Annotated in this window: 56 protein-coding genes and 7 tRNA genes (2 of these 63 cut by a window edge); 51 read left to right on the top strand and 12 right to left on the bottom strand. The window is 55.7% G+C overall.

The window, feature by feature from the left end; genetic code table 11:
* A protein-coding gene (locus BJP06_RS01375; protein WP_143000869.1) for a hypothetical protein crosses the window boundary here: on the top strand, window positions 1-37 show its 3' portion. 287 nt of this gene lie to the left of the window's left edge; the window shows 37 of its 324 coding nt (coding positions 288-324); its start codon lies off the left edge, out of view; its stop codon occupies window positions 35-37.
* Window positions 27-1,001 (top strand): asparagine synthase C-terminal domain-containing protein, encoded by a 975-nt coding sequence (locus tag BJP06_RS01380; protein ID WP_070976789.1) that lies wholly within the window; start codon window positions 27-29, stop codon window positions 999-1,001. The genes BJP06_RS01375 and BJP06_RS01380 overlap by 11 nt, the downstream gene beginning before the upstream one ends.
* A gap of 107 nt (window positions 1,002-1,108) precedes the next feature.
* On the opposite strand, the gene BJP06_RS01385 is transcribed toward BJP06_RS01380, so the two are convergent.
* The 6 genes from BJP06_RS01385 to BJP06_RS01410 form a co-directional block, all read right to left on the bottom strand.
* Window positions 1,109-1,184: transfer RNA gene (locus BJP06_RS01385), tRNA-Gly, on the bottom strand.
* Between the two features lie 32 nt (window positions 1,185-1,216).
* Window positions 1,217-1,288 (bottom strand) — tRNA-Val (locus BJP06_RS01390).
* Between the two features lie 5 nt (window positions 1,289-1,293).
* Window positions 1,294-1,367: transfer RNA gene (locus BJP06_RS01395), tRNA-Cys, on the bottom strand.
* Between the two features lie 29 nt (window positions 1,368-1,396).
* Window positions 1,397-1,472 (bottom strand) — tRNA-Gly (locus tag BJP06_RS01400).
* Window positions 1,473-1,504: 32 nt separating this feature from the next.
* A tRNA-Val gene (locus BJP06_RS01405) sits at window positions 1,505-1,576 on the bottom strand.
* 18 nt (window positions 1,577-1,594) lie between these two features.
* Window positions 1,595-1,670 (bottom strand) — tRNA-Gly (locus tag BJP06_RS01410).
* Between the two features lie 211 nt (window positions 1,671-1,881).
* Between BJP06_RS01410 and BJP06_RS01415 the strand changes: the two genes are divergently transcribed.
* The 20 genes from BJP06_RS01415 (at window position 1,882) to BJP06_RS01510 (ending at window position 21,615) form a co-directional block, all read left to right on the top strand.
* Window positions 1,882-1,953 (top strand) — tRNA-Val (locus BJP06_RS01415).
* 132 nt (window positions 1,954-2,085) lie between these two features.
* Window positions 2,086-2,658, top strand: a complete 573-nt coding sequence (locus tag BJP06_RS01420) for a copper resistance CopC family protein (RefSeq protein WP_070362364.1) — start codon at window positions 2,086-2,088, stop codon at window positions 2,656-2,658.
* Between the two features lie 42 nt (window positions 2,659-2,700).
* Window positions 2,701-3,330 (top strand): copper chaperone PCu(A)C, encoded by a 630-nt coding sequence (locus BJP06_RS01425; protein WP_070362365.1) that lies wholly within the window; start codon window positions 2,701-2,703, stop codon window positions 3,328-3,330.
* A gap of 15 nt (window positions 3,331-3,345) precedes the next feature.
* Window positions 3,346-4,560: a Dyp-type peroxidase gene (locus BJP06_RS01430; protein WP_071572577.1), complete on the top strand. Its 1,215-nt coding sequence runs from the start codon at window positions 3,346-3,348 to the stop codon at window positions 4,558-4,560.
* A gap of 128 nt (window positions 4,561-4,688) precedes the next feature.
* Window positions 4,689-6,758 (top strand): threonine--tRNA ligase, encoded by a 2,070-nt coding sequence (gene thrS, locus BJP06_RS01435; protein WP_070362367.1) that lies wholly within the window; start codon window positions 4,689-4,691, stop codon window positions 6,756-6,758.
* 20 nt (window positions 6,759-6,778) lie between these two features.
* Window positions 6,779-7,330, top strand: a complete 552-nt coding sequence (locus BJP06_RS01440; RefSeq protein ID WP_070362368.1) for an HIT domain-containing protein — start codon at window positions 6,779-6,781, stop codon at window positions 7,328-7,330.
* A 4-nt stretch (window positions 7,331-7,334) separates the two neighbouring features.
* Window positions 7,335-7,988: a phosphatidylinositol phosphate synthase gene (gene pgsA / locus BJP06_RS01445; protein ID WP_070362369.1), complete on the top strand. Its 654-nt coding sequence runs from the start codon at window positions 7,335-7,337 to the stop codon at window positions 7,986-7,988.
* 13 nt (window positions 7,989-8,001) lie between these two features.
* A complete protein-coding gene (locus tag BJP06_RS01450) occupies window positions 8,002-8,892 on the top strand; it encodes a phosphatidylinositol mannoside acyltransferase (RefSeq protein WP_070976791.1) in 891 nt (296 codons plus the stop codon).
* 7 nt (window positions 8,893-8,899) lie between these two features.
* Window positions 8,900-9,997 carry a glycosyltransferase family 4 protein gene (locus BJP06_RS01455; RefSeq protein WP_071572578.1) on the top strand — a complete coding sequence of 366 codons (1,098 nt, stop codon included), beginning with the start codon at window positions 8,900-8,902 and terminating at the stop codon, window positions 9,995-9,997.
* Entirely contained in the window at window positions 9,994-10,446 is a 453-nt protein-coding gene (locus BJP06_RS01460) for a hypothetical protein (protein ID WP_070976797.1), read from the top strand. Before BJP06_RS01455 ends, BJP06_RS01460 begins: the two co-directional genes overlap by 4 nt.
* Before the next feature lie 103 nt (window positions 10,447-10,549).
* The gene (locus BJP06_RS01465; RefSeq protein ID WP_070362373.1) at window positions 10,550-11,302 is read left to right on the top strand and encodes a YebC/PmpR family DNA-binding transcriptional regulator; all 753 of its coding nucleotides are present in this window, start codon (window positions 10,550-10,552) and stop codon (window positions 11,300-11,302) included.
* Between the two features lie 106 nt (window positions 11,303-11,408).
* Window positions 11,409-11,939, top strand: coding sequence for a crossover junction endodeoxyribonuclease RuvC (gene ruvC, locus BJP06_RS01470; protein WP_070362374.1), 531 nt, complete (start codon window positions 11,409-11,411; stop codon window positions 11,937-11,939).
* Window positions 11,940-11,942: 3 nt separating this feature from the next.
* A complete protein-coding gene (gene ruvA / locus BJP06_RS01475) occupies window positions 11,943-12,554 on the top strand; it encodes a Holliday junction branch migration protein RuvA (protein WP_070477015.1) in 612 nt (203 codons plus the stop codon).
* A 9-nt stretch (window positions 12,555-12,563) separates the two neighbouring features.
* A complete protein-coding gene (ruvB, locus tag BJP06_RS01480; RefSeq protein WP_071572579.1) occupies window positions 12,564-13,643 on the top strand; it encodes a Holliday junction branch migration DNA helicase RuvB in 1,080 nt (359 codons plus the stop codon).
* A 24-nt stretch (window positions 13,644-13,667) separates the two neighbouring features.
* Window positions 13,668-13,976 carry a preprotein translocase subunit YajC gene (gene yajC, locus BJP06_RS01485; RefSeq protein ID WP_070362376.1) on the top strand — a complete coding sequence of 103 codons (309 nt, stop codon included), beginning with the start codon at window positions 13,668-13,670 and terminating at the stop codon, window positions 13,974-13,976.
* Between the two features lie 160 nt (window positions 13,977-14,136).
* On the top strand, window positions 14,137-15,963 hold the full coding sequence (gene secD, locus BJP06_RS01490; protein ID WP_083433150.1) for a protein translocase subunit SecD: 1,827 nt from the start codon (window positions 14,137-14,139) through the stop codon (window positions 15,961-15,963).
* A 2-nt stretch (window positions 15,964-15,965) separates the two neighbouring features.
* Window positions 15,966-17,138 carry a protein translocase subunit SecF gene (secF, locus tag BJP06_RS01495; RefSeq protein ID WP_070976801.1) on the top strand — a complete coding sequence of 391 codons (1,173 nt, stop codon included), beginning with the start codon at window positions 15,966-15,968 and terminating at the stop codon, window positions 17,136-17,138.
* 11 nt (window positions 17,139-17,149) lie between these two features.
* The gene (locus BJP06_RS01500) at window positions 17,150-18,739 is read left to right on the top strand and encodes an ABC transporter substrate-binding protein (protein ID WP_071572671.1); all 1,590 of its coding nucleotides are present in this window, start codon (window positions 17,150-17,152) and stop codon (window positions 18,737-18,739) included.
* Between the two features lie 28 nt (window positions 18,740-18,767).
* Entirely contained in the window at window positions 18,768-19,316 is a 549-nt protein-coding gene (locus BJP06_RS01505; protein WP_070477021.1) for an adenine phosphoribosyltransferase, read from the top strand.
* Window positions 19,317-19,335: 19 nt separating this feature from the next.
* On the top strand, window positions 19,336-21,615 hold the full coding sequence (locus BJP06_RS01510; protein ID WP_177224248.1) for a bifunctional (p)ppGpp synthetase/guanosine-3',5'-bis(diphosphate) 3'-pyrophosphohydrolase: 2,280 nt from the start codon (window positions 19,336-19,338) through the stop codon (window positions 21,613-21,615).
* Between the two features lie 81 nt (window positions 21,616-21,696).
* Here the strand turns inward: BJP06_RS01510 and BJP06_RS01515 are convergent, their stop codons facing one another.
* Window positions 21,697-22,029: a hypothetical protein gene (locus tag BJP06_RS01515; RefSeq protein WP_071572581.1), complete on the bottom strand. Its 333-nt coding sequence runs from the start codon at window positions 22,027-22,029 to the stop codon at window positions 21,697-21,699.
* Window positions 22,030-22,153: 124 nt separating this feature from the next.
* The gene (locus BJP06_RS01520; protein ID WP_070976809.1) at window positions 22,154-23,086 is read right to left on the bottom strand and encodes a peptidylprolyl isomerase; all 933 of its coding nucleotides are present in this window, start codon (window positions 23,084-23,086) and stop codon (window positions 22,154-22,156) included.
* Window positions 23,087-23,206: 120 nt separating this feature from the next.
* On the opposite strand from BJP06_RS01520, the gene tpx reads away from it, so the two are divergent.
* From tpx to hisS, 3 genes are read left to right on the top strand one after another with little or no spacing between them, the layout of a single operon-like run.
* Window positions 23,207-23,704 (top strand): thiol peroxidase, encoded by a 498-nt coding sequence (gene tpx / locus BJP06_RS01525; protein ID WP_070976812.1) that lies wholly within the window; start codon window positions 23,207-23,209, stop codon window positions 23,702-23,704.
* Window positions 23,705-23,737: 33 nt separating this feature from the next.
* Window positions 23,738-24,376, top strand: a complete 639-nt coding sequence (locus tag BJP06_RS01530) for an MBL fold metallo-hydrolase (RefSeq protein ID WP_071572582.1) — start codon at window positions 23,738-23,740, stop codon at window positions 24,374-24,376.
* Between the two features lie 43 nt (window positions 24,377-24,419).
* Window positions 24,420-25,709 (top strand): histidine--tRNA ligase, encoded by a 1,290-nt coding sequence (hisS, locus tag BJP06_RS01535; RefSeq protein WP_070976817.1) that lies wholly within the window; start codon window positions 24,420-24,422, stop codon window positions 25,707-25,709.
* A 6-nt stretch (window positions 25,710-25,715) separates the two neighbouring features.
* Here the strand turns inward: hisS and BJP06_RS01540 are convergent, their stop codons facing one another.
* Complete coding sequence (locus BJP06_RS01540) at window positions 25,716-27,110, bottom strand: L-serine ammonia-lyase (RefSeq protein ID WP_071572583.1); 1,395 nt, start codon at window positions 27,108-27,110, stop codon at window positions 25,716-25,718.
* A gap of 28 nt (window positions 27,111-27,138) precedes the next feature.
* A complete protein-coding gene (locus BJP06_RS01545; RefSeq protein WP_255365768.1) occupies window positions 27,139-28,041 on the bottom strand; it encodes a neutral zinc metallopeptidase in 903 nt (300 codons plus the stop codon).
* 114 nt (window positions 28,042-28,155) lie between these two features.
* Here BJP06_RS01545 and aspS point away from each other — a divergent pair, with 114 nt between their 5' ends.
* The 14 genes from aspS to nusB all read left to right on the top strand — a co-directional run bounded on the left by aspS (window position 28,156) and on the right by nusB (window position 42,743).
* Window positions 28,156-29,931, top strand: coding sequence for an aspartate--tRNA ligase (gene aspS, locus BJP06_RS01550; protein ID WP_070477189.1), 1,776 nt, complete (start codon window positions 28,156-28,158; stop codon window positions 29,929-29,931).
* 145 nt (window positions 29,932-30,076) lie between these two features.
* Window positions 30,077-31,447: a replication-associated recombination protein A gene (locus BJP06_RS01555; RefSeq protein WP_070976822.1), complete on the top strand. Its 1,371-nt coding sequence runs from the start codon at window positions 30,077-30,079 to the stop codon at window positions 31,445-31,447.
* 48 nt (window positions 31,448-31,495) lie between these two features.
* The gene (alaS, locus tag BJP06_RS01560) at window positions 31,496-34,162 is read left to right on the top strand and encodes an alanine--tRNA ligase (RefSeq protein WP_071572584.1); all 2,667 of its coding nucleotides are present in this window, start codon (window positions 31,496-31,498) and stop codon (window positions 34,160-34,162) included.
* A 110-nt stretch (window positions 34,163-34,272) separates the two neighbouring features.
* Window positions 34,273-34,767, top strand: coding sequence for a Holliday junction resolvase RuvX (ruvX, locus tag BJP06_RS01565; RefSeq protein WP_070362388.1), 495 nt, complete (start codon window positions 34,273-34,275; stop codon window positions 34,765-34,767).
* A complete protein-coding gene (gene mltG, locus BJP06_RS01570) occupies window positions 34,764-35,930 on the top strand; it encodes an endolytic transglycosylase MltG (protein WP_071572585.1) in 1,167 nt (388 codons plus the stop codon). Before ruvX ends, mltG begins: the two co-directional genes overlap by 4 nt.
* Window positions 35,930-36,751, top strand: coding sequence for a shikimate dehydrogenase (locus BJP06_RS01575; RefSeq protein WP_070362390.1), 822 nt, complete (start codon window positions 35,930-35,932; stop codon window positions 36,749-36,751). Before mltG ends, BJP06_RS01575 begins: the two co-directional genes overlap by 1 nt.
* A 3-nt stretch (window positions 36,752-36,754) precedes the next feature.
* The gene (locus BJP06_RS01580) at window positions 36,755-37,177 is read left to right on the top strand and encodes an A24 family peptidase (RefSeq protein ID WP_083433151.1); all 423 of its coding nucleotides are present in this window, start codon (window positions 36,755-36,757) and stop codon (window positions 37,175-37,177) included.
* A gap of 22 nt (window positions 37,178-37,199) precedes the next feature.
* Window positions 37,200-38,411 carry a chorismate synthase gene (aroC, locus tag BJP06_RS01585; RefSeq protein ID WP_070362391.1) on the top strand — a complete coding sequence of 404 codons (1,212 nt, stop codon included), beginning with the start codon at window positions 37,200-37,202 and terminating at the stop codon, window positions 38,409-38,411.
* A gap of 83 nt (window positions 38,412-38,494) precedes the next feature.
* Entirely contained in the window at window positions 38,495-38,998 is a 504-nt protein-coding gene (locus BJP06_RS01590) for a shikimate kinase (RefSeq protein ID WP_070363510.1), read from the top strand.
* A 30-nt stretch (window positions 38,999-39,028) separates the two neighbouring features.
* Complete coding sequence (gene aroB / locus BJP06_RS01595; RefSeq protein WP_071572586.1) at window positions 39,029-40,084, top strand: 3-dehydroquinate synthase; 1,056 nt, start codon at window positions 39,029-39,031, stop codon at window positions 40,082-40,084.
* A gap of 4 nt (window positions 40,085-40,088) precedes the next feature.
* Window positions 40,089-40,541: a type II 3-dehydroquinate dehydratase gene (gene aroQ, locus BJP06_RS01600; RefSeq protein ID WP_071572587.1), complete on the top strand. Its 453-nt coding sequence runs from the start codon at window positions 40,089-40,091 to the stop codon at window positions 40,539-40,541.
* Complete coding sequence (locus tag BJP06_RS01605) at window positions 40,532-41,623, top strand: aminopeptidase P family protein (RefSeq protein ID WP_071572588.1); 1,092 nt, start codon at window positions 40,532-40,534, stop codon at window positions 41,621-41,623. Before aroQ ends, BJP06_RS01605 begins: the two co-directional genes overlap by 10 nt.
* A 53-nt stretch (window positions 41,624-41,676) precedes the next feature.
* The gene (gene efp / locus BJP06_RS01610) at window positions 41,677-42,240 is read left to right on the top strand and encodes an elongation factor P (protein WP_070362395.1); all 564 of its coding nucleotides are present in this window, start codon (window positions 41,677-41,679) and stop codon (window positions 42,238-42,240) included.
* A complete protein-coding gene (gene nusB, locus BJP06_RS01615; protein ID WP_070362396.1) occupies window positions 42,240-42,743 on the top strand; it encodes a transcription antitermination factor NusB in 504 nt (167 codons plus the stop codon). Before efp ends, nusB begins: the two co-directional genes overlap by 1 nt.
* A 58-nt stretch (window positions 42,744-42,801) precedes the next feature.
* Here the strand turns inward: nusB and BJP06_RS01620 are convergent, their stop codons facing one another.
* Both BJP06_RS01620 and BJP06_RS01625 read right to left on the bottom strand, forming a co-directional pair.
* Window positions 42,802-43,251, bottom strand: a complete 450-nt coding sequence (locus tag BJP06_RS01620; RefSeq protein WP_070362397.1) for a YbjN domain-containing protein — start codon at window positions 43,249-43,251, stop codon at window positions 42,802-42,804.
* Complete coding sequence (locus BJP06_RS01625; protein WP_070362398.1) at window positions 43,241-43,711, bottom strand: hypothetical protein; 471 nt, start codon at window positions 43,709-43,711, stop codon at window positions 43,241-43,243. The genes BJP06_RS01620 and BJP06_RS01625 overlap by 11 nt, the downstream gene beginning before the upstream one ends.
* A gap of 229 nt (window positions 43,712-43,940) precedes the next feature.
* Here BJP06_RS01625 and pyrR point away from each other — a divergent pair, with 229 nt between their 5' ends.
* The 12 genes from pyrR to BJP06_RS01685 all read left to right on the top strand — a co-directional run.
* On the top strand, window positions 43,941-44,510 hold the full coding sequence (pyrR, locus tag BJP06_RS01630; RefSeq protein WP_071572589.1) for a bifunctional pyr operon transcriptional regulator/uracil phosphoribosyltransferase PyrR: 570 nt from the start codon (window positions 43,941-43,943) through the stop codon (window positions 44,508-44,510).
* Entirely contained in the window at window positions 44,507-45,427 is a 921-nt protein-coding gene (locus BJP06_RS01635) for an aspartate carbamoyltransferase catalytic subunit (RefSeq protein ID WP_071572590.1), read from the top strand. The genes pyrR and BJP06_RS01635 overlap by 4 nt, the downstream gene beginning before the upstream one ends.
* 2 nt (window positions 45,428-45,429) lie before the next feature.
* A complete protein-coding gene (locus tag BJP06_RS01640; RefSeq protein ID WP_070362401.1) occupies window positions 45,430-46,710 on the top strand; it encodes a dihydroorotase in 1,281 nt (426 codons plus the stop codon).
* 14 nt (window positions 46,711-46,724) lie between these two features.
* Window positions 46,725-47,870 carry a glutamine-hydrolyzing carbamoyl-phosphate synthase small subunit gene (carA, locus tag BJP06_RS01645; protein ID WP_071572591.1) on the top strand — a complete coding sequence of 382 codons (1,146 nt, stop codon included), beginning with the start codon at window positions 46,725-46,727 and terminating at the stop codon, window positions 47,868-47,870.
* Between the two features lie 24 nt (window positions 47,871-47,894).
* A complete protein-coding gene (gene carB, locus BJP06_RS01650; RefSeq protein ID WP_071572592.1) occupies window positions 47,895-51,245 on the top strand; it encodes a carbamoyl-phosphate synthase large subunit in 3,351 nt (1,116 codons plus the stop codon).
* 2 nt (window positions 51,246-51,247) lie between these two features.
* Complete coding sequence (gene pyrF, locus BJP06_RS01655; protein WP_070477054.1) at window positions 51,248-52,048, top strand: orotidine-5'-phosphate decarboxylase; 801 nt, start codon at window positions 51,248-51,250, stop codon at window positions 52,046-52,048.
* Window positions 52,049-52,265: 217 nt separating this feature from the next.
* Window positions 52,266-52,589, top strand: coding sequence for an integration host factor, actinobacterial type (gene mihF / locus BJP06_RS01660; protein ID WP_070363511.1), 324 nt, complete (start codon window positions 52,266-52,268; stop codon window positions 52,587-52,589).
* 4 nt (window positions 52,590-52,593) lie between these two features.
* Entirely contained in the window at window positions 52,594-53,187 is a 594-nt protein-coding gene (gene gmk / locus BJP06_RS01665) for a guanylate kinase (protein ID WP_070362405.1), read from the top strand.
* 36 nt (window positions 53,188-53,223) lie between these two features.
* Window positions 53,224-53,526: a DNA-directed RNA polymerase subunit omega gene (gene rpoZ, locus BJP06_RS01670; protein WP_240492815.1), complete on the top strand. Its 303-nt coding sequence runs from the start codon at window positions 53,224-53,226 to the stop codon at window positions 53,524-53,526.
* An 85-nt stretch (window positions 53,527-53,611) separates the two neighbouring features.
* Window positions 53,612-54,829, top strand: coding sequence for a bifunctional phosphopantothenoylcysteine decarboxylase/phosphopantothenate--cysteine ligase CoaBC (coaBC, locus tag BJP06_RS01675; protein WP_083433152.1), 1,218 nt, complete (start codon window positions 53,612-53,614; stop codon window positions 54,827-54,829).
* Window positions 54,830-54,951: 122 nt separating this feature from the next.
* Window positions 54,952-56,178: a methionine adenosyltransferase gene (gene metK, locus BJP06_RS01680; RefSeq protein ID WP_070477058.1), complete on the top strand. Its 1,227-nt coding sequence runs from the start codon at window positions 54,952-54,954 to the stop codon at window positions 56,176-56,178.
* 11 nt (window positions 56,179-56,189) lie between these two features.
* A protein-coding gene (locus BJP06_RS01685) for a primosomal protein N' (protein ID WP_071572593.1) crosses the window boundary here: on the top strand, window positions 56,190-57,671 show its 5' portion. The gene runs 528 nt beyond the window's last position; 1,482 of the gene's 2,010 nt are visible here — the first part of the coding sequence; it begins with the start codon at window positions 56,190-56,192; its stop codon lies off the right edge, out of view.

A 57,671-nucleotide genomic window follows, 5' to 3' on the forward strand; every position in this document is an offset into this window, starting at 1 on the left:
GCTTGAGGAAAGGACGAAAATTGGCTGTGACGGATAAAGGCTGCGAATACGTCGCCGACGAGCGCAGCATCGAGCCAGGTACATACGAGATCACCGAATATGCGCCAGCTAAACATGCTGTCGTCGACTACCTGCGTGCACGCCTCACAGCGGTGCTCGGGCGCTGGCCGGGGCGCCCCACTCTCATGCTCTCCGGCGGCGTCGACTCGATCCTCATCGCCGCGGTGCTCGCCCAACTGCGTACCGACGTCCTCGCGGTGACGTTCAGCCAAGACTCCTCGCAACAGGCAGCGGAGGAGACCAAGGTGGCGAGTGAGGTGGCCCGCGCACTCGGCTTCGAGCATCACGTCGTCGCCCCACGCGGGGAAGCGCTGGAGACGCTGCTCAAGGAAACCATCGAGCGCCTCGACACCGTGGAACCTTGGGAAGTGCTCTCTGGGGCCATTTTGGTAGCCATCGACACGTACAGGCAGGAGTATCATGCCGACGGCGCACTCATCACAGGGGCAGGTGCGGACGCACTGTTTCTCGGCGGAAAAACCATCGATACAGCAGCCAACAATTACCTCCAACTTTGGGATGACCAGGTACGCCGAGGGATCAAGGCAAACTTCACCAGGCAACGTTTCATCCCGGACTTCTACGAGCGCCTCATCGCAGACCCCGAGCGCCACATTCAGGTTTGGCAGACACACGAGGCAGTCGACCTCGCACTGCGCATCCACCCACGAGTCATCCGTGGGGCCGACATCGCACAAGACAAGGCGCTCTTCCGTCGCATCGCTGCAGACATGGGAATCAGTCCGGAACTCGTGCAGACCACGAAAAACCCGATGCAAGTCTCATCAGGAGGCGTAGACGCCATTGTCACGCTCGTACGGGAACAGCTGACGCGCCGGGCGGGGGAGAAGACGTACTCCGACCCGATGAGGGAACCGTTGGAGTTTACGGTGGCTCGCATGTTCCTCGAACAGCTGAAAACCCAGGCGCGCGGTGAGTAGGAGGCCCCGTCCCTAGATATATGTGGGCCAAGGCACACTGAAACCGCGGCGTCCAACCGATATGAGAAAACTCACGCCCTCGGGAATCCCGAGGGCGTGAGCCTATGTGGAGCGGATGACGAGACTCGAACTCGCGACCCTCACCTTGGCAAGGTGATGCGCTACCAACTGCGCTACATCCGCATGCACATTTTGAAAAGAGCTGTGCGGCTCTGTGCGCGATACTGGGATCGAACCAGTGACCCCTACCGTGTCGAGGTAGTGCTCTACCGCTGAGCTAATCGCGCGAGGTTGGAGGTGGATACGGGAATCGAACCCGTGTACACGGTTTTGCAGACCGTTGCCTAACCACTCGACCAATCCACCGTGAGTACCTCCGAAGTACTGAAAGTACTTGGAGCGGATGACGAGACTCGAACTCGCGACCCTCACCTTGGCAAGGTGATGCGCTACCAACTGCGCTACATCCGCATGCACATTTTGAAAAGAGCTGTGCGACTCTGTGCGCGATACTGGGATCGAACCAGTGACCCCTACCGTGTCGAGGTAGTGCTCTACCGCTGAGCTAATCGCGCAGAGTGTCTAAAGACACTTGGAGCGGATGACGAGACTCGAACTCGCGACCCTCACCTTGGCAAGGTGATGCGCTACCAACTGCGCTACATCCGCATGCTCTCCGGAAGTGGTACCTCCGTTGTGCGTGAACAAACATTATCTGTTAGCTCTTAGTTTTCCAAATCGCCAGCACAGGGCCAGTCTTGGCAGGTGCGTACGATGGTGAGGCGCTGGGTTGGCAGGGAAATTGCTGTTACTCGGTGAAAGTGTTGCTGTACTGCGGATTCGTTGAAGGAGTGGAGGGGGTGTAAAGTAGTTCGCGTTCGGTCCTATGGCTCAGTGGAAGAGCGTTCCGTTCACACCGGAAAGGTCGCTGGTTCGATCCCAGCTAGGACCACTGAATGCCCGCCTTGCGGGCATTTTCGCTTTCTATGGTCCGGCACTGGGCATGCTGGGGAACTAATCCGCCATTCGTTACGACTAATGTTGTACTGGTTTAAAGTCAGTTCATTTTGTAGGAGGGATCCGAATGTCCAAAGCAGGACAAAGGGTACAGCGAACGGCATGGGCTATATTGAGTGCCGTATGTGTAGCTTCTGCGTTGGCCGGATCAGCGGAGGCACATGATGCCGTTATTGGGGGAGATCCATCAAACGGGTCCGTGGTAGCCGAGTTTCCGAAAGAGCTGTCGTTGGAGTTCTCGGGTCAACCCCAGGAAGGCTTCAACACGTTCGCGCTGTCGCGGGTATCGGACAACGAGATCCTCTTTACTGGAGAGCCAGTGCTCGACGGACGATTTGTGTCCCTTGAACTTCCAGAGAAAGTTCGCGAATCTGGTGACAAAGTGCCAGGAGAGTACCGGATCGGATTTCAGATTGTCTCTTCAGACGGGCACGCCACTAAAGGGATGACAACGTTTACATATGCGCCGGAAGGTTCACAAGTTGTCGATGAAACTATGGAAGATTCCGTGCCAACCGGAGAAGTGAGCGGTTCTTCATCCAGTTCCTTTAGCTGGCTTTTTGTCGGCGGACTAATCCTGCTTCTTTTCGGTGCTGTAACGGCACTTTTACTGCGTCGCGGCTCCTTGAGCAAAGATTGAGCCAGTACATACACAAGTTTTTAGCAACGACTAAGGAGAAATATGAAAAACATTTGCACTGCAGCTATTTCGGCACTTGGTGTCGCCGCTCTTGCCCTGACGGCTTGCTCGCCATCGCAGGAAAACCCGTCGACATCTGCGCCAACCGCTGCAGAGACAACAACCGTGGAGTCCACTACGACTGCTGCTCCAGACAATGACAAGCTTCAGGGCGAAGGTGATATCCGCGTTGAGTCCGCGGCTATTCGTGCGAAAGCAGAAGCCGGTGCGGAAGGCGGAAAGTCCATGACCGGGTTCTTCGGTACGCTGCACAACACCTCTGACAAGGACATTCACATCGTTGGCTTCACTACGTCACTTGGCGACGCCACCTACGAGATCCACGAGGTGGTAGATGGAGTCATGCGCGAGAAAGAAGGCGGCATCGAGATCCCCGCCGGTGGGACATATGAGCTCAAGCCTGGCGGTGACCACTTCATGATCATGGGCTTCGACCCTGCAATTCCGGCAGGCGACGTGGTCGATGTAACGCTTGAGTTCGCCGACGGAACCGAGGAGCAGATTCCAGACGTAGCCGTTCGCTCTATGCTTCCGGGTGACGAAGACTATGGTGAGCACGGGGAGCTCCAGGGGCACCAACATGGGTCCATGGGTGAAGGCCACAACCACTAATTGAAGGAAAGTCGAATGCCTGTCAACCGTCGTCATTTTCTCGCCGGGACTCTGAGTGTTGCTGCCGCCGGGGCAGCCACAGCTTGCGCGGAAAGCCGCGATGCTGTGGTGAATGCTCAGCAAGAGCCTGCGATAGACCTTGCCACAGCAACGGTTCCGTTTGACGGCATACACCAGGCAGGCATTTCGACGCCTCAACAGTCCTCACTAAATCTGATTGGTTTCAATTTTAAAGATGGCGTCGATAAGCCTGCGATTGTTCGATTGATGCGACTGTGGACTGAGGATGCCCGTGCGTTGACAGCCGGCGAAAACCCGTTGGCAAGCCTGGAACCAGAGATGACGGAACACCCCGCAAACCTCACCATTACCGTGGGGTTGGGAGAGAAGTTTTTTGATATCGCCGCGCCTGAGAGCAAACCGTCGTGGCTCCACGACATTCCGGCGCTCTCGCGAGACGAGCTTTCACGGAACTGGGGCCAGACTGACGTGGTGTTGCAGATTTGCTCAGATGACCCACTGATGTGCGCATGGGCGATGCGTCATATGGTGCGAGCTGGCGTCGATTATGTAGCTACCGCGTGGGTGCAGCAAGGGTTCATGAATAACCCTGCTGTACACCGCGAAGGAACCACGCCACGGAATCTCTTTGGACAGATTGATGGCACGGTAAACCCTCACACTGATGAGGAATACGACGCCCAGGTGTGGGCAAAAGGCGTTGCAGAGTTTGAAGGTGGAACGTCGATGGTGGTTCGTCGAATAGCGATGAACCTTGACACCTGGGAAATGCTCGACCGGACATCCCGTGAAGAGGCCGTCGGGCGCAGGCTAGACAACGGAGCACCCCTTTCGGGCGGCGAAGAGTTCACTCCGGTAGATCTGGAAGCGCGGGACGAATATGGCCTGCCAAAGGTCGATAGAAACTCGCACGTTGCCAGGTCAATGGCGCCTGAAGGGCACCCAGAGCAGAAATTTAAACGGCGCCCTTATAACTACAATTTGCCGCCTGAGCCTGGGCAGGAACAGCTGTCCAACGCTGGCTTAGTGTTCATTGCATTTCAGGAAAACCCAGATACGCAATTCACTCCGGTCCTCAAAAGGCTCGATGAGGCTGACCGACTGAATGAATGGATCACGCACATTGGTTCGGCGGTGTACTGGATACCACCGGGCACGCAGGCGCAAGATGGTGCTCCGAGTTTCTGGGCCGAGTCACTACTCGCGTAGTGAACGCGGTATGATTTTTGCCATGTTTGCCGACCTCAATATTTAAAGGTTCCGGCGAGCTTGTACGAATCCAGCTGGGTGCGTCCAGGTATGACGTACCTCATTGAAGCGCAAAGGAGCGCACGAACATGACGAATAACGACCAAACCCACCTTGCAGCCCAGGCTTTCACGGTCCCGGCGAACACTCCTGCCGGGGTTGCGATGCGCGAATTGTCGCTGCCGAATAAGGGCCCGGAGGCGGTTGTCTGCGTGCAGTCTGAAGACGGGTCGTTGAAGGACCTGTCATTTACGCCGGATGTAGACACCACAGTAACTCCAGTCACCGCGAACACTGAGCTGGGTCGGTCCGTGATTCGCCACTCGTGTGCTCACGTGTTGGCGCAAGCAGTGCAGATTGAGTTTCCGGGGACGAAGTTAGGAATTGGGCCAGCCATTGAGGGTGGCTTCTACTACGACTTCGACGCGGCTGAACCGTTCACACCAGAAGACTTGAAGCTGCTCGAGCGCCGCATGAAGAAGATCATCAAGCAGGGCCAGAAGTTTGTTCGTGGAGTCTATCCGTCGGCTGAAGCGGCAGCAGAGGACCTAGCTGATGAGCCGTACAAGCTTGAACTCGTGCAGGACAAGGGAAACGTGGACCCTGACTCGGACGAAGCTACTGAAGTCGGTCACGGAGAGCTCACCCACTACGACAATGTGAATCCACGGACGAATGAAGTCGAGTGGCGCGATCTGTGCCGCGGGCCTCACGTGCCAACTACTAAGTACATTCCGGCGTTCGCACTGACACGTTCGTCAGCTGCGTACTGGCGTGGCAACCAGAATAACGCCGGGTTGCAGCGTATTTACGGCACCGCCTGGGAGTCGAAAGAAAAGCTCGATGAGCACATGTTGATGCTTGCAGAAGCAGAGAAGCGTGACCACCGTCGTCTTGGCAATGAGCTCGATCTTTTCTCCTTCCCGGAGGAAGTTGGGTCTGGTTTGCCAGTATTCCACCCGGATGGAGGAATTATCCGGATGGTGATGGAGGAACACTCCCGCCAGCGTCACCTCGAGGCAGGCTATTCATTCGTCAACACCCCACACTTGACGAAGGGTGAGCTTTTCGAAAAATCTGGCCACCTGGACTGGTACGCCGACGGCATGTACCCACCGATGCAGCTCGACGGCGAGACCGACGACGAAGGCAATGTGACCAAACAGGCAGTCGATTACTACGTCAAGCCTATGAACTGCCCTATGCACAACCTCATCTTCGATTCACGTGGACGCTCGTACCGTGAATTGCCGCTGCGACTATTCGAGTTTGGTACCGTGTACCGCTACGAGAAGTCCGGCGTGGTGCATGGCCTGACTCGTGCACGCGGTTTTACTCAGGACGATGCCCATATCTACTGCACCGAGGAACAGCTTGAAGACGAGCTGACGAGTGTGTTGGAGTTCATTATTTCTCTGCTCAGAGACTATGGGCTTGATGATTTCTACCTGGAGTTGTCCACCAAGGATCCCGAGAAGTACATCGGTGATGATGATATCTGGGAGCGTTCAACGAGCATCCTAGAATCAGTTGCTACCAAGTCTGGGCTCGAGCTTGTTCCGGACCCAGCAGGTGCAGCGTTCTACGGTCCAAAGATTTCCGTACAGGCTCGCGACGCCATCGGTCGTACCTGGCAGATGTCCACGGTTCAGCTCGACTTCAACCTGCCTGAGCGTTTCGATCTTGAGTACACATCCTCAGACGGAAGCAAGAAGCGACCAGTCATGATTCACCGTGCACTCTTTGGATCAATTGAGCGATTCTTCGGCGTGCTGCTTGAGCACTACGCCGGTGCATTCCCGGCTTGGCTGGCACCGCACCAGGTTGTAGGTATCCCCGTTGCTGACGATTTCGCTGGACACCTTGACGGCATCATCCAGCAGCTGCGGGCGCGCGGCATCCGAGCTGAGGTCGACCATTCCGATGACAGGATGCAGAAGAAGATTCGGACGCACACCACTCACAAGGTTCCGTTCATGCTGCTCGCTGGCGCGCGTGATGTAGAGGCAAACGCTGTAAGCTTCCGCTTCCTCGACGGCACCCAAATTAATGGAGTCGGCGTCGACGAGGCTGTCGAACTTATCACCAACTGGGTGGACGAAAAGTTCAACGAACAACCAACGAAAGAGCTGGTTGAACAGCGCCAGGCTGACCAGTAGAAGTAGAGAGGCGCTCAGAAATGTATGAGGACATTGGAGTTGGTACTCCAGACAGACTTCAGCGTCTTTGGGCGCCGTACCGTTCGAAGTACATCGCGTCAACGCCACGCGATGAGAAGGGGTCAAGTGATCCTTTCGTGCAGATTCCTTCGATGAGCGATGAAGAGGGGCTCATCGTGGCTCGAGGGGAGACCGTCTACGCGGTGCTGAACCTTTATCCGTATAACGCTGGGCATATTTTGGTCGTGCCGTACCGTAAGGTGGCGGAGATTGAAGCCCTGACTGCGGGGGAATCAGCCGAGCTTATGAGGTTCGTAACGCTCGCAGTGAAAACTCTCAAGGCGGTATCAGACCCCGAAGCGATAAACGTTGGCATGAATTTAGGCAGGGCCTCCGGAGGCTCTATCGGAGATCACCTACACGTGCATGTGGTCCCGAGGTGGGCAGGGGACTCAAATTTTATGACAGTCATCACTGGCACCAAGGTGCTTCCGCAGCTGCTGCGTGAAACGCGCCAACTATTAGCAGAGAGCTGGAAAGAAGTGGCGGCTCAACAGACTGGAGGGGAGTAGGCAGATGCTCAGTGTTCATGGACGAAAGCCTGCTGCTGTTGTCGTAGAACCGGTCGCCACTGCATTGCTTAAAGCTGGTCTAACACCGAATTGGACAACGCTTGGTGGAACAGCGCTCACTGTGTTGGTAGCCGTCGTGCTCATTCCAACTGACCATCTTGTTTTGGCAGCTATTCTGAGTGGTCTTTTCGCGGCTTTTGACATGGTGGATGGCACGATGGCCCGTCTCCGCGGGGGAGGGACTGCTTTCGGAGCTACGCTTGACGCAAGTTGTGACAGGATTACTGACGGAGCGCTCTTCGGTGCCATCGTGTTCTGGCTGGTGTACGTAGATCAAGCTTCTCCGGCGCATGTCGCAGTTTGCCTTGCGGTACTAGTACTCTCCCAGGTGATTAGTTACGTTAAGGCGCGCGCGGAGGCCGGGGGTATCAAGATTGTCGGCGGGCTGGTTGAGCGGCCTGAGCGTCTTCTCATCGCGCTTGTCGCGCTGGGATTGGAAGGCTTCGGTGTGCCGTACGCCATTGAATGCGGGCTTTGGCTGCTGTTTTTCGGCTCGATATATACGGTTGCGCAGCGACTCGTTATTGCAGCGAAGGATCCTGCATCAAAGCGGCAGATTGCCGCGCCAGCAGGAGCTAAAACGTTTGGGTCGCGCTAGGACCGAAGCGCGCATGCAAACGTTCAAGGATGAGTGCGTATATCGCAGCTACTGGATGGGGTGGAAGCTGCTATCAATGCTGCCTTACAGTATCGCCTACTGTCTGATGATGTTCGTTGCCGACATTTACTCTCGCAATGGCAAGTTACCGGAGCAACTTCGTAAGAATCTCTCGCGTGTGGTTGGACCTGAGAACGTCACGCGTTCGCTTGTGAAGAACTCGATGCGGTCATACATGCGGTATTGGCTCGAGGTCTTTTGCCTGCAGAAAGTAATCTCGAATGAACGGTTTCATGAGCAATTCTCTGCATCGATACAAGGGATTGAGCATCTGGAGTATGCGATTCAACAAGGCAAGGGCGTAGTGCTTGCGTTGCCGCACTCGGGGAACTGGGATCTTGCGGGTGCATGGCTTGCTCACCGATACGGGAGCTTTTCGACGGTCGCGGAGCGGGTAGAGCCCGAAGAGCTCTACGATGCGTTTTTGGAATTTCGACGTGGGTTAGGAATCCAGGTGATTCCTTCGCGTGGTGCGTCGAGACCTCCAATGCAACTCCTCGAGGAAGCTCTGTACAAACAAGGGATTGTCTGTTTGTTGGCAGATCGTGATCTCGGTGGGCACGGGGTGCCGGTAGCTTTTTTTGGAGAGCAGACGACAATGCCCGCCGGTCCGGCAGTATTAGCGGAGAAAACCGGTGCGACACTGCTCGCAGTACACAATGCCTTTGAGAGTTCAGGCAGCATGGATGGGTGGGTGACTAGCGTATCGCCGCCGATTGTTGCAGATTCCGTAGAAGGTAAAGTGGAAAAGCTTGCGGGCTGGTTTGAGCGCGGAATCAAAAAGCACCCACAAGACTGGCATGTGCTTCAGCCGTTTTGGATCGCAGACCGGAAGAAAAGGTAGCGAAGGGATGAAAATTGGTATCGTGTGCCCGTATTCTTTCGACGAACCAGGCGGGGTTCAAGCGCACATCCTTGACTTAGCTGCATCACTTTTGCGCCAAGGGCATGAAGTGAAAGTGCTCGGGCCTGCGCGTGATGACACGCCTCTTCCCGAGTTTGTAAAGAAAGGCGGGCGTTCGTTACCTATTCCGTATAACGGCTCTGTCGCGCGCCTGGCGTTCGGCCCTAAAGTTTTTACGACTACTCGCGAATTCCTGTGTGATGGCGACTTTGATGTATTGCACATCCATGAGCCCAATTCTCCTAGCTATTCGCTCGCAGCGCTTATGTTGGCTTCGGGGCCGATCGTCGCTACATACCACACGTCTACAACTGGGTCTCGCATTTTGCAGCTTGCACTGCCGTTCTTGCGGAAATATTTGGAAAAGATCCGCGGGGGTATCGCGGTAAGCGAGCTTGCTCGGAGGTGGCAGGTTGAACAGATCGGGGCCGATCCAATCGTTATCCCGAACGGAGTGGACACTCGGAAGTTCGTAGCCGCCCGGAAGCTAGCGCCGTTGAGCTCCGTCGGGCCTGTTCGAATCGCATTCTTGGGGCGTATCGACGAGCCAAGAAAGGGGCTAACGCTGCTTCTTGAAGCGTTCGATCACCTTGAAGGACGAGTCGAACTCACGGTGATCGGAAGCGGGGAGCCTCGGCAGATTCCAGGAGTGAACTTCGTCGGTCGCGTAAGCGAGGAGGAAAAGGCGAGATTGCTGGGGGCGCCGGATATATTTGTCGCTCCGAACACTGGGGGCGAATCGTTTGGCATCATTCTCGTGGAAGCGATGGCTGCGGGCTGCGCTGTTGTGGCCAGTGATCTAGAGGCCTTTTCGCTGGTATGTGATGCAGAATCACCTGACCCTGCCGGGATTCTTTTTCCTGTAGGTGATGTTGCCGAGTTGACAAAGGCGTTACAGGCTTTGATTGACGACGCTGCTTTGCGCCTGGAGATGGGCAGAAGAGGGCAACTGCGAGCCGCGCAGTATGACTGGTCGACAGTGACTGCTCAGATTATGGCTGTATACGAAGCAGTAAGTGTTGGTGAGAAGGTGACACTCGCATGACAACTATTGCCCTAGTGGTGTTCGCAGCGGTAATCACGTTGCTGTTTGCCTGGGCATATTTCACTGCGCAACGGCTACACCGCCTCCATATCCGTCTCGACCGTTCACGCGACGCACTTCAAGCTGCGCTCGACCAACGCTGTGCTGTCATTGCCGCACTGTATCCGGAAATGCGCGAGGAGTGCCGGATCATCGAATCATTGCGTTTGACTCCAGTTGACGTAGAGGAACGACTTCAGTCCGAACAAGAAATGCGGAAACACATCGAGAGGCAAGGGACGATGCTTCCCGCTGATATTGACGCTGCAGATACTCGTGTGGCAATTGCACTGCGGTTTTATAACGACGCTGTCAGGGATGTTCGTTCGCTACGGCTACGGCCCGCCGTAAGGCTTCTTCGATTGGGTGGGACCGCAGCCCTGCCAGCTTTCGCTTCGCTTTCCCTTTAGCGGCTGAACCTTGCTCGCGGTTCTGCAGCTCAACCTGTTCGGGCGTATAGTAGGTTGACGTTCAATTACCAATAGTCAACCGTTTTAAGCGAAGGGATACCGGATGTCTGGCCACTCAAAGTGGGCTACTACTAAACATAAGAAGGCCGCGAACGACGCAAAGCGTTCCAAGCTCTGGGCGAAACTGATCAAAGATATCGAGGTTGCAGCTCGCACTGGTGGCGGCGATCCAGCAGGCAACCCGACGCTTGATGACATGATCAAGAAGGCGAAGAAGGCGTCGGTCCCGAACGACAACATCGAACGTGCGCGTAAGCGTGGATCGGGCGAGGAAGCCGGCGGCTCTGACTGGGAGTCGGTGATGTACGAGGGGTACGGCCCGAACGGTGTCGCTCTGTTGATCGAGTGCCTGACGGATAACCGTAATCGAGCAGCGACTGAGGTTCGTACGGCAATGACCAGGAACGGCGGTAATCTTGGTGAAACCGGCTCTGTGGGCTACATGTTCAATCGCGTCGGTGTCGTCACAGTGGCGAAAGGGGAGCTCACCGAGGACGATGTGTTGATGGCGGTACTTGACGCTGGTGCAGAAGAAGTTAACGATCTTGGCGAAGAGTTTGAAGTTACCTGTCAGCCGACCGACCTTGCCGCAGTCCGCGAGGCGTTAGTGGAGGCCGGTATCGAGGTTGAGGGCTCTGAGCAGGACTTCCGTGCTGACGTGGAAGTTGAACTGGATGCATCTGCTGCTGAAAAGAATCTGAAGCTGATTGATGCCCTCGAAGACTCTGATGATGTACAGAATGTGTACTCGAACATGTCTATTCCTGACGAGATCGCAGCCGAGCTCGACTTGTAAGGCGTAGTCTGTTTTTCAACCACCATTCGTTGCGGCGAGTGGTGGTTCTTTTTCAGACTATGGTAGAACATATGTGCCAGTACAATATTCGGCGGAAGGAAGCGCGGTGAACCTCCAAGGTCTGAGGGTAATGGGCATAGATCCTGGTTTGACCCGATGCGGCCTTTCGGTAGTTCAAGCGGGGAGAGGGCGTCAGGTCATACCGATTGCCGTCGGTGTAGCGCGCACTCCTTCCGATGTGGAACTATCGGAGCGTTTATTGCGGATCTCGAAGTCGGTAAGCGACTGGATGGATGAGTATAAGCCCGACGTGGTTGCGATGGAGCGAATTTTCGAACGCAGTAACGTTTCCACCGTGATGCATACTGCCCACGCCGTCGGGGTAATGGTCCTCGCCGCTGCAGAGCGCGATATACCAGTGCACATGTATACGCCCTCAGAGGTAAAAAAGTCGGTTTCTGGTAATGGGCGTGCTGATAAGAAACAGATGACTACGATGATTACACGTATTCTTGGTCTGAGCGAGCCACCAAAGCCAGCAGATGCTGCAGACGCGTTGGCCATCGCTGTTTGCCATTGCTGGCGAGCCCCGTTGCTTGCCCGAGCTTCCGCTATTGAAAAACTGAGAAAGAACTAGTTCATGATTGATTCCCTCCACGGTGACGTCCTTTCGATTGGCCTCGATCATGCTGTTATTGGCTGCGGGGGCGTTGGGTATCGCTTTTTAGCGACGCCACCAACGCTCAGTCGCCTAACTCGTGGTGAGCATGCGGATGTAGTCACCAGTCTGGTGGTCCGCGATGACGGTATGACCTTGTATGGGTTCGCGGATGAGGACTCGCGGTCTATGTTTCACAAGCTTCAAACCGTGAGTGGGCTAGGGCCAAAGCTGGCGATGGCAGCACTGGCAGTCTTTGGGCCTGGGGAACTGGCCGAATTGATTTCCAGCGGTGATGCGAAGAAGATTCAAACAATTCCTGGCGTCGGTAAGAAGATGGCAGAACGAATCGTGTTGGAGCTGAAAGATAAGGTTGTCGGCTTGTTTGAAACGGGCAGCGAAGCGAGCCACGGAGCAACGGCTCCGGCTGCTTCAGACTCAGGCATCAGTGAGCAGATTGTAGAAGCACTGGTTGGGCTTGGATTCACCGAGCGTAGTGCACGGACTGTCGTCGAACCTCTCGTTGCGGAACAACCGGATACTGATCCATCGAATCTGTTGCGCGAAGCGCTGAAGACGCTATCGAAAAAGTAGGTGGGGTTCATGTCAGATGTTGAAAAAACCGTATTCCAGTTGCCGGATGATCTTTCACGTCCCGATGGGGCTCCCGTCAGCGTCAATGCGCATAGTGATGAACACGATATTGAGAGGTCTCTTCGTCCGAAGTCGCTTGATGAGTTCATCGGACAGCCGAAAGTGCGTGAGCAGCTCAGTCTTGTACTCGCGGGTGCTAGTCAACGCAGCGTCACACCGGACCACATCTTGCTTTCCGGTCCGCCAGGGCTAGGAAAGACAACGATGGCGATGATCATCGCGCAGGAACTCGGAACTTCCTTGCGGATGACCTCTGGCCCTGCGCTTGAACGTGCTGGTGACCTCGCTGCGATGCTTTCGAATCTTATGGAAGGCGATGTCCTCTTTATCGATGAGATTCACCGTATTGCACGGCCTGCGGAGGAAATGCTGTATATGGCAATGGAGGACTTCCGTATTGACGTCATTGTTGGAAAGGGGCCCGGGGCGACGTCAATTCCACTTGAGATTCCACCGTTCACCCTGGTCGGTGCAACGACTCGCGCTGGTATGCTCACTGGTCCGTTGCGGGATCGTTTCGGTTTTACGGCACAGATGGAGTTTTACGAGGTTACTGACTTGAGGCACGTGGTCGAACGTGCTGCGAAGATCTTGCAAGTTGAGATCGACAAGGACGCAGCAGTCGAAATCGCTTCACGTTCACGGGGAACTCCGCGTATTGCGAATAGATTGCTGCGACGTGTTCGTGATTGGGCAGATGTGCATGGCAGCGGACGAATCGATATTCAGGCGGCGCGTGCTGCGCTGGAGGTGTTTGACGTTGACGACCTCGGGCTTGATCGGCTCGACAGAGCGGTCCTGAATTCGCTCATTCGTGGCCACGGTGGGGGACCTGTTGGCGTCAATACACTGGCAATTGCTGTAGGGGAGGAACCGTCTACAGTCGAAGAAGTATGCGAGCCTTACCTGGTGCGAGCAAGATTGATGGCACGAACTGGTCGTGGCCGCGTTGCTACGGCGGCTGCCTGGCAGCACCTTGGAATTGATCCGCCACCGGATGCTCCAGGACAGGCACTCGTTTCAACATAATTGGGAGTATGTCAATATAGAGCTATGGAAATCATCCTTATTTTGCTCGTCCTATTGGTGTTCATGCTTCCGTCAATCTTGATGATGCGAAGCCAGAAGAAGCGTCAGCAACAGGTACAGGAGATGCAGTCCTCTATTCAGCCCGGTGACCATGTTGTGACGGTTTCTGGCCTTCATGGAGACGTTGTTGACGCAGATAACGCTACGCTTCGAATTGAAATTGCCCCTGGTGTTGTCGTCAAGATGGAGACCGCCGGAATTATGAAGCGAGAGGCAGTCGAGTCCGCGGTTCAGGAACCTACAGTAGACGATTCGGAACAACGTCCGGAATAGTCCATCTCAGCGTTACGGCAAATGCTGTCTAGCTGTCTTTACCGATATGACAGTTGATGACGTACGATAAATCGATGTGCACCACACCCCGCTTTACCCAAAGTTTCGGGCAAAGCGGGGTGTGGCAGTGAAATAACGTAGAAATAGAGGAGTTAGCTCGGTGTCCAAGAACACTCAGCGTTCCGGCGAGTTGAGATCAAAGCGGAAGTGGCCTGCGCGCGCGCTGGCGCTTTTTGCGCTCATCGTCATTGGCGTGTACTCATTAGTATTTTTCACGGGCGATAAGTCCGCAACCCCGAAGCTTGGTATCGACCTGCAGGGCGGTACTCGCGTGACCCTCGTTCCGCAGGGAGACGAGCCAACTCGCGATCAGCTCGACGAAGCGCGAAACATTCTTGAGAAGCGTGTGAACGGCATGGGTGTTTCCGGCGCGACTGTCGTCGTTGACGGCAATACCCTAGTGATCACTGCCGCGGGCGACGACACATCGGAAGTACGTAATATTGGGCAGACCTCGCAGCTGCTGTTCCGTCCGGTTATGCAACCGCCTGCACCTTCCGCGGATTCGATTGGTGAGGTCTTCGCAAAAACCGCGAACGATTGGATCCGGTATGGGGTTTTGACCGCGGATCAAGCCAAGGCGATTGGCGATCAGGTGAAGAAGCAGGTTGCCGAACAGGGGCAAACCGTTGAGATTCCTGCTATTGATGCGAAACCGTTGCCTGAGCCGAATGGCCCTGTGGAGTCCTCGGAGCGCAGGGCTGACCAAGCTGAGATGCTCAAGGCTACTCGTCAGTCTGAAGACCCTACCCAGCAATTCGTTGCTATGTCGATGCTGAGCGCGTTGTGTGCCGTGCAACCTACTGATCCATTGGCCGGGACCGATGACGAAGCAGCACCACTTGTAGCCTGTGACCCTTCATCTGGCCAGGTACTGCTCCTCGGCGAGGTGCCATTGCTCGCAGGCGTTACTGATACGGACGGCCCGCGTCTCACCGGTGAACAGATCGACACTGGTCGCTCGATCACTGGTGGATTCAACCCGCAGTCGAGCCAGATGGAGATCAACTTCGCTTTCAGCCAGGCAGGCGAGTTTAATGGCTCGTCTACCTGGGCGCAGCTGACGAGTGAGATGATCGGGCAGCAGATCGCGATCACACTGGACTCACAAATTATCTCCGCACCTGTCATTCAGGGCGCAACCCCAGTCGGTTCCGCAACCTCTATTACAGGCAACTTCACTCAGGAGGAAGCTGAGAGCCTCGCAAACAACCTGCGTTACGGTGCGCTGCCGCTTTCTTTCGCGGGTGAGAATGGCGAACCTGGTGGAACTGCGATGACAGTGCCGCCGTCACTTGGTCTGGCATCCTTGCAGGCTGGCTTCTATGCAGGCATTGTCGGTCTGATTTTGGTCGCAATTTTCGTGTTCTTCTACTACCGGCTCTATGGTCTTATTTCCCTGGCTACGCTTTTCTTTGCGGGTCTTCTCGTTTACGGCTCGCTAGTTCTGCTGGGGCGCTGGATCGGCTACTCGCTGGACCTCTCCGGCGTCGCCGGTTTGATCATTGGTATTGGTACTACTGCGGACTCCTTCGTTGTCATCTACGAACGCATCAAGGACGAAGTTCGTAAGGGCAAGACTTTCCGCTCTGCATCTGCCTCCGGCTGGGATCGAGCGAAAGATACAATTATTACCGGTAACATGGTGACCCTGATCGGCGCGGTCATTATTTACTTCCTTGCGGTTGGCGATGTGAAGGGCTTCGCATTCACGATGGGCCTTACGACCGTATTTGACCTGCTAGTGACGTTCTTGGTCACTGCTCCGCTCATGGTGTTCGCTTCCCGGTCCCGGTTCTGGTCGAAGCCAGCTGTCAACGGTATGACCAAAGTGTTTGCTGCAGCGCAGCATGACAAGGACGTGAGCGAGGAAGCTCATCAAGGCGTGGCTGCAGAAGCCGCGTCGGAAAGTATTGAGGTGAAGTAGCAATGTCGTCATCGCAAATTGAAACCGTTGCTTCCGTCGTACCAACAGTCAAGGAGCCCGGCCGTTGGGAGCGTCTGTATACCGGCGATGCGGCGATCGATTTCGTCGGTCGCCGTAAGCTCTGGTACGGGATCACCATGGCACTGGTAGTTATCTCGCTGCTTGCGATGCTGGTCCGTGGATTCAACCTTGGTATCGACTTCGAAGGCGGTACCAAACTCTCGATGCCGGCCGACGATCTCGTTGCCGAAGAAGTCGAGGAGACATTTATCGACGCGACTGGCGTCACTCCTGAACTGACTCAGATTATTGGTGCCGGTGATGCCCGGACACTTGAGATTAATGCTGAGCATCTGAGCCAGGAACAAATCGACCAAGCGCGGCAGGCGATCTTTGAGAAGCATCACACCAAGAATGCTGAAGGGGAAGTGTCTGCCGACGCAATTGGTGATTCGACTGTTTCCGAATCGTGGGGTGACACCATCACGAAGCGGATGTTGATGGCGATGCTGGTCTTCCTCGTCGCTGCAGCCGTGTACGTGGCTGTCCGCCTGCAACGAGAGATGGCCATCGCGGCGATGGGTGCATTGATCATTGACGGCATACTGATCGTAGGGTTCTATGCCCTCTTCGGGCTGGAAATTACCCCAGCCATGATTATCGGTCTGCTTACCGTTTTGACCTTCTCCATTTATGACACCGTGATCGTCTTCGACAAGGTGAAGGAGAACACTAGTGGTGTATTGGACTCGCGTCGTTCTACCTATGCTGAAGAAGCGAACCTGGCAGTGAATCAAACGGTCATGCGCTCGATTTCTACTTCCGTCATTTCTGCACTCCCGATCGTCGCGCTGATGATTGTGGCAGTTTGGATGCTCGGTGTGGGTACACTCCGGGATCTCGCCTTGATCCAGCTGATCGGCGTCATCGAAGGTATCTTCTCCTCGCTATTCCTCGCGACTCCGCTGCTGGTAACGCTTATGGAGCGCAAGCGCGCTTACAAGGAACACAACGTTGAAGTAGAGAAATACCGCGCCGGTGAGATCGTCGACCACGACGATGAAGCCACTGTAAAGCCAAAGCGCACCGTTGATACACCGGTTCGTAGTGCTGTGGAAGGCAGCGATGGAGACGAATCGCCGGCAATGAGCACTTGGCGGCCGTCGACACGCTAGGTAAACCAAGTATGAGTAGCGTATTTTCACGCGCCGTTGCTGCTTTTTCTGTAGTGTTGCTCGCAACGGCGTGTTCCGACGGTGGTGCAGCGTCGAACTCTAATAGCGAAGAGTTTGGCTATCAGGTACAAGCACCACTGGTCACAGTGAACGCGGGTAGCGCTGAGGGGCACTCGACGCTGGCGCAAGAACTATCTGGTCGTTTGTACCCCGGAGTTTACGTTCCGGGGCCCAACGGACAAATGATCCCCAATACCGACTTGGTAGAGACGCAAGTGCTGCCCGGCGACAGGCGTCAGGTGATTTACACCATCTCCGATGCGGCAGTGTTCTCCGACAATACCCCAGTAACGTGTAATGACTACCTGTTGACGTTCACAGCTGGGAAGCTACCAGAGCTCTTCGATTCTTGGATGCCTCTTTTCGACGACGCTGATACATTGGCATGTCAACCCGGATCAAAAACTTTCACTCTCACAATGAAGGAGAACCGTGGCGCCCGTTGGCGCGATCTTTTTGAACCCGGAACAGTTTTGCCGTCACACGCAGTTGCAGCGCGTGTCGGAATGTCGGCGGAAGAGCTCGTCGATGCGCTTACTGCACGTGACCCAATGAGCCTTCGAAGCATCGCAGATATTTGGCGTTACGGTTTTGATCTGAAGCAGTACGATCCTGAACTTCAAGTATCGTTCGGACCGTACAAGATTGAGAGTGTTGGCAAAGAAGGCGAAGTAGTCCTCGTCGCTAATGATTCCTATTACGGTGATGCTCCAGCGCTGCAGAAGATCGTGGTCTGGCCGGGGAATGCAGATTCCGGTGAACTAGTTGCCTCCGGCGGATTGAAAATTGGCAACCTCGAAGAACCATCACCAGACTGGTACGACGTAAACGCAGAGAGAGAACCAGTTGATGTGACCAGCGTTGTTGGGGAACTCACTGACGCGTTGGTCATGGCCAAGTCAGGTCCCTGGGCAGAACCAGAACGGCGCAGGGCGCTTGCTCACTGTGTGAATCCGTCTGAAGTCGCACAAACTTCCTCGAAGATGTCGGGCCTAGAGGTTGCAGCTGCTCCAGTACAAGTAGTTGCGCATAGTGACCCGCTGGCGTCGAAAATTGAAAGTGTCGGTGAGACGGCAACTGAGTATGACGTCGAAAAGGCACGTGCAGCAAGTGGCAGTGTTCTACGGATCTCGACGCCGATGCGGTCGGCACGGATCTCCGCAATGATTCAGACGATCCGAGCACAGTGCGAACCGGCGGGTATTGAAGTTCTCGACCAGTCGGAGAATCTAGCGACGTTGGCCGAGTTGCCGGGCTATGCCATGGACGAACAAGGCCAGATCGTAGAGAAAGAGGGCACCGTCGATGCGCTTTTGATGCCAATCGATTCTCAAGTTGAGTACCCAGCTGCGAACAATCGGGTGCAGGAACTCGACGCATTGCGGAGTCAAGAGAATTGGCTTTGGCGGGAGATTCCGATTCTGCCACTTTCAGCACAGCCTCGCTCGTTCGCGATTGATCAGCGAGTTGAAAACGTTGTTATGTACACAGGCTTGTCGGGAATTGGCTGGAATATGGATCGATGGTCCGTTGATGAGTAAAGAAATAAAGCTATCCAAGGAGAAACCCATGGGCGATTCGAAGGACACGTTTGAAAGCGCAAAGGAAGCGCTTCGAGAAAAGATCCGTAAAGTACCAGATTTTCCCGAAAAGGGCGTGTTGTTTGAAGACCTCACACCGGTGCTTGCAGATGCGCATGCCTTGCGGGTTGTTATCAAAGAAATGGCGCGTGTATCTGAGAATCTTGGAGCAGACCTTGTTGGTGGCCTGGATGCCCGTGGTTTTCTCCTGGGCTCAGCTGTTGCATACGAAATGGGCGTAGGCATCCTCGCTATCCGTAAGAAGGGGAAGCTCCCTCCGCCGGTGATTACACAGGAATACAAAACCGAGTACAGCACTGCAGCTTTGGAAATCCCGGCGTCGGGAATTGACCTGGACGGGAAGAAGGTCGTTCTCGTTGACGATGTGCTTGCTACTGGCGGAACTCTTTCCGCAGCAACCGATTTAATCCAACGCGCAGGTGGTAGCGTTGTTGGTTACGTAGTAATGCTCGAGGTACAAGGACTGGACGGTAGAAGCCGCTTAGGAGATGTTCCCGTGGTAGTGCTCGACCAATAGGAGAGTTTGGAGGCGGACTGTGACTCAAGAGAAAGCACCGAAGAGGAATATACCCTCGATGCGAAGTGTGTCCGCAATACTTGCTCGTTCGCTCACTGGCGGTGCGCGGGTCCGTAGCAATCCGGTCCTGGACCCGCTGTTATCGATTCATCGACGGCACCATCCGAAGTGCGACGTCGCATTATTGAATCGTGCCTATGAGACGGCTGAGCAGCTTCACGATGGCGTGTTCCGGAAATCAGGCGACCCATATATTACGCACCCGCTTGCCGTAGCCACGATCTGTGGTGAAATTGGTATGGACACCACAACGTTGGTGGCAGCACTGTTGCATGACACCGTTGAGGACACTGACTACACCCTGGATGAACTTACGGCCGACTTCGGGCCTGAGGTGGCACGAATCGTCGATGGCGTAACGAAGTTAGACAAGGTTGCGCTTGGGGCGTCGGCAGAGGCAGAAACGATCCGGAAAATGATCGTTGCCATGGCGGAGGATCCCCGGGTACTTGTGATTAAAGTTGCGGATAGGCTCCACAACATGCGCACGATGCGCTTTCTTCCTCCTGAGAAGCAAGCGAAGAAGGCGCGCGAAACCCTTGATGTGATTGCACCGCTTGCACACCGCCTCGGGATGGCGACAGTGAAATGGGAGCTTGAAGATCTCGCGTTCGCGATCCTCTACCCGAAGAAATACGAAGAGATCGTGAGGTTAGTTGCTGACCGAGCGCCCTCGCGGGACAGAGCTCTTGCAGAGATTATTCGTGAGTTGCAAACCGAACTGAAGAAAAACGGTATCGACGCAGAGGTGATGGGGAGGCCGAAGCACTATTGGTCCATCTACCAAAAAATGGTTGTTCGAGGCCACGAGTTCGACGAAATCTTCGACCTCGTTGGCGTTCGCGTGCTCGTCGATAATCTCCACGACTGTTACGCAGCGGTCGGCGTCGTTCATGCTATGTATTCTGCAATGCCGGGCCGATTTAAGGACTATATTTCGAATCCGCGATTCGGTGTGTATCAGTCGCTGCACACGACGGTGATGACGAACAGCGGGCGAGCTCTCGAAGTACAGGTACGTACGCACGAGATGCACTACAACGCCGAGTTCGGTGTTGCAGCTCACTGGCGGTACAAAGAGACGAAAGGATCGCATAAGGGAGATCAGGCTGAAGTAGATCAGATGGCGTGGATGCGCCAACTGCTTGACTGGCAAAAGGAAGCTTCAGACCCAAATGAGTTTCTTGATTCACTGCGCTACGACCTGACAAGCAAGCAGGTTTTCGTCTTCACGCCACACGGCGATGTTATCAACCTTCCTGCCGGTTCGACGCCTGTGGACTTTGCCTACGCGGTGCACACTGAGGTAGGCCACCGATGCGTGGGGGCAAAAGTTAACGGCAAACTGGTTGCTCTGGAGTCACAGCTGCAAAATGGTGACCGCGTCGAGATTTTTACCTCGAAGGACCCAAATGCCGGGCCTTCTCGTGACTGGCAAGACTTTATTGTTTCACCGCGTGCGAAAACAAAGGTGCGTCAGTGGTTCGCGAAAGAACGGCGCGAGGAACACCTCGAAGTCGGACGCGATGCGCTGGCAGCGGAAGTACAGCGGAGCGGACTTCCACTTCACCGGCTATTTACGCCTGAGTCAATGCGTGATATTGCACGCAGACTGCGTTACTCCGATGTAGATGCCCTGTACACGGCTATCGGCGCTGGGAATGTTTCGTCCCGGCATGTTGCAAAAATGCTGGTCGACCAGTTTGGTGACGTCGAAGACGCCGCAGATCTTCTGGCGGATCGGACGCCCCATTCAAAGATCATCCGACCAGAACCCTCGGGCGATGGCCCTGTAGTCTTGGTGCAGGGCAGCCCGGATGTAATGGCCAAATTTGCTAACTGTTGCCAGCCGGTTCCTGGCGACGATATCTTCGGGTTCGTAACCCGCGGTGGAGGGGTTTCGGTGCACCGCACAGATTGCACCAACGCGAACAAGCTCAGGCAAGAGCCAGAGCGGTTGATCGAGGTTTCGTGGTCCGGCGCTGGCGGCTCTGCGGGTACCTCTATCGTGACCGTTCAGGTGGAAGCTCTTGACCGGCACGGCCTCCTCGCGGAACTCACGGGGGTAATGTCTGAACAAAAATTGGCGATTCTATCGCTTTCCTCACAAGCGAAGGAAGACCGTATTGCCACGATTCGATTCAGCTTCCAGGTTTCGGATACGAAGCAGCTCGCTTCTGTGATGAATCTGATCCGGAATGTTGAAGGGGTATTCGACGTCTACCGCGTCGGTGTATAGAAAAAGTGGGGTAACCCGGTCACGGGTTACCCCACTTGGGTGCGCTAGTGGGAGATGCCAGTGTGGCACCTAGCCAGCGGTCTACTTGCGCAGGTACTTGTCCAGGAATGCGAACAGGGTACCGAGCGCACCGATGACGGCGGTGAACACTGCGATCCAGTCACGGATTTCAGATGGGGACATGTCCTTGACGGAGGAGCCCTCGTCGCTCGACTGATCCTTAGGAGCCTGCTTCGTGGTGGACTTCTTGGCGGTGGTGTTCTTCACCGTCGGGGCCTTCTCAGTCTTGGTGTTCGAAGCTGGCTTGGCCGTGGTGGTTGGGGTGGTGCTTTCTGCAGCCTCAGCAGCAGCAACGCCAGAAGTTGCGACAGCTACAGCAGTGGCTGCTGCAAGAATACTTTTACGGAAGTTCATGAATTTTCCAATCTGACGGGATTGACAAATGTACGAGTGCAAACTCTAGTTGGCTATCAGACGTTTTGCAAGACTTTGAATAGACTGAAAACTGCTCCTGTGCAGCTGAGAGGCAACTGTGTAGTTACTTTACGGTTGCCGATTTGATGCGTACCTCTTCGGCTGGTGCGCCGTCTTGGCCGCCGCCTTCGACGCCCTTTTCAGCAATCTTGTCAAGGGTGTTCAAACCTTCTTCAGAGATTTGACCGAAGTAGGTGTACAGCGGAGGCAGCACTGAATCACCGTAGTTCAGGAAGAACTGGGACCCATTGGTATCCAAACCGGCGTTCGCCATAGCGATGGTGCCGCGCGCGTACTTCTGAGGGTTCTGCTGGAGCTCCATTTGTTTCATCTGCTCTGCTTCTTCTGGAGATATGCCTTCCGGGGCAGGCGTGTCCGAGAGAGCCTTGAGCGCTTCGTCAGTCGGGAACTCATTTGCGAACTGGAAGCCAGGACCACCGCTGCCTACGCCGGTTGGGTCACCGCACTGCAGTACTTTAAGGCCGTCGCCATCGGTGAGCCGGTGACAGACGGTATCGTTGAAGTAGCCAGCAGAGGCGAGGTGTTCGATCGCATTCACAGTGCACGGCGAGACAGAGCGGTCGAGCTCCATGCCAATCGGCCCTGCACTGGTGTCGAGCTCGACGTTGACGGTCCCTGTCGTAGAGACGTTGTCGGTCTTCGGCAGGTCTGCTTTCTTGTCACCCTGTGCTGTATCGGGGGTGTATTCACACGAGACTGAGGCGGGGAGTGCTTCGGCACGCTTCGTCGCGATTGCCTCGTAGTTGTTGGCGTCGAATTCGCTTGGGGCGGTGGTTTCTTCAGCCGAGCTTTGAGCTTCGTTGGTGCTGTCGCCGTCCTGGTTCGCTAGGAAGTAGATGCCGCCGCCTAGCGCCACGATTACAACTGCGGAAAGCGCCGCGATCGACCAGGGCTTTGAGTTCTGCTTTCGATCGCGTGAATTCAATTCACGCTCCAGATGTTTAAGGGCTTCTTGACCGCGCTCTTTATTGCTCACCGTAGTACCTCTATTCTGACTAGTTGACTGGGAAATATTAGCAGGTGTAACTGTACCTGTCGTATTTTGCTGTGTTTTTTGCGACTGCTCGCTTCCGATAGTTCATGTAGGGTCGTGGACATGGCAAAGGTATTTTTTCAAGGTAATGAATCGCAAACATCTGGATCTCTTCCTAAGGTAGGCGACGCCCTTCCTGACGCCGTGCTAGTCGCGGGCGATCTTTCTGAAAAGAAGTTGTCCGAGTACGAGGGGAAGCGCCTGGTCCTTAACGTTTTTCCATCACTAGACACTGACGTGTGTGCAAAGTCTGTGCGAGCGTTTAATGAGCTCGCGGGATCTGCAGAAAACACTGCAGTGCTTTGTATCTCCAAGGACTTGCCATTTGCTCAGCAGCGTTTCTGCGCGGCAGAGGGCATCGAGAATGTAGAGGCGCTCTCTGCATTCCGCTCTGATTTCGGCACGGCGTTCGGCCTCACGCTTGACGGAACGCCGCTCAAGGAATTGCTTGCACGCGCGGTCATTGTGACCGACGCCGATCATCGCGTGGTGCACGTCGAGCTGGTCGAGGAGATCACCAACGAGCCCGACTACTCGGCTGCTGAACAGGCCCTTTCCTAATCGGAGAGGTTTAGGTAGACAGCGAGGTAGGCATTGCGAATCTTAGGTTTTACGTCGGGACCGTTTCAGACGAACTGCTACGTCATCATCGATGATTCTGCGAAGCTAGCCTGCCTCGTCGATGCCGGCATGGGAACGCATCAGGTCGTTTCTGCGTTTCTCAAGGAAGAGGGGCTGCAACTTGTGGCCATCTTTCTTACCCACGGCCATATTGACCATACGAGAGATGTTGCGAGGTACCAGGTTCCCGTATTTATCCACGCAGCGGACGCGTTCATGCTTGATCATGGACGCGGCCTTCCTACCTCAACACTCGAGCTTTTCGACGCCGCTTCGATGGAGACCATATCGGACCTCCGCACGTTTGACGCAGATGGGCCACTTGAAATCGCCAGTTTTAGGGTTGATATAACTCATACTCCAGGCCATTCTCCCGGCAGTGTCCTCTATCAGATGGGCGACGTCATGTTTTCAGGCGACGTGCTGTTCGCGGGGTCCGTCGGCCGGACTGACTTGCCACACTCCGATCCAGGGGCAATGAAAACCTCTTTGTGTGGACCGGTTTGGGCGATTCCTGACGAGACAACGTTGTTGCCTGGACACGGACCCGGTACAACCATGGCGCACGAACGAACCACGAACCCGTTTCTCCTTGAGGCTCGTAATCAGTAGCCATGGCTGCGGTAGCGACTGAGAACAGCTAGACTCAGTCCCCGTGAGTGATACGAAGAAACCCCAAAAAGAAAAGTTCAAGGCACTGAGCGTTCCAAAGGGAGTGCAGGAGTACGTGCCCCCGGCGTCGTCGAAGTTCCTTTATGTCCGCGATGAGTTCGTGCGACAGGCGCATGTTGCGGGTTTCCAACACATCGAGCTTCCGGTTTTCGAAGACACAACTCTTTTCGCCCGTGGTGTCGGTGAATCTACCGATGTTGTGTCGAAGGAAATGTACACGTTTGCCGACCGTGGCGGGCGTTCTGTGACCTTGCGTCCAGAGGGGACTGCAGGCGTCATGCGTGCAGTGATCCAACACAACCTTGACAGGGGTTATCTGCCGGTGAAACTGAACTACGCCGGTCCGTTTTTCAGATACGAGCGTCCGCAAGCTGGCAGGTACCGCCAGCTGCAGCAAGTTGGTGTCGAGGCAATTGGCGTCGACGACCCCTTGCTTGATGCGGAGATTATCGCACTTGCAGATCGTTGCTACCGGAGCGTTGGGTTGAAAGGCTTTCGCCTCGAGCTGACAAGCCTTGGCGATCACACCTGCAGGCCCGCATACCGGGAAAAGCTCCAAGCTTTCCTCAAGAAGCTCCCGTTAGACGAGGAGACGCAGCACCGCGTGGAAATCAATCCGCTTCGTGTTCTGGACGACAAGCGTCCGGAGGTACAGGAGCTTCTAGCCGATGCGCCGTTGATGCTGGACCACCTCTCAGATGCGTCTCGCGAGCACTTCGAGACTGTTACCGGGACGCTGAAGGATATGGGGGTTCCGTTTGTGATTAACCCGCGGATGGTGCGAGGCCTTGACTACTACACAAAGACTACTTTCGAGTTTGTGCACGATGGTCTTGGGGCTCAGTCGGGAATTGGCGGAGGTGGACGTTACGATGGCTTGATGGCGCAGATCGGTGGCCAAGATCTGTCAGGCATCGGATTCGGGCTTGGCGTTGATAGGACAGTGCTCGCGTTGGAGGCTGAGGAGGTGGCGCTCCCGAATCTGGATCGTCGCGTCGAGGTGTTCGGCGTAGCAATCGGTGAGGAGGCTCGCCGCAAGATGAGCTCGCTTATCGACGAGCTCCGTGCCGCAGGAATTTCAGCTGACATGGCGTACGGTGGTCGCGGTTTGAAAGGCGCAATGAAAGGCGCTGACCGGGCGGGTGCGCGCTTTGCTCTCGTGCTCGGGGACCAGGAGCTGGCGAACGGGGAAGTGGCGGTCAAGAATCTGGAGAGCCACGAACAAGTTGCCGTTCCGCTTCAGGCTACGGCCATTATTCAGGCAGTGAGCTAGCCTGATTTAGCACTCAGTGATGTTGACCGGGAGGCCAAGCTGTACAGCGAGGCCTCCCATTGACGTCTCTTTGTACTTGCTCATCATGTCGTGGCCTGTCGCTGCCATCGTTTCTACTACATCATCGAGCGTGACTTTATTGGTTCCATCACCAAGCTTGGCTAGGCGGGCCGCGTTGATTGATTTCACCGCTCCGATGGCATTTCGTTCTATGCAAGGAATCTGCACAAGGCCAGCCACTGGATCACATGTGAGTCCGAGGTTGTGCTCGAGGCCAATCTCAGCAGCGTTCTCTATCTGCTGCGGAGTGCCGCCCAGAATTGCGCACATACCGGCTGCGGCCATGGACGATGCGGACCCTACCTCGCCCTGACACCCGACTTCGGCACCGGAAATGGAGGCGTTCGTCTTAATGATGGCGCCGATCGCTCCAGCGGTCAGCAGGAACTGATGCGCAGCATCCCGGTCGAAGTCGTCGGTAAAATCCCGGCAGTAGTGCATGACAGCCGGGATAATCCCCGCCGCACCATTCGTCGGGGCGGTCACGATGCGCCCGTGCGCGGCGTTTTCCTCATTGACAGCGAGAGCGTACAAGTTGACCCATTCCATCGCGTCAAGGCCGCGAGATGCGGAGGCCTCGTATTCGGCCGTCAATAAGCGATGTAGCCGAGGAGCGCGGCGACGAACTGATAGTCCACCTGGAAGCTCACCTTCCGTTTTTAGGCCGTGGGCGACGCACTCTTGCATGGTGTCCCAGACCGCGTCGAGGTGAGCATCCAGGACGTCCTTGCCGTGTATCGCTTCTTCGTTCGCACGCATGAGTTCTGCGATAGATAGCTGATGAGTTTCGCATTGGCGCATAAGGGACGCACCATCGGAAAAAGGGTAGGGGACGTTAACCGCATCGCGTACGGTGGCGACGCCCGCCTGGTCGCGGTTTGCTTCCATCTGCGTGCGGTCGAGGATAAAACCACCGCCAACGGAGTAGTACTCTTTACGGGAAGCGATGCGCACGCCCTCGGCGTTCCACGCATCGAAAATCAGGCAGTTTGGGTGCTTAGCGACGGGCACCGGGTTCATCGCGACTTCATAGTCGAGTTCACGCTCTGGACCTTGGATGTGCCCTCGTTCTGGAATGAGCTCACCAGGAAGCGGCCGGGTGTCCGCAGAAGTAGTAAGTGGGGTATAACCGACAAGTCCCAGTAGCACAGCTCTGTCGGTTCCGTGGCCCACACCGGTTGCCGCCAAGGAGCCTCGCAGCTCAACCTTGACTGCGGCGGGCGCTTCACTCAAATCCTCGATAAATGCAAGCGCGGCACGCATAGGGCCCACCGTATGAGAGGACGATGGGCCGATTCCGATGCTGAACAAATCAACGGCGCTGACTGCATTGTGTGACATGCGCGCGATGTTACATCACCAGAAAGATTTAGCTGTTGTAGACGCCACGGTTGAGAGTGTCGCAGGCGGACATTTTGCCGGTCCTGTACCCGGACATAAACGCGGTCTTTCGCTGCTCAGAAGAACCATGTGTCCAGGTATCGGGGTTGACGTCACCGCCCGAGCGGCGTTGGATGTTGTCATCTCCGATAGCCTGTGCGGTCTCAATTGCAGCCAGGACGTCGTCTTCAGTAAGCGGCTCAAGCAATGCGTTGTCACCCTTGTCCGCGTAATGCGCCCAGATACCCGCGTAGCAGTCGGCCTGCATTTCGATAGCTACGGCAGCAGAATGCTCACCAGGATCGTTGTAGTTGCTGAGACCGAGGGTGCCCTCAATCTGCTGTACGTGGTGTCCAAACTCGTGAGCCGTCACATACATTTGCGTGAACGGTGCGTCGTTCCCGCCGAGTGCATTGAGCTGCTCAAAAAACGTGGTGTCAAAGTACGCTGTTTGGTCGGCGGGGCAATAGAAAGGACCGGTAGCTGAGGAAGCATAGCCGCAGCCAGTCTGCGTCGCGTCCCGGAACAAGGTGAGGCCTGGTTCGGTGTAGTCAAGGCCAGCTTGCTCTGGCAAAAGGGTTTTCCAAACACCGTTGACGGATACGCCGGCTGCCTCGACCCGGCAGTCGTCGTATTTGTTAGCAGCGTTGTCCTCGTTGCAATGCTCCAAGGAGTAGCTCGAATCCGGCTCTGTGCCGGATGGAGATTGCTCGATGAGATCAGCCGGATTTCCGCCCAGTGCAATAAAGAGAACTATGAGTACAAGTCCACCAATACCACCGCCTGCGGCGATTGGGACGCCACGCCGCCCACCTGAACCAGTCTTTGCGTAGCCACTTCCGCGCTGATAGTTGCTGTTAAACGTCATGGGACAAGCATGCCATAGACGCAGGCGTTTATGGGGAATTGGTACGGTCTTCGGACCCGTCCCTTCGCATGCGAGACAAAGGGGGTACACTTTCAACAGTTAATGTTGTACCTCACGTGGAAGGACGTGGAACAGACTGTGCTGCGCACTCATCTCGCGGGCGAGCTCCGCAAAGACCTTGAAGGACAAACCGTCACGCTGGCAGGTTGGGTAGGCCGTAGGCGCGACCACGGTGGCGTTATTTTTATCGACTTGCGTGACCGCTCTGGCTACGCGCAGGTGGTTTTTAGGGATTCGGAAGTCGCTGAAGCTGCGCACGATTTGCGTAGCGAGTACTGCATTCAGGTAACTGGTGTTGTTGAACCACGCCCAGAGGGCTCGGCTAACCCGAACCTGGCGTCGGGTGAGATCGAGGTCAACGTTTCTGAGCTGAAGGTGCTCAACAAGGCTGCTGCGCTGCCGTTCCAGATTGAGGACGCCTCCTCGAACGAGGTAGGCGAAGAGACTCGCTTGAAGTACCGCTACCTTGACCTTCGTCGTGAGCGACAGGCCGCAGCACTTCGCCTCCGCGCAGCGGCGAATCGCGCAGCACGTAAAGTGTTGGATGCGAATGATTTCACGGAAATTGAAACGCCAACGTTGACCCGTTCTACCCCTGAAGGTGCGCGTGATTTCCTGGTGCCGGCGCGTTTGCGCCCTGGTACCTGGTATGCATTGCCGCAGTCGCCACAGCTGTTCAAACAGCTTTTGATGGTCAGCGGCATGGAACGCTACTACCAGATCGCGCGCTGCTACCGCGACGAAGACTTCCGTGCGGACCGCCAGCCGGAGTTCACACAGCTCGATATCGAGGCCAGCTTTATCGACCAGGACGACATCATCGCTCTCGCGGAGCAGATCGTTGTTGAGTTGTGGAAGCTGATCGGCTACGAGGTCTCTACTCCGATCCCGCGCATGACATACAAAGACGCGATGGAGAAGTACGGCTCGGACAAGCCTGACCTTCGTTTCGATATTCAGCTGGTGGACTGCACTGAGTTTTTCAAGGACACGACCTTCCGCGTCTTCCAGAACGACTACGTCGGTGCCGTTGTCATGGATGGTGGCGCTTCGCAGCCCCGCCGTCAGCTTGATGCCTGGCAGGAATGGGCAAAGCAGCGCGGCGCGAAGGGCCTGGCGTACATCTTGGTGCAGGAGGACGGCGAGCTCGGTGGTCCTGTTGCGAAGAACATCACCGAGGAAGAGAAGGCCGGCATTGCAGCACACGTTGGTGCGAAGCCTGGTGACTGCATCTTCTTTGCAGCAGGTGACGCGAAGAGTGCACGTGCACTGCTCGGCGCAGCGCGAGGGGAAATCGCTCGCAAGCTTGGCCTGATTAAGGAAGGCGATTGGGCGTTTACTTGGGTGGTTGATGCTCCTATGTTCGAGCCGTCCGCTGACGCGACAGCCTCCGGAGACGTTGCGCTTGGCCACTCGAAGTGGACCGCTGTGCACCACGCGTTTACCTCGCCGAAGCCAGAATTCAAGGCAGACTTCGAGAAGAACCCAGGCGAAGCTCTGGCATACGCATACGACATTGTCTGCAACGGCAACGAAATCGGTGGCGGATCCATCCGTATTCACGAGCGAGACGTCCAGCAGCGTGTCTTCGAAGTCATGGGCATCACCGAGGAAGAAGCCAAGGAGAAGTTTGGCTTCCTGCTTGAGGCATTTGCTTACGGTGCGCCACCGCACGGCGGCATCGCATTCGGCTGGGACCGCATTGTGTCCTTGCTTGGCGGGTTTGACTCCATTCGTGACGTCATTGCCTTCCCGAAGTCCGGCGGCGGCGTAGACCCACTGACGGATGCGCCTGCGCCTATTCCAGACGAGCAGCGTAAAGAGACTGGCGTTGATTTTAAGCCGAAGAAGTAGCGTCGACATTGCGCACGGATGAGCCGGCGCAATGAAACAAACGCGTGCCGGAGCGTCGGCAACCGTGTAGGTTGTTGGGGCTCCGGCTTTTCTCACAGGTGGTCGGCCTGCCGGGACTGAGCGGTAGTTTTTGAGGAGAGTAAACATGTCGCAGGGTGATCTATTCGGTAACTCCTTACCGACTAGTGGCCAGCAGACTGCCAATGATGGTGGCGCACAACGTGGCTCAGACTTTTTTGCAGCAGGTCACGGTGCACCCCTCGCTGCCCGAATGCGCCCTCAGAGTTTGGATGAAGTTGCTGGGCAGCAACACCTTCTTTCCGAGGGCAAACCTCTACGCCGACTTGTAGAAGGATCGGGTGCAGCCTCAGTGATACTTTACGGTCCACCTGGTACTGGTAAAACAACCATCGCTTCGTTGATCGCTAAAACAATGGGGCAAAACTTCGTTGGTCTTTCTGCACTGTCTTCAGGGGTGAAGGAGATCCGCGCGGTCATCGATACAGCGCGTAGAGATTTGATCTCGGGTGAGAGCACGGTCCTGTTTATTGACGAGGTTCATCGGTTTTCTAAGACTCAGCAGGATGCGCTGTTAGCGGCCGTCGAGAATCGCACGGTGTTGCTTGTAGCGGCTACGACAGAGAATCCGTCGTTTAGCGTGGTAGCCCCGCTGCTTTCACGCTCGTTGCTTCTGAAACTTGAATCCTTGTCGGCTGAAGACCTCGGCGTGGTGATTGATCGAGCGATACAAGACGAACGTGGGCTCGCGGGTTCCGTGAAGCTTGCCGACGACGCGCGAGCGCAACTCATAGCCTTGGCGGGTGGAGATGCACGCCGCAGTTTGACGTACCTGGAGGCAGCTGCAGCCTCAGTCGAACCGGGGGAGACGATCACCCTCGATGTCGTGAGGGAAAGCGTGAACCGTGCGGTGGTGCGCTACGACCGGGACGGCGACCAGCACTACGACGTAGTTTCCGCATTCATCAAGTCGATTCGAGGCTCAGATGTCGACGCAGCGTTGCATTATTTAGCACGGATGATTGAAGCTGGTGAGGATCCTCGCTTTATAGCGCGCAGGCTGGTCATTCATGCTTCGGAGGACATTGGTATGGCCGATCCATCAGCGTTGCAAACTGCAGTTGCCGCAGCGCAGGCGGTACAGCTGATCGGGATGCCTGAGGGTCGACTGACACTTGCACAAGCGACGATTCATTTGGCTACCGCGCCAAAATCGCCAGCAGTGATTCAGGCGATTACGCGCGCCCAGGAGGACGTGCGCGCGGGAAAGATCGGCCCGGTTCCAGCGCATTTACGGGACGGGCATTATGAGGGCGCGAAAGCGATGGGCAATGCAGTCGGTTATGTCTACCCGCATGATGACCCGAAGGGGGTAGTACAACAACAGTACATTCCCGACGGCTTAGAGGATGCGGTCTACTACACACCAACGGACCACGGTGACGAGCGAAGAATTTCCGGGTTCTTGGGTAGGCTGCGTAGGTTAGTACGTGGTTGAGGGGTAGAGTAGTTCGAGATTGATTCGAACTTGAAAGGAAACTACTCCGTGCAAACCCATGAGATTCGTGAGCGCTTTACGCAGCACTTCGTTCGTGCAGGACATACACCAGTTCCGAGCGCATCGCTTATCTTGGACGATCCGACACTGCTGTTCGTGAATGCGGGCATGGTTCCGTTCAAGCCGTATTTTCTTGGCCAACAGAACCCTCCCTTTGAACATGGGAAAGCGACTTCGATTCAAAAGTGCGTGAGAACGCTTGATATTGAAGAAGTAGGTATCACGACTCGCCACAATACGTTTTTCCAGATGGCCGGCAACTTCTCCTTCGGCCAGTATTTCAAGGAAGGCGCGATTACTCACGCATGGGAGCTGCTGACGGGCAGCGTAGAGGATGGCGGTTACGGCCTCGACCCAGAGCGGCTGTGGGTGACGGTGTATCTGGATGACGACGAGGCTGCTTCGATTTGGGAAAACAAGATCGGGGTAGATCTGTCGCATATCCAGCGAATGGGCATGGAGGACAACTTCTGGTCCATGGGTATTCCTGGGCCATGTGGTCCGTGCTCGGAGATCTACTATGACCGTGGCCCTGAATACGGTAAAGAGGGCGGGCCAATCGCTGACGATAACCGCTACATGGAGATCTGGAACTTGGTCTTCATGGAGTCGATTCGCGGTGAGGGCGACAAGAAGGGCAACTTTGAGCTCGTCGGAGAGTTGCCAAAGAAGAACATCGATACCGGGCTAGGCATCGAACGCGTTGCCTGCCTGCTGCAGGGCGTCGACAATGTGTATGAAACAGATCTGCTCCGCCCCGTTATTGACGCGGCAGTTGAGCTTACCGGCACTAAGTACGACGCAGGAGTGCACGAAGATGATGTAAGGTTCCGCGTGATTGCGGACCACTCGCGTACAGGCATGATGATCATTCTCGACGGTGTTACGCCGTCGAACGAGGGGCGCGGTTACATTCTGCGCCGCTTGCTGCGCCGAATTGTTCGCTCTGCACGTCTTCTAGGCGCAACTGGGAACGTGCTTGAGGTCTTCATGAACACCATTATGGATACAATGACGCCGTCGTTCCCGGAGATCGCGAAGAACCGGGAACGTATCCTGCGGGTTGCTTTGGCTGAAGAACGTGCCTTCTTGAAGACCCTCGAATCCGGTACACACCGATTCGACGAAACAGTCGAGCAACTGCGTGCATCCGGAGCGAAGACTCTGCCTGGCCAGCAGGCATTCGAACTCCACGACACGTACGGTTTCCCAATTGACTTGACGTTGGAGATGGCGCATGAGGCCGGACTTGACGTCGATATGGACGCATTTAACTCCGCCATGCAGGAGCAGCGAGCTCGGGCGAAGGCTGACAATAAAGCGAAGAAGCACCGTAACGTTGATGAATCGCTCTATCGGGAGTGGGTGGACAACCACCCGACCGAGTTTGTGGGCTATTCAGAACTTGAGCATGATGCCCGAGTCCTCGGTCTCGTCCGCGACGGTGACAAGGTGAACGAGGCTGCGGAAGGCGATGAGGTCGAGGTTATTCTCGACGTCACTCCGATGTACGCCGAAGCCGGTGGCCAGATGGCCGACCGCGGTCTGATTCGCGTTGGCGATACGATGTTGCAAGTTCACGACGTGCAGAAGATCGGCAAGAAACTGTGGGTGCACAAGGCAACCGTGGAACATGGCGGCATTGGCCTCGGCGATCAGGTACAAGCTGAAGTTGATGAGAAGTGGCGTCATGGGGCGCGACAGGCGCATACCGCTACCCACCTCATTCACGCTGCGCTACGTCAGGTGCTCGGCCCAACCGCTGTCCAGGCTGGTTCGATGAACAAGCCTGGCTACCTGCGTTTCGACTTCAACTACACCGAACAGCTGACTGATGCTCAGCTCCAGGAGATTGCAACCATTACGAACCAGGCGGTGGACGCAGACTTCGCGGTTAACACCATCGAAACTTCGCTATCAAAGGCGAAGGAAATGGGCGCGATGGCGCTATTCGGCGAGAACTACGGTGACCAGGTGCGGGTGGTAGAGATCGGCGGGCCGTTCTCTATTGAGCTGTGCGGTGGTACACACGTTGAGCACTCGTCACAGATTGGACCTGTTGCTGTGCTCGGCGAGTCTTCTGTTGGCTCTGGCGCACGCCGTATCGAGGCGTACTCCGGCATGGACTCCTTCCAGTACTTTTCGAAAGAAGCTGCACTGGCCTCGGGGCTCGCTGCCGAGCTCAAGACTCCAACAGGCCAGCTGCCGGAGCGCATTGCGCAGCTCACAGAGCGGCTCCGAGCTGCTGAAAAAGAGATTGAGAATTTGCACCGTCAGCAGTTGCTGTCGAAGACTGGCGAGTTCTTGGACCGCGCAGAGACCATTGGTGCGTACAAGGTGATTGCTGCGAAGCTGCCCGACGGTATCGAAGCTGGCGATGTTCGCACCTTGGCGAACGACCTTCGCGGAAAGCTGGAAGGTGAGGCCGCGGTCATTGCGCTGGCCTCTGATAACGGCGGCAAGGTGCCGTTCGTGTTTGCGGCTACCAGTGCGGCGGTAGAGAGCGGGATCAAGGCTGGCGAACTTGTGAAGTCCTTCGGTGAATACGTCAACGGGCGCGGTGGCGGCAAGCCGAACCTTGCTCAGGGCTCCGGCTCTTCCGCTGATGGTATCGATGCCGGCTTCAAGGCAATCCGCGACGTACTTGGTGCCTAAGCCCCGTAAGCACGGATCAATAGTGCGACACGCCGTATTTGGATATCCGTTGTCCCAAAAAACCAGTAGGTTTTAAGGGAAGGCACAGAGTAAACGGTTGGAGTGATGGTATGACGGTGCAGCCCGATCGCCCCGGGGTTCAAGATCCCGGGCCGGGACGTCGCCTCGGAATTGACGTCGGTACAGTTCGTATCGGTGTCGCATCGTCAGACCGTGATGCAAAGCTAGCGACTCCACTTGAGACTGTTGCCCGTGTTACAGGATTTAAAGATCGCGACGGAGCAGATATCGATAGAATCATCGACATCATCGACGAGTACAAGATCGTTGAAGTTGTTGTTGGTCTGCCACGCGATTTAAAAGGTCACGGCTCACGTAGCGTCAAACACGCGAAAGAGATCGCGTTCCGGATTAGGCGACGATCTGGGCTTCCCGTAAGAATGGCTGATGAACGTCTAACAACTGTTGCTGCAGCTCACGCCTTGCGTGCGAGCGGCGTGAACGAGCGCGCTGGTCGTAGTGTGATTGATCAAGCTGCGGCGGTTGAGATTTTGCAATCCTGGCTGGACGGCCGAACGAATTACTTCAAGGAGAATCAATCGTGACGACCCCAACAACCTCGAAACGACGTACACGGGGCACGGCGGTGCTCGTAACGTCGATCTTGCTGATCATTGGATTGATTGCCTGGATCGCGGTGATGCGTAACGGCACGAACGCCGATTTTAACGGTACCGGTAATGGTGAGGAACAAGTCGTCGAGATCCCCGAGGGCTCGAACATTTCGTCGCTGGGTCCTGAGCTTGAAGAACGTGGCATTGTTGCTTCGAACGGAGCGTTCCAGACTGCAGCTGCGAATAATGCGGACTCGGACAACATTCAGCCTGGATTTTACCGCTTGGAAGGTGAGATGAGTGCGGACAGTGCCGTGGCTGCGCTGCTCGACCCATCCAAGCGCGTGACGCCACTACAGGTTTATGGGGGTGCAACGCTCATGGATGTCAACGTCGTTGGTGGGCAACGGCGTCTTGGTATCTTGTCCATGATTCAGCAAGTTTCTTGTGGTGAAGAAGTCAAACCTGGTTGCGTTACTGTTGAAGAGCTGCACCACGTTGCGGCCGATGCGGATCCGGCGAGCCTCGGCATTCCAGAGTGGGCACTCGAGGTAGTGAACGCTCGAGCGGGAGACGCGAAACGTCTTGAAGGACTTATTGCTCCGGGTGAGTACATCGTGGATCCAGGGGCGTCTGCCGAGGCCGTGCTCACTGATTTGATTACGCGATCTGCAAAGCAGTATGAAGCGACAGACATAGTCACGAGGGCAAAGTCAGTTGGATTGACTCCGTACGAACTCGTCGTAGCTGCATCTCTGGTTGAGCGTGAGGCTCCTGCCGGAGAGTTCGATAAGGTGGCTCGAGTTATCCTGAACCGTCTCAAAGAGCCTATGCGTCTCGAGTTTGACTCGACCGTCAACTATGGGTTGCCCTCTGTTGAGGTTGCGACGTCACGTGAGGACCGTGAGCGGGTCACTCCTTGGAACACGTACGCGATGGATGGACTACCGCAAACGCCGATTGCATCACCATCGATGGAAGCAATTGAGGCGATGGAGCGGCCTGCAGAAGGTGATTGGCTGTTCTTTGTGACCATCGATAAGGATGGCACGACAGTCTTTAACCGCACTTTTGATAAGCATTTGGAGGATACGCAGCGCGCGTATGACTCTGGCATTCTCGATTCTCAGCGCGAAGGAAATCGGGAGCAGTAATGTACCAAGCAGCCGTCCTCGGTTCCCCGATTAAGCATTCACTCTCACCGGTCTTGCACCACGCTGGGTATAAGGCTCTGGGGCTCGATGATTGGCGTTACACAAGGATTGAGTGCGTCGAAGCAGACCTTCCCAGGGTCGTGCTTGAGGCGGACGAGAGTTTCCAAGGGTTTTCAGTTACGATGCCCGGCAAGTTTGCTGCGTTAAAGGTCGCGGATCGGGCAACCGATCGGGCAATTGCGATCGGGTCCGCGAACACCCTGGTCCGCACACACCAGGGGTGGCGGGCGGATAACACTGACTGCGAAGGAGTGCTGTACGCGCTTCGCCGTTTGCTTGGCGGAGCAGATATCCAACGAGCGGTCGTGATCGGCGCCGGCGGTACTTCTCGGGCTGTGATTTGGGCCCTTCGCGAACGAGGGGTTGAGGAAATTACTGTTATCAATCGTTCAGATAGGAGCGGCGAGCTTCGAGGATTGACGGAAGGCATTAGGTGCAACTTCGTATCTTTTGACAGTGATCTTTTCAAAGTTACGGCTGCTGCTGACGTGGTTGTTTCGACTGTCCCCGCAGATACGCTGCGGCCCTATGTTCAGCAGCTGGCTCACGCCCCGTTGCTCGACGTCATATATGATCCGTGGCCGACTCCGCTGGTATCCCAATCTGCCGCGAACGGTTACAAAGCAGTCGGGGGGCTGACGATGCTAGCGGGGCAGGCGTTCTCACAGTTCGAACAGTTCACGGGACGCAATGCGCCGCGTGAAGAAATGGAAACGGCGCTCGTGGAGCATTGGACCGCGTTAGAGCAGCAAAGTCACTAGAAGATGGCGGGGGGAGCTGTTTGGGGCGCGGTCGCTCTGGGGTTGGCCTGGTCGATACTGACATGCTGGTACGACCTGAAATACACGCGGTTGCCTAATTGGCTCACGTTGCCACTGTGCGTTGTAGCTGTCATTGCCGTCGCGTTCGAGCCCTTCTTATCTGTGGGTATGCTTTGGCCTGCTACCTATTTGCTGTTTGGACAGGGCATTGGTGGCGGTGACATCAAACTCGCGCTTCCACTGGGCGTTGCTTCAGCAGCGGCTGGGGGATTCATCGGTGTTATGGTGGCGTTGTTTATAAGCAGCTTCTGCACGGTATGTTTCGCGTTACTCGTGAGGTCTCGCCGTGTTCCACATGGCCCGTCGATGGTGTTGGCGAGTTGGGCAGTAATTGGAATCTATGCCGGAAACTGCATCTTCTCATGAGAAGTGTGACAGAATAGCCATCATGTTTCGCTGGACCACTGCCGGAGAATCCCACGGCCAAGCCCTGATAGCACTTGTTGAGGATATGCCTGCTGGCGTGCCAATTACTGAGCAGGAGATCGCACATCAGCTCGCTCGTCGCCGTCTCGGGTATGGACGCGGCGCGCGGATGAAGTTTGAGCAAGACAAGCTGGAGCTGCTCGCTGGAGTTGTGCACGGCACCACGATTGGTAGTCCGATCGCGATTCAGATCGGCAATACCGAGTGGCCAAAGTGGACGACGATTATGTCTCCGCATCCGTTGGATACTTCGAATGAAGATGTGCAGAAGGCCATGTCGTCTGGGCGTGGTGCAAAGTTGACTCGTCCGCGACCAGGGCATGCGGATCTTCCAGGCATGATCAAATACGGATTCGATTCGGCACGACCTGTGCTTGAGCGTTCGTCAGCACGTGAAACGGCTGCGCGAGTCGCCGCAGGAGCGGTTGCACGTGCACTTTTGCGTGAGGCCCTGGGCGTTGAGGTGTTTTCGCACGTGGTTTCAATTGGGGACTCAGTGCCTGATCGTGACGTGTTGCCTTCGTTTGCTGACATTGATGCTATCGACGCCTCTCCGGTACGTGCCGCGAGCAAGGAAGCAGAAGCCTCGATGGTTGCGTGTATCGAATCCGCAAAGAAAGCAGGGGACACCTTGGGTGGAGTCGTCGAGGTAATTGTCGACGGCCTCCCTATCGGCCTGGGCTCCCACATCTCTGGGGAAGCACGCCTCGACGCTCAGCTTGCGGGCGCCTTGATGAGCATTCAATCCGTGAAGGGCGTCGAAATCGGAGATGGTTTTGAGACTGCTACGCGCAGAGGGTCGCAAGCGCACGACGAGATTACGTTGAAACATGGCCGGGTTCAGCGGCTGTCTAACCGAGCCGGTGGCCTTGAGGGTGGTATGACCAACGGTGAGCAGCTTCGTGTGCGAGCTGCCTTCAAGCCGATTTCTACGGTGCCTCGCGCGCTGCAATCTATCGATATGGCTACCGGCGCGGAGGCCACGGGTATTCATCAGCGATCCGATATCTGTGCTGTCCCAGCGGGAGGCGTGGTCGCAGAGGCGATGGTGGCACTTGTGCTTGCGGAAGCGACATTGAAAAAGTTCGGTGGGGACAGTCTCGACGAGTTGAGGCGTAACATTGCGTCGTATCAGCAATACGTTGCGCAGCGCTTCCGTTTTGATGGGGAGTAGTCCGCAAAGAAAGGATGACTGTGAACGCAGATACAGGTTCCCGACCAGCCGTAGATGAGGTTCTAGGGTCGTGCGAGTCCGGTATTCCAAAAGTCGTGCTTGTTGGCCCTCCAGGCGCTGGGAAGACGACGATTGGGCGTCGATTAGGGAGGGCATTGAACCTTCAGTTCGTGGATTCTGATTCGATAATCGAACAAGCTGAGTGTAAACCGTGCGGTGAAGTCTATGCATCGTTGGGGGAGGATGCGTTTCGTGATCTTGAGCATGAGGTTGTGAAGCAGGTATTAGGGTGCAAGGGCGTTGTGAGCCTAGGCGGTGGCGCTGTGGTTCGGCCTGAGACGAGAGCCCTGTTAGAAAACCACCTTGTCGTGTGGGTTGACGTCGGGGTGAAAGAGGGCACTCGACGGACTGCAGGAGACGGGACTCGTCCAGTGCTGGCAGCAGAAGACCCTGAAGCGCGTTACCAGGCGTTGCTTACTGAACGTGAGCCTTTCTACCGCGAGGTTGCTGACTACCGCGTCCGCACTGACGATCGTCCGCCACAGCGCATCGTTGCTGAAGTGTTAGGCGTCATCGATAGCGAATAGAACGATTCCTAGAGAGAAGAGAGGCAAGTCATGGCAGTAGTGGATGTTTGTGGGCCCCAGCCGTATCAGGTCTTCATCGACCACGACACAACTATGAAGGTCGGTATTCGCGTGCAGGAGCTTGGGGCGAGGAAGGCCCTGATCGTGCATCAGCCTCCGCTAGCTGCCGTTGCACGAAGTATCGCGCAAGACTTAGAAAACAATAACATTGAACCCCACCTGGCGGCCGTCCCTGATGCGGAGGACGGCAAGAGCATTGCGGTTGCAAGTGAACTTTGGGATGTTCTTGGGCGTGCCGGTTTCTCGAGGCAGGACGCCGTGGTCACTGTGGGCGGCGGTGCAGCAACTGATATGGGTGGATTTATCGCTGCTACTTGGATGCGTGGCATTGACGTCGTGCATGTCCCAACTACATTGCTAGCAATGGTGGACGCCGCAGTAGGCGGGAAGACTGGGATGAACACAGCGGAAGGTAAGAACCTGGTCGGTGCATTTCATGAGCCGAAGGGCGTCTTCATCGACTTGGAACGCGTGTACACCCTTCCAGAAGAAGAGATCGTGTCTGGCTCCGCGGAGTTGATCAAGACGGGTTTTATCGCTGACCCAAAGATTTTGGATCTATTCCAGGAGGGTGCCTCTCGTCACTGGCCTGAGCTCATCGAGCGCTCTGTCGCTGTCAAAGCAGGCGTTGTCTCCGAGGACCTCAAAGAGTCGGGACTCCGTGAAATTTTGAACTATGGGCACACGCTTGGTCATGCAATCGAGCGTCGTGAGCAGTACCGTTGGCGGCACGGAAATGCTGTTGCTGTGGGAATGATGTTCGTTGCGTACCTTGCGCTGCAGCGAGGACTTATCGACGAATCGGTTGTTTCGCTACACCGTACGATCCTTGAAGCGGCTGGGTTGCCAACGCGCTACGAGCATGGCGTGTTCGATGAGCTCTATGAGGGAATGACCCGCGATAAGAAGAATAAGAACGGGCACATTCGGTTCGTGGTACTCGATGGTATCGGTTCTTGTACACGAATCGAAGACGCCACCAAAGAAGAGATGCGTGCTGCTTACGAAGCCATGATGGGGGACTAGTGCGATGATGATCCTTGTTCTCAACGGACCAAACTTGGATAGACTCGGCAAGCGGCAGCCCGAAATCTATGGCTCCGAAACCTTGGAGACACTCACACAGCGGCTGCAGAGCAAGGCTACAACGGCAGGCGTGGATGTTGAGGTTCGTCAGTCCAACCACGAGGGCGACTTGATCGATTGGGTGCACGAGGCGGCCGACAGTAAATGGCCTGTCATCATTAATCCGGGCGGTTTTACGCATACATCAGTGGCGCTGCGCGATGCTGTTGTTGAGTTGGGAGACGGTCCGGGGTTTGTGGAGGTGCACATTTCGAATATTTTCTCGCGTGAGGCCTTCCGACATCATTCGTATTTGTCGCCGTTAGCGCGTGGCGTAATTGCCGGTCTTGGTCTGGAAGGTTACGAGCTTGCAATGCAAGTATTTATCAACGACTTGAAGGAGTCCCAATGGGTTTAGCAGATACTCGATTTGAAAACCGGCGCCGTAAGCTGGCGTCTCTTTTAGCTGGTCACCGGATCGACGACATGTTAGTAACCCATTTGACGCATGTCCGTTACTTGTCTGGATTCTCTGGTTCCAATGGTGCGCTATTGATCTCCAAAGACCGCTCAGCTCGTATCACAACAGACGGGCGATACGCGACGCAGGTCGCAGAAGAAGTTCCTGATATCGAGGCAATTATCACTCGAAAAGTCGCCACCGAACTGCTGAGCGTAGTTGTGGAGGGCCACCGCGTTGGGTACGAAGCAGACTATGTCAGTGCATCGCAGCTTGAGGCTCTGAAGCAGGCTTGTCCTGAAGGCGTGACCTTGGTGCCTGTCGCGCAACAAATCGAGGGAATTCGGTTAGTGAAAGATGAACTGGAGCTTCAACGCTTGGCTGAGGCCGCGGAGCTGGCATCGACAGCGCTTCGCGAACTAGTTGACGCCGGTGAGCTCGCAGCAGGACAGTCAGAGCGCCAAGTCGCTGCCAACTTGGAATACCGGATGCGATTGCTTGGCGCTGATCGCCCGAGCTTTGACACGATTGTCGCGTCGGGTTTGAATTCGGCTAAGCCACACCATGGTGCCTCTGACCGCGTGATCGAAGACGGTGACTTTGTCACGATTGATTTCGGAATGTACCGTGCAGGATTCAACTCCGACATGACAAGAACGTTTGCGGTGGGGGAACCTTCTGCGTTTCTCCGCGAAATCTACGAGGTTACTCGTGAATCCCAGCAAGCAGGTGTCGAGGCGGCTGTTGCAGGTGCGAAGTTAGTCGACGTAGACAAAGCATGTAGAAGCATCATTGAAGACGCGGGCTACGGCGAATACTTCGTGCACTCGACGGGTCACGGTATCGGGTTGGATGTGCACGAGGGACCATACGCGGCGCTGACTGGCACTGGAGAGCTAGAACCATCGATGACCTTGACCATCGAACCGGGTATTTACGTTCCTGGGAAGGGAGGTGTCCGAATTGAGGACACCCTGATTATCACCAGCGGTGCACCACGTATTATCACCCAGTTCCCCAAGGAACTCATCGTGCTGTAGCATAATTGTGATTGCGAGAGCACATCTATTGTTAGAAAGAAGGAAGGCTTCAAGTGGCAACTACTGCTGATTTTAAAAACGGTTTGGTTCTGTTGGTAGATGGGAAACTCCAGCAGATTGTTGAGTTCCAGCATGTGAAGCCCGGTAAAGGCCCAGCTTTCGTTCGTACTAAGTTGAAGGATGTTGTCTCCGGCAAAACCGTGGACAAGACCTGGAACGCTGGCGTTAAGGTTGACACGGCAACGGTTGACCGCCGTGACATGACCTACCTGTACAACGACGGAACCAACTACGTGGTCATGGACGACAAGACCTTTGAGCAGTTCGAGCTTCCAGAAGAGAAGTTCGGTGATGCCGCAAAGTTCCTGCTGGAAAACATGCATGTCCAGGTCTCGTTCTACGAGGGCGACGCACTGTTTGCAGAACTACCGATCTCGGTCGATCTCAAGGTCGAGCACACCGAGCCGGGTCTGCAGGGCGATCGCTCCACCGGTGGCACCAAGCCTGCAACCCTGGAGACCGGCGCCGAAATTCAGGTCCCACTGTTTCTTGAGACCGGTAATGTAGTGAAGGTTGATACGCGTACTGGTGAATACCTTTCGCGTGTGAACAACTAATGGAGAATTTCAAACGCCATGGCGCACGATACCGTGCGCGTCGTAGAGCCGTCGATATCCTCTTTGAAGCCGAAGCTAGAGACATCGACCCGGTTGCTATTGTCGAAGACCGAGAGACGCTGTCTCAGAACCCGCTGAATCAAATTGCCCCGGTGGCTCCGTATACCCGGACCATCGTGGAGGGCGTGGCCCTTCAGCTCGATGATATTGACGACGCAATCGAGAAGTTTCTCAGCAGCGATTGGGAGTTGGATCGAATCCCCGCAGTGGATCGGCAGATCTTGCGCGTAGGTATCTGGGAGATCCTGTTCAACGCAGAGGTTGATGCCCCAATCACGATCTCGAATGCGGCTGAATTAGCTACGCAGTACTCAGGCGCGAAAGCGGCGCCGTATATCCACGCGGTGCTCGACGGAGTAATTCAATCGCAATCTGAAAATGCTCCAATGTCTCAGACTCACGCAGAAGAACCTGCTGACGGTCAGGAGGGCGAGGAAGCTTAACGAGTTTTCCGCTGTAAAAAAGTGGGAGGCAACGAATCAACGCGTTGCCTCCCACTTTTTAGTTTCCGCGTTGAGCGGCTTCAGCGATCGTTTCTGATAGCACTTTCATCATATTTTGTGCATAGAGCACCTGGTCGACACTACGGCGGAGAGCACTCGAAAGTTGTTCATCGGTCATGCCCGCGGCAACGTGTATCTCGCTTTCAGAACGGACAACTAGTGTCTCCCCTCTGTTTGCCACAACCGCGCGGCAACCGAGCAGCGAAGAGTTCGTCTGGTTCGCGGCGAGATAGAGTGAGGGATCTGTGGAGTCGGAAGGAACGTCTGTTTCGGCATCGGCGCGGACGATCAACACGGTGTCCAGGAGTACAAACAAGACATGGAAATCATTCAGGTTTGCATGCGCGACGCGCCCTGTCGGATCATCGGACAGTTCGATGCCGTGACCCCGCATTTGTTCAATGATGCGTTCGATCGTTACCTGGGGTGTAGAAGTACTAGTGCTCAACGTGGGGGTCCTTCCAGTTCACTAACGTGGGAAATGACGTTTCCAGAAAATCAAAAGCCTGCAGTGTTGATTCGATCGATGTGACGATAAATGCGCCCAATTGATCTGGTGTTAACCCGTTTGTGACGTCTGTCGTACGGATTGCGCTCACCGCCAGCGATGGTGCATCGCTTCCTGTTTCGTTTTCGAAGAAACGCAAGGTTGGCGCAAAGTGGGTTTGGTTATGTTCGTTCATTGCCAAGAGCAAGTGTGAAGCCATTTCTTGTGGCACAGCACCGCGCCAAATGGATTCGAAAATCAGATAACTATCATCCAAAGCGCACACAGTCGCGCAGTTGACGAATCCGCTTCGCAAAATATTTTCTTCAATGCGGTACTCAAGGTCCTCATTTTCAAAAATGGCTGCAACATCTGCAAGCGAAACCGGACTGGGCTGGTCAGGGATTTGTTGCGTCGTCATTGTTCCAACCCTACCAATCATTCGTCGGCCAACTACCTATGCGGAATCCTGAGAAAACTTGGCGGGTACACCTGTATAGGGGAAGCGAGCAATCTAGTGAAGAGAATTATTGACCGATATAGCGAGACGCCTTTGTGAAGGTGCTAAGATTCTGACCAGTCTCAGCATAGACAAATACCAATTTCGACATCCTTTAAATTCCGCACAGCGAGGCGGGGAAGGAGGTTCGATGAGTGACAAGCAACGCGTGACGTCTGCGCTATTAAGTGAGCGTGACGTTGAGCGAACAATTGCACGCATCGCGCACCAGATCATTGAAAAGAATGCGCTTGATTCGGAGTCTTCAGACACTCCAGTCCTATTGGGTATTCCTTCGGGGGGAGTGCCACTAGCAGAGCGGATCGCGGATGCGATTCAGTCTTTTACCGGGATCACCGTCCCCGTAGGCAGCCTGGATATTACGCTGTACCGAGACGATCTCCGAGACAAGCCTCATAGGGCGCTAATGCCGACGAACATTCCGGTTGAGATCAATAACGCAACCATAATCCTCGTAGATGATGTTTTGTTTTCCGGTCGGACCATCCGCGCGGCACTCGATTCGTTGCGAGATCTTGGTCGACCACGCACTATTCAGCTTGCAGTCCTAGTTGATCGTGGACACCGCCAACTACCAATTCGCGCCGACTACGTTGGCAAGAACATTCCAACCGCCATTGCTGAAGATGTCACGGTGTCTCTGACCCCAATTGATGACATCGATGCGGTGACGCTGACCAAGGAGGTCACCACCGAATGAAGCACCTGATTTCGATCGACGATCTCAGCGTTAACGACATTCACCTCATCATGGATGAGGCAGATCGGTTCCGAGAAACCCTCGAGGGTCGCGAGATTAAGAAGCTCCCAACGCTGCGTGGACGTACGATCTTCACGCTGTTTTACGAGAATTCAACGCGCACGCGCTCCTCGTTCGAGACTGCAGGTAAGTGGATGAGCGCTGACGTCATCAATATTTCTGCGTCCTCTTCTTCCGTGAAGAAGGGCGAGTCGCTGAAGGATACGGCCTCGACGATCGCTGCAGTCGGCGCTGACGCCATTGTCGTTCGCCACCCATCGTCTGGAGCAGCGAAACTCATTGCTGACTGGGTTCCTAATGTATCTGTCGTCAATGCGGGCGATGGCCAGAACCAGCACCCGACGCAGGCGCTCCTTGATGCGGTAACGATGCGTCAGAAGATTGGTGAAATCGCCGGCAAGAAAATCATCATTGTCGGCGATATTTTGCATTCAAGGGTCGCACGCTCCAACGTGCAACTGCTGTCGAAGCTTGGCGCGGATGTCGTACTCGTTGCACCACCAACCCTGTTGCCAGTTGGGGCGGAGGACTGGCCATGCCGTATCAGTTACGACTTTGATGCCGAGATTCCAGACGCGGACGTTGTAATGATGCTGCGCGTTCAGGCAGAGCGTATGCATGGCGGGTTTTTCCCATCGCACCGCGAGTACGCCACGCTGTTCGGACTCAGCAAACAGCGAGCACAGCAAATGAAACCTGGCGCCATCATCATGCACCCGGGCCCAATGCTGCGCGGTATGGAAATCAACTTTGATGTTGCAGACCGCGAAAATACTGCTGTACTGCAGCAGGTCTCAAATGGTGTTTATACGCGAATGGCTGTGCTGTTCGCTTTGTTGGCTGGAGAGGATAGCTAGAAATGTCAGTAATTGCATTGACAAACGTTCGGCCATACGGCGAATCCACCGTAAACGTCCTGATCAAAGATGGGCAGATTGCTTCGGTAGGGGAAGACGTCGATACCTCGAAGGCTGACGAAGTACTAGATGGTCAGGGTTGGGTGCTGCTGCCTGGCCTGGTGGACATGCACGTCCACCTCCGTGAGCCGGGCAGGGAAGATACGGAAACCATCGCCACAGGTTCCGACGCAGCTGCGAAGGGCGGTTTTACAGCCGTGTTTACGATGGCTAATACGCGGCCGGTGATTGACCAGCCATTCCTTGCTGAAGCGGTGTGGAACAAGGGGCAAAGCTACGGTAAGTGTGACGTGTACCCGGTTGGATCTATCACGCAAGGGCTTGAGGGCAAGCAGCTCACCGAGATGGGATTGATGTCGAAGTCCCATGTTCGTATGTTCTCGGACGACGGAAAATGCGTAAACGATCCACAAATCATGCGGCGCGCAATTGAATATGCGAAAGCATATGATGTGCTGCTCGCACAACACGCCGAGGATCACCGTCTGACTGAAGACGCCAGCGCTCACGAAGGGCCAATGGCTGCGAAGCTGGGCCTTCGTGGATGGCCGCGCGTAGCTGAAGAATCGATTGTCGCCAGGGATATGATCATGTCGCGCGATTACGGCGGACGTCTCCACGTCTGCCACGCTTCGACGGAAGGAACTGTTCAGCTCTTGCGCCTGGCGAAGCAGCATTCCTCAAAGATTACGGCGGAGGTTACACCGCACCATCTGCTGTTGACAGATGAGAAGCTGGAAACGTTTAACGGAAACTTCCGGGTAAACCCGCCGCTGCGTGAGCACAGAGACACAATTGCGCTTCGTGACGCTTTGCTGAACGGGATTATTGACGTAGTTGCGACGGACCATGCCCCGCACGGTTCGGAAGAAAAGTGTGTGGAGTTTGAACACGCGAAGCCAGGCATGCTGGGGCTCGAGACATCGCTGGCAATCATCGCGCGTGTCTTCGTTGAAGCGGGGTTGGCGGACTGGCGGTTCGTCGCAAAGGTAATGAGTGAGAGACCAGCTGAGATTTTGAGGCTGGAGGACCAGGGGAGACCGATTACTGCTGGCGAACCAGCAAACCTCACCTTGGTCGACCCGAATTCGCCGTGGACGGTAGAGCCGGAAGAGTTGGCGTCGAAGGCCTCGAACACACCATACGAGGGAATGCAGTTTAATGCGCAGGTCAAAATGACGATGCTGCGTGGAGCTATTACGTACCAAGCTGATAACGAGTAAAGGAACTAAACAATATGGTTAATGAACGTATCCCAGCGCTTCTCGTGCTTGGCGACGGAAAGGTTTTTCGAGGCTTCTCATTTGGGGCGAAGAAGCAGGTCTTCGGAGAGGCAGTGTTTAGCACCGCGATGACGGGCTACCAGGAAACGATGACTGACCCGTCCTACCACAAGCAGATCGTGACCCTTACAGCCCCACAGATCGGCAACACCGGTTGGAACGACGAAGACAATGAGTCCCACGACAACAAGATCTGGGCTGCTGGCCTTGTGATCCGCGATCTTTCCACCGTGCACTCGAGCTGGCGCGCAAAGCGCAGCCTTGCAGAACAGATGGAAAACGAAGGTATCCCGGGCGTCTACGGGGTGGACACTCGTACTCTGGTGCGTCATCTCCGCAATCACGGCTCTATTGCGGCAGGAATTTTCGTCGGTGAAGACACCGAGCGTCCAGTCGATGAGCTAGTGAAGCTGGTGAACGAGCAGCCTGCGATGGCTGGGGCAGACCTCAGCGAAGAGGTCTCGACGAAGCAGCCGTACACTATCCCCGCTGAAGGCGAGAAGCGTTACACCGTCGTCGCCTACGACATGGGTATTAAGACTGCTACGCCTATGCAGTTTGCACAACGGGGCATTGAGACCGTCGTGGTGCCGGCAAATACTCAGCTAAAGGATATTGAACAGTACCGACCGGATGGTGTGTTCGTCTCGAACGGTCCAGGAGACCCATCCACCGCAGACGAAATGGTGGCGATTGTTCGCGATATTATCGCTGCTGAGATTCCGTTCTTCGGGATCTGCTTCGGTAACCAAATCTTAGGTCGTGCGCTTGGCCTCGAGACATACAAGCTGCGCTACGGCCACCGGGGAGTCAACGTTCCGGTGAAGAACCTGCGCACGGGAAAGATTGATATCACGAGCCAAAATCACGGTTTTGCCCTCCGCGGCAAGGAAGGCGACACATTCGAGACAGATTTCGGCCCGGCGTCCATCACACATGTCTGCCTGAACGATGGCACCGTCGAAGGCGTGGCATTGGACAACAACATGGCGTACTCCGTGCAGTATCACCCCGAATCAGCCGCCGGACCGCACGATGCGAACCCGCTGTTTGACCAGTTCATCTCGTTGATGGACTCGAAGAGCCCGAACAACCAGTAACCAGCATTAGAGGAGATTCACACAATGAAGCGCGAAGATATCAACCATGTGATGGTTATTGGCTCCGGGCCAATCGTTATTGGCCAGGCGTGCGAGTTTGACTACTCGGGGACGCAGGCGTGCCGCGTCCTGAAGGAAGAAGGTCTACGAGTCACGCTCATTAACTCGAACCCGGCAACGATCATGACGGACCCGGAGTTTGCGGATCACACCTATGTTGAGCCGATTGACCCAAGCTACATCGACATGATCTTGGCCCGTGAAGCAGAGCAGGGGCATCCAGTCGATGCGATTCTGCCAACGCTCGGCGGTCAAACTGCCTTGAACGCAGCGATCCAACTTGAGCGCCAGGGTATCCTGGCAAAGCATAACGTGGAGCTTATTGGCGCAAACATCGATGCAATTGAGCGCGGTGAGGATCGGCAGAAGTTCAAGGACATCGTCGAGAAGATCGGCGGTGAATCTGCCCGCTCCCGCGTGTGCTACTCGATGGATGAAGTCCACGAGACTGTCCAGGAGCTTGGGCTTCCGGTCGTTGTCCGTCCTTCCTTCACCATGGGCGGTCTTGGCTCTGGTCTCGCGTTCACTATGGAGGACCTTGACCGCATCGCAGGTGGAGGACTTGACGCCTCCCCGGAGGCAAATGTGCTGATCGAGGAGTCTATTCTCGGCTGGAAAGAGTTCGAGCTTGAGCTTGTCCGCGACCGCAATGACAACGTCATAGTGGTCGCCTCAATCGAGAACGTTGATGCGCTTGGTGTCCACACAGGTGACTCTGTCACCGTCGCGCCGGCTATGACGCTGACGGATAGGGAGTTTCAGACCATGCGTGATCAGGGTATCGCCATTATCCGCGAAGTGGGCGTCGATACGGGTGGCTGCAATATTCAGTTCGCGGTGAACCCAACTGACGGGCGCATCATCACAATTGAGATGAACCCACGTGTCTCTCGCTCTTCGGCTCTTGCGTCGAAGGCGACGGGCTTCCCGATTGCAAAGATCGCCTCCAAGCTGGCTATTGGCTACACGCTGGATGAGATTCAAAACGACATCACCGGGGTGACCCCAGCCGCGTTTGAGCCGACGCTCGACTACGTCATCGTCAAGATGCCTCGCTTTACGTTCGAGAAGTTCCCTGGATCAGACGAGACGTTGGGCACCTCGATGAAGGCTGTTGGCGAAGCAATGGGCATTGGGCGCAACTACATCCAAGGCTTGAATAAGGTCATGCGGTCAATGGAAGAGAAGCCGAACGGTTTCTGGACGAAGCCGGATAGCTACTTTGCTGAAGGCCGTGAGAATGATGTGGATGCTGTCCTCCAGGATCTGCGCATCCCGACCGATAAGCGCATGTACGATGTTGAACTCGCGCTGCGCTTGGGCGCGAGCATCGAGCAGGTCTACGAAGCCAGTGGGATTGACCCGTGGTTCCTCGCTGAGTTGGCAGCGCTCGTTGAGTTCCGCCAGGCGCTTATCGACGCCCCCGTTCTCGACGCTGAGCTGCTCCGCGAAGCGAAAGTTTTCGGGCTCTCTGATGCACAGATTGCCGCGCTTCGCCCTGAGCTAGCCGGCGAAGATGGCGTACGTTCGCTCCGGTGGTCTCTTGGTGTCCACCCTGTATACAAGACCGTTGATACTTGCGCGGGTGAGTTCGAAGCGCAGACGCCGTATCATTACTCCGCGTACGAATGGGATCCGGAGGCAGAGTCTGAGGTCGCCTCCTCCGATAAGGAGAAGGTGCTGATCCTGGGCTCAGGCCCGAATCGCATCGGTCAAGGCATCGAGTTTGACTACTCGTGCGTCCACGCCGCGCTGGAGCTCTCGCGGGTTGGCTACGAGACAGTGATGATCAACTGCAACCCGGAGACCGTTTCCACTGACTACGACACGGCTGACAGGCTCTACTTCGAGCCTCTGACCTTCGAAGATGTCATGGAGATCTATCGCGCTGAGTCTCTGTCTGGCACGGTTGCAGGGGTTATCGTGCAGTTGGGTGGTCAGACGCCACTCGGGCTCGCGCAGCGACTCGCTGACGCCGGGGTACCGGTAGTCGGAACTACCTCCGAGGCCATCGATTCCGCGGAAGACCGCGGCGAGTTTGGCAAGGTGCTCGACGCTGCCAAACTGCCTGCGCCAGCGTACGGTACCGCCGTTTCTTTCGAAGAGGCACGTCGAGTAGCAAATGAGATTGGATACCCCGTCCTTGTTCGTCCTTCCTACGTGCTGGGCGGCCGAGGCATGGAGATTGTCTACGACGAGCAAAGCCTTGAAGACTACATCAATCGCGCAACCGAACTCTCGCCGGATCACCCTGTGCTTGTTGACCGCTTCCTAGATTCCGCAATTGAGATCGACGTCGACGTGCTGTCGGATGGTAAGGACGTCTACCTCGGTGGCGTCATGGAACACATCGAGGAAGCCGGCATCCACTCCGGCGATTCGGCTTGTGCACTGCCTCCGATGACCATTGGGCCAGAGGACATTGAAAAGGTGCGTCGTTCTGCAGAGGCGTTGGCGCACGGTATCGGTGTTACTGGTCTGATGAACGTACAGTTCGCGTTGAAAGACGACATCCTCTACGTCATTGAAGCCAACCCGCGTGCGTCGCGAACCGTTCCTTTCGTGTCGAAGGCGACCGGCGTACACCTAGCCAAGGCGGCTGCTCGTGTGATGATGGGTGCGACCATCGCAGAGCTGAAGGCCGAAGAGATGATCCCGAGTGACTACGACGGTGGCTCGCTGCCACTTGATCACCCAATCGCAGTGAAAGAGGCCGTGTTGCCGTTCAACCGCTTCCGTCGGCCGGACGGAGCGATGCTCGACACCATCCTTGGTCCAGAGATGAAGTCGACTGGCGAAGTGATGGGCTTAGCGCCGTCGTTCGGAGTTGCCTACGCGAAGGCTGAGGCAGCAGCCTTTGGCGCACTTCCGACGGAAGGCACAGTATTCGTTTCTGTCGCCAACCGTGACAAGAGAACCCTGATTTTCCCAATTCAGCGCCTTTCCACAATGGGATTCAAGATTCTGGCTACAGGCGGCACAGCCCAAATGCTGCGAAGGAATGGGATCCCTTGCGAGATCGTATTGAAGGCCTCAGACGTCCGAAACGGGGCGGAAGGCAAATCGATCGTCGACTGCATTAACGATGGTGAGATTGACCTGATTCTGAACACGCCCGCAGGATCTTCAGGTGCACGCCACGACGGATACGATATCCGCGCCGCAGCCGTTGCACACGGCGTACCACTCATGACGACAGTTCAGGGCGTTACCGCCGCAGTCCAAGGCATCGAAGCGCTTCGTGACAATGAAATCGCTGTCATGAGCCTTCAGGAACTTGAGTCCGAAACTCGGACTGAGAACGGAGATAAGTAGCCGTGTCCTTTGCGCTCGACTTACACAGTGCTGCCCGTGAACACGGGCAGCTGTGTGTGGGCATCGACCCGCATGCACAGATCCTTGAGCAGTGGGGTCTCCCAGATACCGTAGATGGCCTTGCCGCGTTTTCCGATGCCTGTGTTGAGGCGTTTGCCGGCCATGCAGCTGTGGTCAAGCCACAGGTCGCGTTCTATGAACGATTTGGATCCGCAGGCTTCCGCGTCCTAGAGCGACTCATTCAACGCTTCCGGGAGTCACGAACGCTTGTGATAGCAGATGCGAAGCGAGGGGATATCGGTTCGACAATGCAAGGGTATGCCGACGCTTGGCTTCGACCGGGATCGCCCCTAGAAGTGGATGCCCTCACGCTGACTCCGTTTCTTGGCGTTGGTTCCCTTGCCCCTGCAATCAACACTGCCTTCGAGTATGGGAAAGGAGTATTTGTTATGGCTGCTAACTCGAACCCGGAGGCGCAGGAGTTCCAATCTCAACAGATAGACGGTGTAACAATCGCGCAGCAGATGGTTGATGCCTGTGAGGCGCTGAATAGCACGCACCGTTCAGATGTGGGGATTGTGGTGGGGGCGACGCTCTCATACGCGCTTGATCTTTCGAGGTTTACTGGGCCAGTCCTTATGCCAGGCGTTGGCGCACAAGGGGCTAGCTTTAACGACGTTCGTGAGATCGCGGGGAAGAGAGTTGGGCAGTTTTATCCCAATATGTCACGTGGGATTCTTACTGCTGGTCCGGACCCAGATGAACTGCGAAAACGTGCTGTTGACCAGGCGAATTGGCAATAGGGACAGCTCGTATTTACCAGATTGCATAATTGCTGGTAGTTTAGTTGCGTCGATGCGTTGACGTGGCTAAACGCCATGCAATACATCATGAAGAAAACTTCCTAGTGCTACACTGGCTCGGAGCCGCTTGCTTAGTCCGGTACTATCGGGGCTGGTAAATCGCGGTCCGGTGCCAAAGCACTGGAGCAATAGAACTACTATTTACATGGAGGAAACCGTGGCACTTCCACAGTTGACCGATGAGCAGCGTAAGGCAGCACTTGAGAAGGCAGCAGAAGCGCGTAAGCAGCGTGCAGAGCTGAAGGCTTCGCTGAAGCGCGGCGACACGAACCTCGCTGAGGTTTTGGAGAAGGCAGCTACCGATGAAATTATCGGTAAGACCAAGGTCTCTGCGCTCCTGGAGGCTCTGCCAAAGGTTGGCAAGGTGAAGGCTCGCGAGATCATGGAAGAGCTTGAGATTGCACAGACGCGTCGTCTGCGCGGTCTGGGTGACCGTCAGCGCCGTGCCCTGCTTGAGCGCTTTGGTTTCTCCGAGGACTAATCCAGTGTCGACTCCCACTTCACGCGGTAATCTCGTAGTTCTGGCCGGTCCCTCGGCGGTAGGGAAGTCAACCGTTGTGCAGCGCTTGCGCACAGAAGTTCCTGAACTGTACTTCTCTGTCTCAATGACAACGCGCGCACCTCGGCCGGGCGAACAGGACGGCAAGGATTACTTCTTTGTTACGCCCGATGAGTTCCAACAGAAGATTGATTCGGGCGAGATGCTTGAGTGGGCAGATATCCATGGAGGGCTCCAGCGCTCCGGTACTCCAGCTTCTCCAGTGCGCGAGGCGTTGGAGGCTGGTCGGCCAGTCCTCGTCGAAGTCGACTTGGTTGGAGCTCGAAACATCAAAGGCTTGATGCCAGAGGCGGCCACCGTGTTCTTGGCCCCGCCGTCGTGGGAGATTCTTGTAGAGCGACTCACTGGCAGGGGCACGGAGACGCAAGAGGTGATCGAGCGTCGTCTGGAAACTGCCCGCAACGAGATTGCGGCACAGGACGAATTCGACAACGTCGTGGTCAATGACAACATCGATGACGCTGTCGCTGCTATAGTGGACCTTCTTGTGGGGTCTGACGGCCGAGACACTGACAATTAATTGAAGTACAACGAGAAGTAGGTTGAATTGAGCACGATCAACAGCGATCTGTTGCAAGATGGCTCTGCGGGCGACGCGGAAGAAAAAGCATACGACACCCCTGATGGTATTACCGCACCCCCGATTGATGAGCTACTGACGAAGGTTTCGTCGAAGTACGCCTTGGTAATCTTTGCGGCCAAGCGCGCCCGCCAAATCAATAGCTACTACCAGAACTCAGACGAGGGCGTTTTTGAGTTCATCGGGCCATTGGTGACGCCAGAGCCGGGTGAGAAGCCGCTTTCGATCGCGCTTCGTGAGATCAACTCGAGTTTGCTCGAGCACGAAGAGGGCATGTAACTCCCCGCACCCTCATATCACACACTTGCCCCGCAGTGGCTCCCTAATGGAAGCGGCTGCGGGGTTTTGCGTACACTCTGTTGCTATGAACGAAGTGAGCAAGGTAGTCGTTGGCGTTTCGGGCGGTATCGCAGCGTACAAAGCCTGTCAGATTGTTCGCGGATTTCGCGAGCAGGGGGTTGACGTACGGGTTATTCCGACAGAAAACGCCTTGAAGTTTGTAGGTGCGGCCACTTTTGAGGCGCTGTCTGGCGCTCCGGTAGACACTGATGTTTTTTCGCGCGTTGATGAGGTGCAGCACGTACGAATCGGGCAGGATGCGGACGTCATTGTGGTGGCTCCTGCTACTGCAGACTTTCTGGCGCGCGTGGCTGGTGGGCGCGCTGATGATCTCTTAACTTCCACACTGCTCATGGCAACGTGTCCCGTCGTGCTTGCTCCGGCAATGCATACTGAGATGTGGAACAATCGCGCTACGCAACACAACGTGTCGGTCCTTCGCTCTCGGGGGTACACCGTACTGGAGCCAGCGCATGGGCGGCTGACGGGCAAGGACAGTGGGGCAGGTCGGCTTCTCGACCCCTCGCAGATTGTCAAGCTGACAGAGACCGTGGCTGCTACCGGGCCAATTGAGCAAACGCTCAAGGGCAAAAGAGTGTTGATCAGTGCCGGAGGCACTCGGGAGCCACTTGATCCTGTCCGATTCTTGGGGAATCATTCCTCCGGCAAGCAAGGTTTTGCTCTGGCAGAAATTGCAGCACAAAGAGGTGCCCATGTTGATATCGTCGCGGGTGCCATTGACCACTTGAGCATCCCCGCTGGTGCTGAGATACATCGTGTCACTACTGCTCTCCAGATGAATGAGGCGATGCGCAGCCTTGCTCCACAAGCCGACATCATCGTTATGGCTGCTGCTGTAGCTGATATGAGGCCACGGCATGCGGCGCAGAAGAAACTGAAGAAAGATGATAACAGTCAAGAGCTTTCTCAGGTGGACCTGGTTGCAAACCCCGATATTTTGCAGGGACTTGGTGAGATGAGGAAAAAGGGGCTTACCTCTGCGACGATTGTTGGGTTCGCTGCGGAGACCGATAACGAACTTGAGAACGCCCGGCGCAAGCTGCAGCGCAAGGGAGTGGACGGTCTGATGGTGAATTCGGTGGCGCAGGGAGCTGTCTTCGGGCAGGCACACAATCAGGGGTGGTTCCTTGATAGTTCGGGTCGGGAACAGGCGATTCCGCATGGTACAAAGCTGGAAGTTGCAGTGCACCTGCTGGATAAGGTTGAGTCACTCCACATGTAGAAACGACGTTTGAGTTATTAGACCGAGTGGTCTACTCTAAGGTGCATTGCATCAACGGTTGGCGTTGGTACGTCTTCGCTGGCCATTCTCTGTAGGAACGAAAGAGCAAAAGGAAGACCGCTTTGTCTACACGTGATACTGGTACGTACTACCGTTTATTCACCAGTGAATCGGTGACTGAAGGTCACCCCGACAAGATCTGCGACGCAATTTCGGACGCGATTTTGGACGACATGCTCAAGCAGGATCCGTCCTCGCGTGTCGCTGTAGAAACCTTAGTGACGACCGGTCAGGTGCACGTGGTGGGTGAGGTACAAACCGAGGCTTACTCAAACATCGCCAAGATTGTCCGCGACAAGTTGGTCGGAATCGGGTTTTCCTCGTCGGAGGTGGGCTTTGATGGCCGTACATGTGGAGTGAACATCGCCATCGGCGATCAGTCTGCTGAAATTTCGGACGGCGTTAGTTTTTCTCAGGAGTCGCGCGAGAACGACACCATCGAAGCGCTCAACCAAACAGGTGCTGGTGATCAGGGGCTGATGTTTGGTTACGCTACGAATGAAACCGAAGAGTACATGCCGCTACCAATTGCGCTTGCGCACCGACTTGCGCGACGCTTGACCGAGGTGAGAAAGATGGGCACCGTTGTGGGCTTGCGCCCGGACGGTAAGACTCAGGTGACGTTCGCTTACGACGGCGACACCCCAGTGGCACTGGATACCGTGGTTATTTCCACGCAACACGACCCGGACTTCGTCGGAGAGGAACTCGAGAACGCGCTCCGTACCCATGTGCTCGAGTGGGTAATCGCTGACGCTGGGTTAGAGAAGTTCTACACGGATGACACCAAGCTACTGATTAATCCCTCGGGTTCGTTTGTGCTTGGGGGCCCGATGGGAGACGCCGGGTTGACTGGGCGAAAGATCATCGTAGACACATATGGTGGCATGGCCCGGCACGGCGGTGGTGCGTTTTCCGGCAAGGATCCATCAAAGGTTGACCGCTCTGCTGCGTACGCAACTCGTTGGGTTGCCAAGAATATTTGTGCAGCTGGTTTAGCAGACCGCGTCGAGGTGCAGGTAGCGTACGCGATTGGGCGAGCAACCCCGGTTGGCCTCTACGTTGAGACGTTTGGCACCGCAGCTGAAGGACAGACGAACGAGTCAATTCAGCAGGCTGTGGAGAAGGTCTTTGACCTTCGTCCGGCTGCAATCATCAAAGAACTTGACTTGCTTCGCCCAATTTATGCCCAAACGGCTGCGTACGGTCACTTTGGACGCACGGATGTCGACTTGCCGTGGGAGCGTTTGGACAAGGTAGATGACCTGCGCGCTGCAGCAGGGGTATAAGGCACGGCTGAATGTCGAAGCAGCCCGCAACCTTCCTTCCTGTCGCCAAGGTGCTACCCCAGCTTGGGTTGGCACATCTAGACCGCACCTTTGACTACTACGTAGCTGAGGAGCAGTCAGAAGATGCGCAGCCGGGAACGCGGGTGCGGGTGCGGTTCGCTGGTCGACTTGTTGATGGGTTGATTCTTGGCCGGACGGAGGCCCCTGAGCATGTAGGTAACTTGCGGTTCCTCGAGCGCGTGATTTCATCGGAGGTCGTCGCTCCAATCCAGTTACGCCAGCTTGTCGACGCACTCGCTGAGCGCTATGCCGGCGTCAGGTCTGATATCTATCGCTCAGCGATCCCTCCTCGACATAAGAAAGCTGAAGAGACAGACACTTCTACACCTTGGGCGGAGCTTGGTGCGGCCACCGAGCCAGATCTTTCGGGATGGAGTACATATCAATACGGTGAATCATTCGTCGATGCTGTGCTTGCCAGAAAGCTAGTGCGAGCAGCGTGGCAGGTTGCACCAGGTGCTCCGTGGGCAGGTCCTGTTGCTGCTTTGGCTGCAAAAGTCGCGCTTGACGGTGGCGGAGCACTCATCGTCGTACCGGACCAGCGAGATGTAGATAGCCTCGAAGCACAGTTGAAGAAGGTGGTCGGGCCTCGGCAGATAAGCACGCTCACTTCTGCACAGGGTCCGCAGGCAAGGTATTCACGATATCTTTCGGCATTGCATGGGCAGGCCCGAATCGTGGTGGGGACTCGCTCTGCCGCGTTTGCGCCGGTACAGGATCTTCGACTGCTTGTGCTCATGGATGACGGCAACGACAATCTTGTTGATCCGCGTGAGCCGTATGTGCATGCTCGCGAGGTCTTGACGACGCGCTCCGCGCTTGAGCACGTCCCTTTAATCATCGGTGGTGTCGCAAGAACTGCAGAAACCCAAATGCTGGTCGAATCGGGTTGGATGCATGGGTTGGAGGCGTCGAAAGGCACGATTCGAGAGCGGATGCCGCGGATCTATGCAGCGGGGGATTCCGACATCGCACTAGAACGTGACCCACGTGCAAGGCAAGCAAGGCTTCCTTCTGCGGCGTTCCAAGCAGCAAAGCGGGCTCTTGAGCGTAATCGCCCGGTGCTGTTTCAGGTGCCTCGTGCTGGATACATTCGTGCGCTGGCTTGCGGTGATTGCCGCACCCCATCGCGGTGTCGTGCGTGCAATGGACCGCTCGAGTTGCCACAAAGTGGGGATGCCTCCGCACCAACCTGCCGGTGGTGTGGCCGCATAGATCCGTCTTATCGTTGTGTTGCATGTGGTTCGCGAAAGCTGCGCGCAGTGGTATTGGGCACAGACCGGACAGCAGAGGAGCTTGGCCGAGCATTTCCTCATGTTCGTGTGCGGAACTCCTCGGGCGAGAAGGTACTCGCTGAGGTTGAGCCTCAGGCACAGCTTGTTGTAGCCACGCCCGGCGCGGAACCCGTAGTGGAAGGCGGGTACGGAGCAGCG

It is taken from the genome of Corynebacterium sp. NML120713 (genome assembly GCF_001875735.1).
GTDB classification, from domain to species: domain Bacteria; phylum Actinomycetota; class Actinomycetes; order Mycobacteriales; family Mycobacteriaceae; genus Corynebacterium; species Corynebacterium pseudogenitalium.

Bases quoted from the DNA above. Each gene is read 5' to 3' on its own strand.
- carB (WP_071572592.1), top strand. From the start codon at position 47,895: ATGAAGCGCGAAGATATCAACCATGTGATGGTTATTGGCTCCGGGCCA.
- aroQ (WP_071572587.1), top strand. From the start codon at position 40,089: ATGATGATCCTTGTTCTCAACGGACCAAACTTGGATAGACTCGGCAAG.
- ruvX (WP_070362388.1), top strand. From the start codon at position 34,273: ATGACGGTGCAGCCCGATCGCCCCGGGGTTCAAGATCCCGGGCCGGGA.
- BJP06_RS01430 (WP_071572577.1), top strand. From the start codon at position 3,346: ATGCCTGTCAACCGTCGTCATTTTCTCGCCGGGACTCTGAGTGTTGCT.
- BJP06_RS01515 (WP_071572581.1), bottom strand. From the start codon at position 22,029: ATGAACTTCCGTAAAAGTATTCTTGCAGCAGCCACTGCTGTAGCTGTC.
- BJP06_RS01555 (WP_070976822.1), top strand. From the start codon at position 30,077: ATGTCGCAGGGTGATCTATTCGGTAACTCCTTACCGACTAGTGGCCAG.
- BJP06_RS01505 (WP_070477021.1), top strand. From the start codon at position 18,768: ATGGGCGATTCGAAGGACACGTTTGAAAGCGCAAAGGAAGCGCTTCGA.
- BJP06_RS01640 (WP_070362401.1), top strand. From the start codon at position 45,430: ATGTCAGTAATTGCATTGACAAACGTTCGGCCATACGGCGAATCCACC.
- BJP06_RS01580 (WP_083433151.1), top strand. From the start codon at position 36,755: ATGGCGGGGGGAGCTGTTTGGGGCGCGGTCGCTCTGGGGTTGGCCTGG.
- coaBC (WP_083433152.1), top strand. From the start codon at position 53,612: ATGAACGAAGTGAGCAAGGTAGTCGTTGGCGTTTCGGGCGGTATCGCA.
- ruvA (WP_070477015.1), top strand. From the start codon at position 11,943: ATGATTGATTCCCTCCACGGTGACGTCCTTTCGATTGGCCTCGATCAT.
- BJP06_RS01420 (WP_070362364.1), top strand. From the start codon at position 2,086: ATGTCCAAAGCAGGACAAAGGGTACAGCGAACGGCATGGGCTATATTG.
- BJP06_RS01440 (WP_070362368.1), top strand. From the start codon at position 6,779: ATGTATGAGGACATTGGAGTTGGTACTCCAGACAGACTTCAGCGTCTT.
- BJP06_RS01575 (WP_070362390.1), top strand. From the start codon at position 35,930: ATGTACCAAGCAGCCGTCCTCGGTTCCCCGATTAAGCATTCACTCTCA.
- BJP06_RS01425 (WP_070362365.1), top strand. From the start codon at position 2,701: ATGAAAAACATTTGCACTGCAGCTATTTCGGCACTTGGTGTCGCCGCT.
- pyrR (WP_071572589.1), top strand. From the start codon at position 43,941: ATGAGTGACAAGCAACGCGTGACGTCTGCGCTATTAAGTGAGCGTGAC.
- nusB (WP_070362396.1), top strand. From the start codon at position 42,240: ATGGAGAATTTCAAACGCCATGGCGCACGATACCGTGCGCGTCGTAGA.
- pgsA (WP_070362369.1), top strand. From the start codon at position 7,335: ATGCTCAGTGTTCATGGACGAAAGCCTGCTGCTGTTGTCGTAGAACCG.
- BJP06_RS01625 (WP_070362398.1), bottom strand. From the start codon at position 43,711: ATGACGACGCAACAAATCCCTGACCAGCCCAGTCCGGTTTCGCTTGCA.
- BJP06_RS01605 (WP_071572588.1), top strand. From the start codon at position 40,532: ATGGGTTTAGCAGATACTCGATTTGAAAACCGGCGCCGTAAGCTGGCG.
- BJP06_RS01450 (WP_070976791.1), top strand. From the start codon at position 8,002: ATGCAAACGTTCAAGGATGAGTGCGTATATCGCAGCTACTGGATGGGG.
- aroC (WP_070362391.1), top strand. From the start codon at position 37,200: ATGTTTCGCTGGACCACTGCCGGAGAATCCCACGGCCAAGCCCTGATA.
- ruvB (WP_071572579.1), top strand. From the start codon at position 12,564: ATGTCAGATGTTGAAAAAACCGTATTCCAGTTGCCGGATGATCTTTCA.
- aroB (WP_071572586.1), top strand. From the start codon at position 39,029: ATGGCAGTAGTGGATGTTTGTGGGCCCCAGCCGTATCAGGTCTTCATC.
- tpx (WP_070976812.1), top strand. From the start codon at position 23,207: ATGGCAAAGGTATTTTTTCAAGGTAATGAATCGCAAACATCTGGATCT.
- yajC (WP_070362376.1), top strand. From the start codon at position 13,668: ATGGAAATCATCCTTATTTTGCTCGTCCTATTGGTGTTCATGCTTCCG.
- BJP06_RS01465 (WP_070362373.1), top strand. From the start codon at position 10,550: ATGTCTGGCCACTCAAAGTGGGCTACTACTAAACATAAGAAGGCCGCG.
- BJP06_RS01455 (WP_071572578.1), top strand. From the start codon at position 8,900: ATGAAAATTGGTATCGTGTGCCCGTATTCTTTCGACGAACCAGGCGGG.
- BJP06_RS01460 (WP_070976797.1), top strand. From the start codon at position 9,994: ATGACAACTATTGCCCTAGTGGTGTTCGCAGCGGTAATCACGTTGCTG.
- secF (WP_070976801.1), top strand. From the start codon at position 15,966: ATGTCGTCATCGCAAATTGAAACCGTTGCTTCCGTCGTACCAACAGTC.
- BJP06_RS01635 (WP_071572590.1), top strand. From the start codon at position 44,507: ATGAAGCACCTGATTTCGATCGACGATCTCAGCGTTAACGACATTCAC.
- BJP06_RS01500 (WP_071572671.1), top strand. From the start codon at position 17,150: ATGAGTAGCGTATTTTCACGCGCCGTTGCTGCTTTTTCTGTAGTGTTG.
- thrS (WP_070362367.1), top strand. From the start codon at position 4,689: ATGACGAATAACGACCAAACCCACCTTGCAGCCCAGGCTTTCACGGTC.
- BJP06_RS01540 (WP_071572583.1), bottom strand. From the start codon at position 27,110: ATGTCACACAATGCAGTCAGCGCCGTTGATTTGTTCAGCATCGGAATC.
- carA (WP_071572591.1), top strand. From the start codon at position 46,725: ATGGTTAATGAACGTATCCCAGCGCTTCTCGTGCTTGGCGACGGAAAG.